A 55,579-nucleotide genomic window follows, 5' to 3' on the forward strand; every position below is an offset into this window, starting at 1 on the left:
CTCGGCGTCATCAGCTTCGGCGCAGTCTGGTTCGTGCTGACCAAGTGGGGCAAGGAAGGCGTGCGCGACTTTGGCGGGCTGCTGTTCCGCGCGCTGTTCCGCACCGAGGTCCGCGGGCGGGAGAACCTGCCGCCTGCTGGCACGCGCATGCTGATCGCGCCCAATCATGTCAGCCTGATCGACGGCCCGCTCCTGCACGCCGTGCTCCCGATCGACGCGAGCTTCGCGGTTGATACCGGCATCGCCAAGGCCTGGTGGGCCAAGCCGTTCCTGCGGGTGGTCAAGCACTACACCATGGACCCCACCAAGCCGCTGGCGGCGCGCGACCTCATCAAGCTCGTCGCCGCCGGAGAGCCGGTGGTGATTTTCCCGGAAGGACGCATCACTGTTTCCGGCTCGCTGATGAAGGTCTATGACGGCACCGCGATGATCGCGGACAAGGCCGACGCAGTCGTCGTCCCGGTCCGCATCGAAGGCGCCCAGCGCTCGCATCTCAGCTATCTCAACGGCAGCCAGATCAAGCGCTCGTGGTTTCCGCGGGTGACCGTCACCATCCTGCCGCCAGTCAAGCTTCCGGTCGATCCGTCGCTCAAGGGCAAGGCGCGCCGCAACGCCGCGGGCGCAGCACTTCAGGACGTGATGATCGACGCCATGGTGAAGAACGCCATGCTCGATCACACCCTGTTCGAGGCGCTCGGACACGCCTATCGCGACCGCGACACCGGCAAGGTCATCGTCGAGGACGCGCTCGGTACCAAGCTGACCTATCGCAAGCTGATCCTGGGCGCGCAGGTCTTGAGCCGGAAGCTGGAGAACGGCACCGCTATCGGTGAGAATGTCGGTGTGCTGCTGCCGAATTCCGCTGGCGTCGCCGTCGTCTTCATGGCGCTGCAAAACATCGGCCGGGTGCCGGCAATGCTCAACTTCTCGGCGGGCCCGGTCAACGTGCTTGCCGCCATGAAAGCCGCGCAGGTCAAAACCGTGCTGACGTCGAAAGCTTTCATCGAGAAGGGCAAGCTCGACAAGCTGATGGCGGCGATCTCCGCGGAAGTTCGCGTGGTCTACCTCGAGGACGTCCGTGCTTCGATCGGCACGGCCGACAAGATCAAGGGCCTGCTCGCCGGCACCGCGCCCCGCGTCGCCCGCCAGGCGAGCGATCCGGCGGTCGTGCTGTTCACGTCGGGCTCGGAAGGCACGCCCAAGGGCGTTGTGCTGTCCCACCGCAATATCCTTGCGAACGCCGCACAGGCGCTGGCGCGGGTCGATGCCAACGCCAATGATAAGGTGTTCAACGTGCTGCCGGTGTTCCACTCCTTCGGGCTGACCGGTGGAATGATGATGCCGCTGCTCGCGGGCATTCCGATCTACATGTACCCCTCGCCGCTGCACTACCGGATCGTGCCCGAGCTGATCTACCAGACCGGAGCCACGATCCTGTTCGGCACCGACACATTCCTCACGGGCTATGCACGCTCGGCCCATGCCTACGACTTCCGCACCTTGCGCCTGGTGATCGCCGGCGCGGAGGCGGTCAAGGATCGCACCCGGCAGGTCTTCATGGAGCGTTACGGCATCCGCATCCTCGAAGGCTATGGCGTCACCGAGACGGCACCGGTGCTGGCGATGAACACGCCGATGGCCAATCGTCCAGGCACGGTCGGCCGCCTGTCGCCGCTGATGGAAAGCCGCCTCGACCCGGTCCCCGGCATCGAGGAAGGCGGACGCCTGTCGGTGCGCGGACCCAACGTAATGCTCGGATACTTGCGGGCCGAAAATCCCGGCGTGCTCGAGCCGCTCGCCGACGGCTGGCACGACACCGGCGACATCGTGGCGATCGACCCGGCCGGCTTCATCACCATCAAGGGTCGCGCCAAGCGCTTTGCCAAGATCGCCGGCGAAATGGTCTCGCTGTCGGCGGTCGAGAACATCGCGACAACGCTGTGGCCGCAGGCCGGTTCAGTCGCCGTGTCGATCCCGGACCAGCGAAAGGGCGAGCGCATCGTGTTGCTGACGACGGAGAAGAACGCCGAGCGCAGCGCCATGCAAGGCCACGCCAAGGCGATCGGCGCGTCCGAGCTGACCGTTCCCGCTGCGATCATGGTGGTCGACAAGGTGCCACTGCTCGGGACCGGCAAGACCGACTACGTCACGGCAACGACGATGGCCCGCGAGCAGGCGTCTGGACCAGAGCGCGAGGTGGCATAAGAGAGATGCACGAGGCGCCTCAATCAGGCGAGGCGCGGTGCCCCGATCGGCCGCTTCCGCGCCGCCTGAATCTCAAGAACCGGCTTCTCCGCGTCGCTCCTGCGCATAACGCACCAGCGCCGCGAAGCGATAGATGCCGTGCACGAACTTGCCGTAGGGCATGGTGATGAACAGCGCGAACACTGCACCTAAATGGAGTGCCAGCAGCGGTCCCATGGCGGCAGTCTCCCGCAGAATCAGAAGCAGCATGCCGGTGAACCCGGTCAGGAACAGCATGGCGATGAAGCCGACATCCATGCCGTAGCGCTGCTCGTCGAGCAGCGCCGGATCACGCCGCATCTTGGCGACGAACAGGCCGATCGGCCCGATGATCAGGCCGATGCCGCCGAGCGTGCCGAGAACCACCGGCAGATCCCACCACGGATACGGCGCCTCGCGGCCGAGCAGATAGTGATACAGCGTTGCGGCCGAGGTCGCGGCGAAGCAGAGCAGGAAGCCGTAGAAGGTCAGGTGATGGAAAAGCTTGCGCCGGTCGGTCGGCTTGTCATCCTCATTGTAGCAGCCGACGCCGCCACCATGGAGGTAGCGCAGCTCACCAGCGTCGCGCATCGCCTGAAAGATCGAGCCGCCGTCCGCACGGCCGCCGATCGGCGGGCCGATATCCCGCCAGAAGGCACGCACGCTCATCACCAGCGCGAAAATCGCATAAAGGAAGGCGGCGCTGAACAACGCTGCCATCGCGTTGTGCGGCATCAACTTGTAGAACGCGCCGGGGCCAGTGTGCACGCCAAACAGCACGCTGCGGTCGTTTAGGGCAGCGAAGCCGAGTATGAAGGCGGCCATGCTGAGCGCGGCGACGATGCTGATGACGAGACCATTGCGGGCGAAGGCACCGGACAGCGCCTGCGGCCAGGCATAGGTCGCATAGGATTCCGCGCGCGCGATCGCCAGCGTCTGCGGGACGTTGACGTTGAATTCGTGCGGCGGCGAGAACTGGCAGTCGACGTAGCAGGCGCCGCAGCCATGGCAGAGATTGGCGAGATAATTGAGGTCGCCGTCGGAGAAGGCGCGGCGCATCTCCATGGCGGGAAAAACCGCGCAAAGGCCTTCGCAGTAACGGCAGGAATTGCAGACCGTCATCAGGCGGTCGCCTTCATCCAAAATTCTGCTTCCGTGCATGGCTTTACTTCGTCAGGCCTTTGCCCTCGAGCCATTTCTGGATCAGGGCCGCGACCTCGAGATTGTTCTTGTCCATCATCACCATATGCGAATTGCCCTTGATGCCTGTCTGCGGGAGATCGATGATGTCGACGCTGCCGCCGGCCGCCTTGATGGCGTCCGCAAAGGCGATGCCGTTGGCGCGGATCTTGGGCCAGCGCGAATCGCGCTCGATATAGTCGCCGTAGATGATGAGGGTCGGGACGTTCTTCAGCACATCCGCTTTGGCGGGATCGCCGATGCCGGCCGGCTCGATCGCAATCAGCGCCTTGACCTTGTCAGGGCGGGCTTGCGCGACCTTGAAGCCGAAGGTGCCGGCCTGGCTGTGGAACAGAAGCACCGAGGGGCCGACGCGATCGATCTCAGCGATATAGGCGGCGATGGTCGCATCGTCGGTCGTGGTCCAGCGCGGTACGTTCTGCTTGACGAAATTCTCGTAACCCTCGACGGGGAACTGGTTGCCCGGCAACAATTTTCGCTTGGCGGGATCGGGATCGTACGAGTTCGGCCCATCGCCGATGCGGAAACGCTCGAACGGGTTGGCCGTGGTCAGGAAGACCGGCTCGCCTTTGAAGATATCGGGATATTGCGCCCAGCCCGCGCGTCCGCGCTCTACTGCGTCGGAGTTATAGACCCCCCACCCCATGCGTAGAAAATAATTCAGCCAGCCTTCGCGTCCGTCAGGCGTGGTCTCGTAGGTGACGCCGGTCAGTCCGCCGCCATGCCACATCAGCAAAGGATAGGCACCCTTCTCGTTTGCCGGCAGGAAATACTGAACATACATCTGCTCGACCTGATACGTGCCGTTGGGATCAACCTTGGCCGGCACTCCGCCGGGCGCGAACACGACCTCCCTCACCGGCTTGCCCGAGATTTCGACAAGACGGCCACCGACATGGAACGAGCCCATGTCTCGCAGCGTGATCGGCTCGGCCGCGTGGGCGTAGCCGACGGTCAGCAGCGCCGCGATCGAAGCAATGGCAATGCGTGACATGGTTCCTCCCTCGTGTCTGTTCTTCCGCCTAATTCTTCGCGTGGCGTGCCGCTTCCCGTCCTGCGATCCGCCCGAACACGCTGCCGATGGTCATGCCCATGCCGGCGGCATAGCCCTTGCCGAGCACGTTGCCGGCCATGATCTCGCCGGCCGCGAACATGTTGGCCGACGGCTTGCCGTCAGCCATCAGCATGCGCGCTTCCCCGGTCACGCGCGTGCCGAGATAGGTGAAGGTGATGCCGGGCCGCACCGGATAGGCAAGGTAGGGCGGTGTCTCGATCCGCCGTGCCCAATGCGTCTTCGGCGGCGTGATGCCTTCCGTGCGGCAATCGTCCAGAATGGTGTGGTCGAAGGTGCCGGGCTGCACCGCGGCGTTGAATTCGGTGATCGTCTTTTCCAGCGCGGCCGGATCGAGCTCGAGCTTGCCGGCAAGCTCAGCCACCGTCTGCCCTGCGATCGGCGGGAATAGCGTCGGCATGAAGCTCGTGACCACGGTGGAGTCGAAGATGATGTAGGCGATCTGTTCGGGCTGCGCGGCCACCAGCCGGCCCCAGATCGCGTAACGCTTCGGCCAGATGTCCTCACCTTCATCATAGAAGCGCTGCGCGTGCTTGTTGACGACGATGCCAAACACGACAGAATCGTGCCGCGTGATGATGCCGCCGTCGAATTTCGGCGCGCGCGCGTCGATCGCGACCGCATGGCACTGGGTGGGGTCGCCGACCTCCTGCACGCCCTTGGCGAGCAGCATCTTCAGGATCGAGCCGCGGTTATAGCGGGTACCGCGGATCAGGAAATTGTCGGCGGCCTCACCCCAATATTGCTTCAGCCATTCGATGTTGGCCTCGAATCCGCCGGCGGCGGCGACCAGCGACGTCGCGCGGATCTCGGTGTCGCCCTTGATCGGCCGCCTGAGGTGGGCGGCGAGAAACATGCCGTCTTCGATCATGAGGTCGATAACCTCGGCGTCGTATTCGATTTCGACGCCGAGCTTCTCGGCGGTGAGATAAAGTGCGTTCAACATCGCGCGGCCGCCGCCGAGGAAGAATGAGTTGGTGCGGCCGAGGCCCAGCGTGCCGCCGAGCGAGGGCTGCCAGCGCACGCCCTGCTCCACGATCCAGTTCAAGATGTCCTTGGACTCGCGGATCATGTGCCGGGCGAGCACCTCGTCGGTCTCGCCGCCGGTGACGCGCAGGAGATCCTCCCAAAACTCTTCCTCAGTGTAGGGGCCGGTGAGGATTTCGGTCGCCTCGTCATGTGCGCAACGCATGTTGCGGGTGTGGCGCGTGTTGCCGCCGCGATAGAACTTTGGCGCGCCTTCGAGTACCAGCACCGATGCCCCACCGCGTCGCGCGCTGATTGCCGCACACAGCGCCGCGTTGCCGCCGCCGATCACCAGCACATCGTATTTGCTGCTCATGCCGTCTGCCCGATGCGACGAAGTTGGAGACATTCTGCCCGCCGGCGGCCTCGGCCAATCCGACTGGTCATTGCGCACCTTTGTATACAAAGATATACGAATGTCCGGCAAGCGTCATCCTGCATGGGCAGGATGCGCGTGGCGAGCACGAGGATGCATGGCAAGACGCCCGACAAAAGCAGGCGGCTCGATCGCGCGCGGCGGCGGCGTGGCGCTCGGCGAAGCAGTGTTCCGCTCGCTCTGCGAGGCGCTGCAGGCCGGCAGCTACCGCGCCGGCGACCGCCTGCGCGAGGAAGAGGTCGCCCAGCGGCTGATGGTCAGCCGCACCCCGGTGCGGGAAGCTCTCGGGCGGCTTGCGGCACGTGGGTTCGTCGAACCTGCCGGCGGCCGCGGCCTGATCGTACGCAACCTCGACATCTCGGAGGTGCTCGAGCTCTACGCCATGCGCGAGATCATGGAGGGCTCCGCCGCCCGACTTGCCGCCGAGCACGCGTCTGCGACCGAGGTCGACGCGCTCAGGGACATCGAGCAGACCTTCGTGGAAGCGTCGGGGACTGATCCCGCCGAGATGGCGCGGCTCAACCGCGCCTTCCACGAGGCGATCTGCCGCGCCGCGCGCAACCGCTATCTCGACAACGCTTCGCGGGAATTGCAGGACTGGATCGCCCTGCTCGGTCCAACCACGTTCACCGTATCCGGTCGCCCGTCGACCAGCCACGGCGAGCACCAGGCCATCATCGACGCCATCGCGGCTCGCGACGGCGGCAAAGCGGAGCAGCTCGCGCGCACACACATCCGCGAAGCGCTGCGCTGTCGGCTGAAGCTGTTGCAAAAACAATAGCAGAGCGCCGCCTCAGGCGACCAGTTCCGCGACGATCGCCTTCAACACGTCCCGCACATCGCCCGGACTGAGCCGCACCTGCAGTCCGCGCTGACCGCCATTCACGTACACGTAATCATGCGCGAGCGCGCTCTGCTCGATCACGGTGCGCACAGGCTTCCGCTGCCCGAATGGGCTGATGCCGCCAACCTTGTAGCCGGTGAGGCGCTCGGCCTCAGGCGGCTTCATCATCTGCGCCGACTTGCCGCTAACAACAGCGGCGAGCTTCTTCATCGAGACTTCCTGATCGGACGGGACGATCACGCAGACCGGCTTGCCGTCGACCAGCGCCATCAGCGTCTTCAAGACGCGCGCGGGATCCTCGCCGAGTGCGGATGCAGCCTGAAGGCCGATGCTCTCGGCGTCGGGATCGTAGTCGTAGGTGTGGACAGTGAAGGCAACACCGGCGGCCGTGAGCGCGCGTGTGGCTGGGGTGGCTTTGGACATGGACGATGTCTAGCACCGCCGCTGCGAGGAGCGAAGGGACGGCGACACGGATGGACACATGCACCACAGCCTCAGCGTCGTCCCGGCGAAGGCCGGGACCCATAACCACAGGGAGGAGTTTGGAGAAGACTCGTCGTTCGGTACGCCCACCATCCGCTAACGAGACACCTCGCGGTGTGGGTCCCGGCCTTCGCCGGGACGACACCGCAGGCATTGTGCCGCCAAATAACCGGCGAGCGCGCAGCCTACTCCGCCGCGTCGCGCATCTCGGCCCGCTCCGCCCTGGCCGCGCAGAACTTGAACTCCGGGATCTTGCCGAACGGATCGAGCGCCGGGTTGGTCAGGAGATTGGCCGCCGCCTCAGCGTAGCAGAACGGCATGAACACCATGTTCTCGGGCACGTCGCGGTCGGAGCGGACCTTGACCTCGACCGCGCCGCGGCGGGTCTCGAGCCGGATGAAATCGCCCGGCGCGAGCTTCTTCCTGTGCATGTCCTTCGGCGACATGAACGCGACCGCCTCGGGCTCGATCTGGTCAAGCACCTGCGCGCGGCGGGTCATCGAGCCGGTGTGCCAATGCTCGAGCACGCGGCCGGTCGAGAGCACCATCGGATATTCGGTGTCGGGGATCTCGTCCGGCGGGATGACGTGAGCCGGAACGATCTTGCCGCGGCCGCTGGCGGTCGGGAAGCCCGTGGTGAAGATGATCTCGTTGCCGGGCACGTCGGGACCGTCGACGGGATAGGTCACCGCGCCTTCGCGCACCAGCCGCTCCCAGGTGATGTTCTTCAGCGACGGCATCAACTCCGCCATCTCGGTGAAGACCTCGCCGGGACCGGCATAATTCCACGGCAGCCCCATGCGCTTGCCGATCTCCTGGATGATCCAGAGATCCTGCCGCGCATCGCCCGGCGGCTTGATCACCTGGCGTGCGAGCTGCACGCGGCGATCGGTGTTGGTGAAGGAGCCTTCCTTTTCGGCAAACGCCGAGGCCGGCAGGATGACGTCGGCGTGGAACGCGGTCTCCGTGACGAAGAGATCCTGCACCACGAGATGGTCGAGCATGGCAAGCGCCTGGCGCGCATGCTGGAGATCGGGGTCGGACATCGCTGGGTTTTCGCCCTCGATATACATGCCCTTGATCTCGCCGGCATGGATCGCGTTCATGATCTCGACCACGGTCAGACCGCGCACGGGATCGAGATCCTGGCCCCACAGCTTCTCGAAGGCGCCGCGCATGTCGTCGCGGCCGACCGGCTGATAATCCGGCAGGAACATCGGGATCAGACCGGCATCGGAAGCGCCCTGCACGTTGTTCTGGCCGCGCAGCGGATGCAGGCCGGTGCCGGGACGCCCGACCTGGCCGGTGATCAGCGCCAGCGCAATCAGGCAACGCGCATTGTCGGTGCCGTGGACATGCTGGCTGATGCCCATGCCCCAGAAGATGATCGACGATTTTGCCCGCGCATAGGTTCGCGCGACCTCGCGCAGGGTCTGCGCCGGGACACCGCAGATCGGCTCCATCTTCTCCGGTGTGAACTCCTTGATCTTCTCCTTGAGCTCCTCGAACCCCTCGGTGTAGCCGGCGATGTACTGATCGTCGGTCAGCCCTTCGGTGATGATCGTGTGGATCATCGCGTTCAGCATGGCGACGTCGGAGCCCGGCTTGAACTGCAGATGCTTGGTCGCATGGCGCGACAGCGTCTGCCGGCGCGGGTCCATGACGAACAGCTTTGCGCCGTACTGCTTGACCGCGTTCTTGATGAAGGTCGCGGCGACTGGATGATTCACGGTCGGATTGGCGCCGATCACGATGATGACCTCGGCGTCCATCGCAGCCGAGAACGGCGCCGACACGGCGCCCGAGCTCAGACCTTCGAACAGCGCCGCGACCGACGAGGCGTGGCACAGACGGGTGCAATGGTCGACATTGTTCGAGCCGAAGCCGGTGCGCACCAGCTTCTGGAACAGATAGGCCTCCTCGTTGGAGCCCTTCGCCGAACCGAAGCCGGCCAGCGCCTTCACGCCCTTCTCGTCGCGGATCTTGACCAGGCCTTTGGCCGCGATGTCGAGCGCTTCTTCCCAGCTCGCTTCGCGGAAATGCGTGAACGGATTGGCCGGATCAACCTGGTCGTTGGAATCCTTCTTCGCGTTCGGTAGCCGCACCAGCGGCTTGGTCAGGCGATGCGGATGATGGATGTAGTCGAAGCCGAAGCGGCCCTTGACGCAAAGGCGGTTGCGGTTGGCGGGGCCGTCACGGCCCTCGGCATAGATCACCTTCTCGTCCTTGACCTCATAGGTCACCTGGCAACCAACGCCGCAGAACGGGCAGAGCGAATCCACCTTCTTGTCGGCATAGACGACACGGGTCTGCTTCTCGTCCAGCATTACGGCCGGCATCAGGGCCCCGGTCGGACAGGCCTGCACACATTCGCCGCAGGCGACGCAGGTGGACTCGCCCATCGGATCGTCGAAATCGAACACGATTTTCGAGCCGTGACTACGATAGGCCATGCCGATGACGTCGTTGACCTGGACCTCGCGGCAGGCGCGCACGCACAGGCCGCACTGGATACAGGCGTCAAGATTGACGCGCATGGCCGGATGGCTGGCGTCGGTCGCCCAACGCTCGGCGGCGGGGAAGCGACTCTCGGTGACCCCAGTGGTTTCGGCCCAGTGCCAGAATTTGGAGTCCGGATCGTGCGAGGTCTCGCGCGCCGGCTGGTCGGCGACCAGCAGCTCCATGACCATTTTTTGCGCGGAAACCGCGCGCGCGCTCTCGGTCTTCACCTTCATGCCGACCGATGGCGTGCGCTTGCAGGAGGCCGCGAGCACGCGCTCGCCCTCGATCTCGACCATGCAGGCGCGGCAATTGCCGTCGGGGCGATAATCCGGCGCGGGCGAGTAGCACAGATGCGGAATCTCGCGACCCTGGCGTTTTGCGACTTGCCAGATCGTCTCGCCTGCATTGGCCTCGACCTGCTTGCCGTCGAGCTCGAACGTAATCTTCGTCATTCGGCCGCTTCCTTGAACTCGTCAGGGAAATATTTAATCACGGAGGCAAGCGGATTCGATGCCGCCTGTCCGAGCCCGCAGATCGAGGCATCGCGCATCGCCTGGCTCAATTCGTCCAGGAGAGCGCGGTTCCAGACCGGTTGCTGCATCAGCAGCGCGGCCTTCTGGGTTCCGACGCGACACGGCGTGCACTGGCCGCAGCTCTCGTCCTCGAAGAACTTCATCAGGTTCAATGCGGCCGCGCGCACGCTGTCCTTTTGCGACAGGATCACGATCGCGGCAGAGCCGATGAAGCAGCCGTATTTTTCAAGCGTGCCGAAATCGAGCGGGATGTCGTCCATCGCCGCCGGCAGGATGCCGCCGGACGCACCACCCGGGAGGTACGCGTAGAACTGATGGCCATCGGCCATGCCGCCGCAATATTCGTCGATCAACTCGCGCACGGTGATGCCAGCAGGCGCGAGCTTCATGCCGGGATTCTTGACGCGGCCCGAAACCGAGAAGCTGCGCAGGCCGTGCCGCTCATGCCGGCCGTGGCCCTTCCACCAGTCGGCGCCCTTCTCGATGATGTCGCGCACCCACCACAAGGTCTCGATATTGTTGATCAACGTCGGCAGGCCGAACAGACCGACTTGGAATGGATAAGGCGGCTTGTGCCTGGGTAAGCCGCGCTTGCCCTCGATGCTTTCCAGCAGCGAGGATTCCTCGCCGCAGATATAGGCGCCAGCGCCGCGGCGCATGTGCAGCGTCGGACCGCCCGGCGGCAGCTTCGCGATCTCACGTTCGAGGATTTCGCGCGAGGCCGGATATTCGTCGCGCAGGTAGATGTAGATATCCGAGGCCTGCACCACGTGCGCACCGATCAGCATGCCGTCGAGGAAACGGTGCGGATCGCTCTCGAGATAGACGCGATCCTTGAACGTGCCGGGCTCGCCCTCGTCGCCGTTGATCGCCATCAGGCGCGGGCCGGGTTCACCAAGCACCGCGCGCCATTTACGTCCCGTCGGGAAGCCGGCGCCGCCGAGACCGCGCAACGAGGCGTCGTCGAGCGCCTTCAGCAGGTCGTCCGTCGGTAGTTCGCCCGAGCACAGGCGATTGAGCAGCTTGTAGCCGCCGCCGGCGACATAGGCTTCATAGCCGATATAGTTGGGCAGATGCGCGTGGGTATCGCCAGCCTTCGCCGCCGCCATGACATTGGCCACCGTCGCATGGTCAACAAAGTTGTGTCCGACTTCCGCGGCAGGCGCCGTATCGCAGCGGCCGACGCAGGGCGCACGCACCACGCGGATGCCGGGACCTGACGCGTCTTGCAAATCCGCGAGCAGCTTCTCTCCGCCGAGCATCGCGCAGGTCAGCGAATCGCAGACGCGGATCGTCAGCGGCGCGATATCGGGCTCGCCTTCCTTTACCACGTCGAAATGCGCATAGAAGGTCGCGGTCTCGAACACTTCGGCGAACGCGAGCTTCATCTCGTCGGCGAGCGCGGCGAGATGCGCGGCCGAGATCTGGCGGTACTGATCCTGGATCAGGTGCAGATATTCGATCAACAGGTCGCGACGCCGCGGTCGGTCGCCGAGCAACTGCGCGATCTCATGAGAGGCGGTGGGATCGACCTGCCGTCCCTTGGGTGTGGATTTGGCGCGCTTCCGTCCCTGGCCGGGATGTTCGAACTCGCGAACCTTGTGAACGTCGTCGTTGCTGCTCATGGAGACGTCGCGTTCTCTTCAAATGCGTGATGAGTTTGGACCGGACCGCCAAGGCGATCAGTCTTCATTTCCCGACTCGATCAAACGGAACCACCGGTTCCTGCGTCCCGCCGATCAAGCCAAATTCGACGCAACTCTAATCTCTGGTATGCCAGATGCAAGAGAATTTAGAGCGTCTCTAGAATGATTTAGGAGGCAGGCGGTCGCCCGCCGTGCCCTTTTGCGCAAGCGTCGGATGGAACCCGATCTCAAGTCTTGCTCATGCACTCTTCAATGTAGAACCAGCGATCGTCGCCGGCGAGGCCCTTGGACTTCACGTCGGCGCGGCAGGCTTTCAGCTTCGGCTTGTTGGTTGCCCATTTCGCCTTCATGTCTTTCAGCTTCTGCATGGTGAGCTTCATCTTGCCAGGTTTGGCTTGCGTCGCTGCAGCAGGCGCCGCCGGCGGCGTCGCCGTCTGCGCGGATGCGGCATGAAGGCCAGCGACGAGCAACACGGCCGCGAGGCAAATTCGAAGGCAAATTCGGGTGCGAATCATTTCAATCCCCCTAAGTCCCATTTCTGATGATGTCCGAAAGGCCAACGAAGCGGGACGCCTGATGAGCATCCCGCTTCTGTCTCGACGACGGTCAGAAGATCTTGACCGCGCTCTCCAATGTCTTCCAAACACCCCAAAGCAGGGGGACGCCGACGAACGCCCAGAACAGCGCCGCCTTGGCGTCAAGCCCGCCAAATCCGATGCCGTAGGAGCCGTGCGGCCCCGCGGCGGCGGCGCTGGCGCTTGCAGCCTGCAACTTGGCGACATCGGCGTCCTTCATGTGCCACTTCGAATCGACCGGCTTGATCAGATAGTTGCAGATCAAGCCCGCAATCAGCATCGCACAGAGGATGTACATAGTCGTGTTGTAGAGCTGATCGCGCGGCACGCCTGCCGCGAGCTGGAACTCGCGGATGTAGTTGACGACGACGGGACCGATGATGCCTGCGGTGGACCACGCCGTCAGCAGCCGGCCATGGATGGCGCCGACGAACTGGGTTCCGAACATGTCGGCGAGGTAAGCCGGCACGGTGGCGAAGCCGCCGCCATACATCGATAGGATGATGCCGAAGCCAAGCACGAACAGGAGCTTCGAACCCATCGCCGCAAAGGTCGGCGCCAGCGCGTAGAGCACGATGCCCAGGATGAAGAACGTATAGTAGGTGTTCTTGCGCCCGATCTTGTCCGACAGCGATGCCCAGAAGAAGCGGCCGCCGATGTTGAACAGCGACAGCAATCCGGCGAAGCCCGCGGCGATCGCGGCGATCTGCGCCTTCTGCCCCGCATCGAGCGCGTTGAAGCCCACCTCCGGCAGGCCGATCAGCTTGCCGGCGAAGATCTCCTGCAGCATCGGCGATGCCATGCCGATCACACCGATGCCGGCCGACACGTTCAGGCACAGCACCCACCAGATCAGCCAGAATTGCGGCGTCTTGTGCGCATCGTTGAGATGGACGTTGGCCTTCGAGATCATCGCGTTGGCCTTCGACGGCGCGGTCCAGCCCTCGGGCTGCCAGCCGGGCGGCGGCAAGCGATAGCGGAACGCGCCGATCATCATGAACACGAAGTAGATGACGCCCATCGTGACGAAGGTCTCCCAGACGCCGACCGAGGTCGGGGTCTTGAAGTAGTTCATCAAGAGGTTAGCCAGCGGCGCGCCGATCATGGCGCCGCCGCCGAAACCCATGATGGCCATGCCGGTCGCCATGCCGCGACGGTCCGGGAACCACTTCACGAGCGTCGAGACCGGCGAGATATAGCCAAGACCGAGACCGATGCCGCCGATCACGCCCGAACCCAGCCACAACAGCCAGAGCTGATGGGTGTATACCCCGATCGCACCGAGGAAGAGGCCGCCGCACCAGCACAAGGCCGAGACGAAGCCGGCCTTGCGCGGGCCTACGCGCTCCAGCCAGCCGCCCCAGACCGCAGCCGCGATACCGAGCAGCACGAAAAAGAGCGTGTACATCCACCCCATGCTGGCGACCTTCCAGTCGCAGCTGGTCGTGAACAGCTCCTGAAACAGTGACATGTCCGCGCACGCCTTCGGCGCGGTAACTCCGATCGCGCGCGACAGCGGCAACCAGAAGACCGAGAAGCCGTAGGCCATGCCGATACAGAGATGGATGCACAGCGCAGCCGGCGGCACCAGCCAGCGATTGAACCCGGCGGTCGCGATGGTCCGCTCGCGATCCAGAAAACCTGCGCCGGCACCCGAAAGTGTTCCAGCGCTCTCGATGGTAGACATGCATTCCTCCCCTAAAGCCGCCCTTCTGAACGGCCTGCCACGACGGTCCTGTTCCTCAGCCTGCAGCGCAGCCCTTGTCCCTGCTGCTCCGCACAATGATCGACGCGCGCCAGGATCGTCACGCGCATCCGAGACGTTAACCCCTAACCGTGGGGACTATGCCCGACGCCACGGCCGGGCTTCTTTCGACGGCCCATTTGCTCCGCATATCGCAGGCACGACTCGACCTCCGCGTCTCGGCGGAGGACGTCAATTGGGGCAGAAGTGATGATCGATGTCGATAGACAAAAGGTAGGTATCAACCGAGTGACCGCGAGCTAAGTGGGCGGCGCACCATTGATATTTTCTATCGATCGATCGGCCTTCTCAATCAAGAACACGATGCGCGCGTCGTTGCGCTCGGTGATCTCCACCGTGTCGCCGGTCTCTCGGATCAGGTTCGGAATGTCAATCACCGACAGCGGATCGGTGCAGTACACTTCGAGCTGATCCCCCGGATGCAACGGCTTCAGCGCTTTGCGCGTCTTCAGGGCGGGCAGCGGGCATTTCAGTCCGGTGAGATCGAGCGTCGTTCTGGTCATCGGCGCAACATGGCGGGAGCGACCGATGGCGTCAACGCCGAGCCAGCGCCAACATCACGTTCAGACTCAGAGCAAATCGGCATAGGACAAGAAACCCACGCTCTGCCCCGGCTCGACACGCGTGACCTCCTCATCGAGCTCGATGAGGCCGTCGGTGTCGATCAGAGAGGACAACAGCCCAGCCCCCTCGCGTGGAAACTTGATTGCCTCGAATGCGCCGTCCTGCGTGCGCCGCAAGGAGGCGCGAACATATTCGCGTCGGCCCGCCTTCTTCTTGTAGGTGAATGCCGCGCGCACCGGGATCGGCAACAGCGGCGCCGGCAGGCTCCCCGCAAGCGCGAGCACCGTCGGCCGCACCACATGCACGAAGGTGACGAAACTCGCGACGGGATTGCCCGGCAATCCGATCAGCGGCGTGCCCTCGATGATGCCCATCGCCACGGGCCGTCCCGGCTTGATCGCCATCCGCCACAACACCAGCGAGCCGATGCTTTCGACCGCGGCCTTGACGTGGTCCTCCTCTCCGGTCGAGACGCCGCCGGTGGTGAGGATCAGATCGTGCGTGCCTGCGACTTGCTTGAGGCCATTCGCAAGCGAGGTACGTTCGTCGCGCAAAATGCCGAGATCGCTGACCTCGCAGCCGAGCCGGCGCAGCATCGCCATCAGCATGAAGCGGTTGGAGTCGAACAGCTGCGAGGCCGCGCGCGGCTCGCCGGGCGAGGTCAATTCGTCACCGGTCGAGAACACCGCGACACGGATGCGCCTGACGACGTCGAGCCCGACCAGGCCGAACGCCGCCGCGAGCGCGACATGTTGCGGCAGCAAGCGCTGGCCTGCGCGCAGCGCGATGTGGCCCTGGGGGATGTCCTCTCCCGCAGGGCGGACATTCGCGCCCGGCTTCAGCCCCGGCGGCAGCACAATTCGGCCGGCGTCATCGACGCGGACGTCTTCCTGCATGAAGACGGTTTCGGCATCCGGCGGCATCGGCGCGCCGGTGAAGATGCGCGCGGTGTGGCCGGCCTTGATCGGCGCTAGTGCCAGACCGCCGGCCTGGATGCGGCCGTCGAGCGGGAGTGCCCGCTCGGCGCTGTCCGGAAGATCGGCGTTGCGCACGGCGTAGCCGTCAACAGCGGAATTGGTGAAGGGGGGCAACGGCAGCGGCGCCGCGATATCGCGGGCCAGCACCCGCCCATCAGCATCGATGAGCCTCACGGTTTCGAGATCGACAATCGCGTTGACGCGCGTCGTGATCAGGCCAACCGCCTCGTCGACCGACATCATCGGTCCGCCGAAGGCAAAACAATCGTCCGACAATTGCGCCATGGTGCCTCGTCAGCGCATCGCAGCGCTTTTCGCGACCGCTTCCTCGACCGGCATCGCCGCGCGCAGCAGCAATTCCGCGGCAGCGGCGATATCGTCGAGATGGACGGTCGGCAGTCGCGTTTCAATGGCGACATCGGCCGCGATCCCGTAAATTCCGGGATCATCGGGAAACAGCAACGGCTTGTCGTTGGCCGCGCGATGCACCTCGATCTTGCGATGCGGCTCGCGCTTGAAACCCTCGACCACGACGAGGTCGACGGCTGACAATTTGCTCAACAGTTCCGGCAGTCGCGGCTCCGCCGCCCCGCGCAATTCGTGCATCAGCGCCCAGCGATTTGACGAAGCAACCAGCACCTCGGCCGCGCCGGCCTCACGATGGCGCCAGGAGTCCTTGCCGGGAACGTCGACGTCGAACTGGTGATGCGCATGCTTGATGACCGAGACGCGCAAGCCAAGCGCATTGAAATGCGGGATCAGCCGCGTCAACAGCGTGGTCTTGCCCGCACCGCTCCAGCCCGCAAGGCCGATGACTTTCATTCCAGCTCCGTCTCCGCGAGCGACCAGGTCCTTGATGGAACCACTCTCTCCTCCGTCATTGCGAGCGCAGCGAAGCATCTAGGAATGGATCCACAGCGGCAGCCCGGATTGCTTCGCTTCGCTCGCAATGACGAAAAGGCGGCATTTCGTTCTTTCGCTAGCACGCTTATATCGGCTTGACCCGAATGTCATGCTAACGTCGCGGCCATGATGAAGATCGACAAAGCCCCAGTGCCCCTGATCGTCCCTGATACCGACGACCCGCGCCTCACCGAGAGCGTGACCGGGACCGACCAGTCCGGCGCCAGAATCGAGATCAAGGTGCCGGTGGAGCGCCCGCTGACGCTCTACCTGAATTCGCAGGAGATCGTCACCATGATGACGATCGGCGACTATCCGGAATATCTGGCGCTGGGCTATTTGCTCAACCAGAACATGCTGAAGTATAATGACGCGGTCACCGAGGTCGAATACGACGACGACCTCCAGGTGGTGGTGGTGCGCACCGAGCATCACACCAATTTCGAAGCCAAGCTGAAGAAGCGCACGCAGACATCGGGCTGCGCGCAGGGCACCGCCTTCGGCGATCTGCTGGAGGCGGTCGAGAGCGTGGCGTTGCCGAAGGCGGAGCTGCGGACCTCCTGGCTGTACCAGATGACGCAGACCATCAACACCATGCCCTCGCTCTATCTGGAGGCCGGTGCGATCCACGGCTGCGTGCTGTGCAGGGAGGGGGAGCCGCTCTGCTACACCGAGGATGTCGGCCGTCACAACGCCGTCGACAAGATCGCGGGCTGGATGTACCGCCACGGCGTCGATGCATCCGACAAGATCCTCTATACCACGGGACGGCTCACCTCTGAGATGGTGATCAAGACGGTCCGCATGGGAATTCCGATCCTGGTGTCGCGCTCCGGCTTCACCGCCTGGGGCGTCGATCTCGCCCGGCAGGTGGGCTTGACGCTGGTCGGCCGCGCGCGCGGCAAACGCTTCATCGCGTTGTCGGGGGAAGAGCGCATCGTCTACGACCAGAACCTCGCTTATGTCGAGGAGGAATCGGCCAAGCACAAGCGCAAGGGTGAAGGTGGTGACGATTAGCTGTCCGACCACGCAAGGCGTGCTGCTCGCCGGCGGCCTCGCGCGGCGCATGGGCGGCGGCGACAAGCCGATGCGCACTATTGGCGGCCGCACCATTCTGGAACGCGTGATCGCGCGCCTATCACCCCAATGCAGCGGGCTGATCCTCAATGCCAACGGCGATCCCGCCCGCTTCGCCGCGTTCGGTTTGCAGGTCGTCGCCGACGACGTGCCCGGCTTTCCCGGTCCACTCGCCGGCATCCTTGCCGCGCTCGACTGGACCGCGGCGAACCGGCCTGAGGTGGAATGGGTGCTCAGTGCCGCCGGCGACTGTCCATTCCTGCCGCGCCATCTGGTCGCGCGCTTGCATGACGAACGCATCGCGGCGAATGCCGAGCTCGCCGTTGCGGCGTCGGGCGGCCAGTCGCATCCGGTGATAGGCTTGTGGCGCGTTGGCTTGCGAGACGAACTGCGTCACGCGCTGGTGGTCGAGGATCTCCGCAAGATCGACCGCTGGACCGCGCGTTATCCGCTCGCGACCGTGACGTGGCCGAGCGAACCGCTCGATCCGTTCTTCAATGCCAATACGGTCGAGGATATCGCGGAAGCCGAGCGGCTCGCCGCACTGGATGCGGCGTCCTAACCAAGCTCTACGCCGGCCGGAATCCGGCCCGCTCCAGCGCGGCACGCGCTTCGTCCGAGCCGAGCGCATCGAGAAAGGCCCGCACCGCCGGACGCTGCTTCCGCGCCGTCACCAACGCGAAGTCATAATGCTCCTCCGCGAGCGGAATGAAACCGAGGCCGACCGCCTTGGCGACCGGCGCAATGGTCATGCCCCAGTCGGCGCGATGCTGCGCGACCGCCGCGGCCACCGCGTTGTGCGAGCGTGGCTGGTTCCAGTAGCCTTCCGGGCGCGCACCACCGAGCAACCGGTCGATCAGGATGCGCGTGCCGGCGCCCTGGTTGCGGTTGACCATGATGCAGGAGGGATCAGCGAGCGCCGCGACGACGGCGTCCTTCGCGCTGTGGCCTTCGAAACGCTTGTCGCCCTTGCGGAACACGATGCCCTGCATCCGTCGCCAGCCCGGCACGAGTTCGAGACCTTCGACGAGGTAAGGCGCATTGTAGGTCTCGCTCTTGTCGTCGAACAGATGGATCGGCGCCAGATCGCATTCGCCGCGCCGCGCCGCCGCAAGTCCGCCGAGACTGCCGACCGCGATCGAGCGCACGGTCAGCCCGGCATGCGCGAGTTGCGCCGTGACGAGATCGAGGCCGGCGCAATGACTGCCGACGATGACGAGATCGGGCACCCGCACATGCGGCGTGAACAGCGTCACCTCGGCTTCGGTCCCGGCCGGCATCTGGTCGGCGAGTGCGTCGATGCGCAGAAAACCGTCGGCCTGCGCGAACGACGTGATCGCACCGGACCCCTTGCCTGAGGGATAAGCGATCAAGCCGTCCTTGCCTTCGACCAGCGAGACCATGACGAATTCGGTGCGGCCGAGCTCGGAAGCAATGCGCACCGGCACGGTCGCGTTCACCTTGGCATCGGAGCGCGGCGGCAGTCCGGCCATTTTGCGCAGCACCGGTACGATCATGTCGTGAAAGGTGAACATCGCCGAGGTCGGAAAACCCGGCAGGATCACCACCGGCTTGCCGTCGCACACCGCAAGACACAGCGGCTTGCCGGGCTTGAGCGCAATGCCATGCGCGATGATGCCGGGCTGGCCGAGCCGACCGATGATGCGATGGGACAGGTCGCCCGCGCCTTTCGACGTGCCGCCGGAGAGCACCAGCATGTCGGCGTCCGCCAGCGCACGCCGCATGGCGGCTTCGAGCTGAGCTTCGTCGTCGGGAATGGCGCCGAGGAAAACCGCCTCTCCGCCGTTCTCGTCGATCGCAGCAGTGACGATCGCGCCGTTGGTATCGTAAATCGCAGCAGGCGCGAGCACCTCGCCGGGCGGAACCAGTTCGTCGCCGGTGGAGATCACGGCCACACGAGGTTTGCGCACGACGCTCACCTCGGCAAGACCGCAAGCCGCCAGCATGCCCACCTCGCGCGAGCCCACGATCGTGCCGGCGCGCAGCAGCGCCTCGCCGCGCGCGATATCGGATCCTGCGTAGGATATGAATTGCCCGGGCGAGGCGGCGCGACGGACGTCGATGGTGGCCGATCCCGCCGGCTGGGTATGCTCGACCATGACCACGGCATCGGCACCGCGCGGCAGCGGACCGCCGGTGGCAATCGGCGTTGCCGTTCCCGCCGCCACTTGCAGCGCGGGTACGGTGCCGCAGTGAATAGTCTCGCCATTCAGCCCGAGGCGAACTTGCGCACCTTCGCCGGCTGTCGCAAGGTCCGCTGAGCGCACCGCGAAGCCGTCGACGTTGGAACGGTCGAACGGTGGCACGTCGATTGGCGCAGTGATGTCTTCAGCAAGCGACGCGCCGAGCGCTGCTGCGAGCTTGCGTCTTTCGCTTGGGATCGCGCGAGGGAACAGCGCAGCCTCGAAGCGTGCCAGGGCCTCCTCGCGGGAAAGGATTTTCAGGAACTGTTCCTGTTCGAGTGCGCTGCGGACTTGCGATTGCGGGATCATGGTCATGCTAAACCCATATCATTCCCGCATCAGATAGGCATCGACCGGCGCGCCCGCTGCAAATCCCTCGTGGCCGGCGGGAACAAGCAGCCATGCATCAGCACGGGCCATTGCCTGGAGCGGCCATTCTCCTACCGCAAGCGGCACCCACGCATGATGTTCCTCGGCCAGCAGGACCATTTCGGCGATGCCGACGCTGGATGCAATTTTTCGCGCGAGCGGCAAGACTATCTGTCGGCGCGGCTGCCGCGCCGACAGAAGGTCGACGAGCGGCAGCACGAGCGCGAGCCAGACCGCGAGCGCATGGTCCGGCGATCCGGGCAAGCCGACGACAGGAATGGTTCCCAGCCGCCCGATCGCGGCGGTGCGTCCGGGCTGGAGCGCAAGACCATGGGCGATCACGTCACCACCCTGGGCCAGCGCCGTGACCGCGGCATCCTTGCGACCGACGCCGCTGCCGCCGATCGTCAGCAGGAGATCGCAGGTAGGCGTCCCCAACGTCTCCGCGATCGATCCCGCGTCTCGCGCGCCGGCCTCGCTCGTCTGCACATCCAGTCCAGCGGCGCGAGCAATGTCCGCGATCAAATGCATGGTCAGCGTTGCACCTGATACATTGACAATGCGCAGCCGCGGACGGCGCACGCTCAGCCGGTCCAGCCCGGCGGCGCGCGCGAGCAAAAGAGCGGCAGGACCGACCGGATACCCCTCTGCGGCGGCAGGCGTTCGTCCGTCGATGTCGCTTCCTGCGCGCCTGACGCCCTGCCCCGGCACGCCCTCCGCCAACACCTGGGCGAGCGGACCAGACACCTCGACTGCGTCAGCATCGAGCACACAGTCGCATCCCGCCGGCATCGCGTCGCCGGCATCGGCCCAGGCGGGCGCTGTCGGCAGCGGCAGCGGTGAATAGGAGGACGCGCCGACCAGATCATTGGCGCATAACGCCCAGCCGTCCGCGGCAGCGACGTCACGAGACGGTCGAGCCGCGAGCAGCGGATTGCCGGCCGCGATGCAGCCGGCCGCTTCGCTCAGCGGCAACTCCACCGGCGCGAGCGGATCAAGCCCTGTCAGCAACGCGGCGAGCGCGGCGTCGAGCGGCGTCAGGGATGGCGGCAGGCGCTGGGTCATTCGTCATGGTGGACCATGCATCGCCCGGTTTGGCAACCGCCGGCGATGCGACCGTCAGCCGCCCGACTTGTCCGCATTGGGGAAGAACAGCTGTTGTCCGTCGACCTGGTATCCGGCGATCGCCGCCTGCCCGTCCGGCGAGATCAGCCAGTCGACGAAGTCTTGCCCCAACTCCTTCTTGACGTTCGGAAACTTCGCGGGGTTCACCAGCATCACGCCATACTGATTGAGCAACCGCTTGTCGCCTTCGACGACGATGTCGAGATCGCCGCGATCCCGAAAAGCGATCCAGCTGCCACGGTCAGACAGCACATAGGCGTTCGCCGTGCGCGCTGCGTCGAGGGCTGAGGCCATGTCCTGCTTGGCTTCGCGATACCAGGCGCCCTTGGTGCGGGCGATGTCGATGCCGGCGACGATCCAGAGCGCGAGCTCCGCGGCATGGGTGCCCGAGCGGTCGCCGCGCGTCACGAACGGTACGCCCTTGGCCTCGATCGCCTTCAGCGCAGTCGCGATGTCCTTGCCCTTCACGCCGGCGGGATCGCTCTTCAGCCCGATCAGCACATAGTCGTTGTACATCACGTCGAAGCGCTTCACGGCAAAACCGTCGGCGACGAATTTCTCCTCCTGCGGCCGTGCATGCATCAGCACGACGTCGACTTCGCCCCTTCGTGCCCCCTCGAGCACCTCGTCGGCGCGCCGCGCGATCACCGTCACCTCGATGCCGGTCTTCTCACGGAAGATCGGCAGCAGATAGTCGAGCAGGCCGGACTCCTGCGTCGCTGTGGTCGTGGCCATGACGATGGCGCGGTCTTCCGCGGATGACGCCGCAACGCTCGCGGCGAGGCCGCAGAGAAGCGCGAATGCAACGGAGAGGCGGCGGACGGCCATGATCGGGTTCCCACTGGCTATGACGCGATCATGATGATGATCGATTGCGCCGCACTCGTGACGTGTTTGCACATTGTGCCCGCAGTGTCGGGAAATTCCGGCAATGCGCCGCGCGCCACTGGCCGCAAGGCACGCCCCACGCCAGCGATTCAGGATCGTTCACCAAAGCAGAGATCGCACGTGGGGATGTGTTGCAAAGCAGCGAGTTGATCGGGCATGGTCCTTGCTGACAAAACTTGAAATGCAGAATTCCACCTGCGTCGAACGTCAAAAAGAAGCAAGAATTTGCATAGGAATGCAGGATGGAATTCCTGACGACCAGCGAAGCCGCCGACTATCTTCGGCTCGGCGAACGCAAGCTTTACGAACTCGTCACCACCGGTGCGATCCCCTGCACCAAGGTGACCGGAAAGTGGCTCTTCCCGCGGCACGAACTCGACCTCTGGGTGCTGTCCGGACTGGCGCGTCCGGCCGGCATGCTGATCGCGGAGCCGCCGCCGGTCGTCGGCGGCAGCCAGGACGAGCTTCTGGATTGGAGTCTGCGCGAATCCGGCTCGGGCCTGGGATCGATGAGCGAGGGCAGCGCGCGCGGGCTCGAGCGCTTGCAGCGGGACGAGGTGATGGCCGTGGCAATGCACTTCCACAGCCTCGATGCCGACGGCAATCTTGCCGCCGATGCCAATGCGACGGCTCTGCGTGACGCTCCGGACCTGCATGATGCATTGCTGGTCGCGTTCGTGCGCCGCGAGCAGGGTCTCGTGCTGCCGCCGGGCAATCCCAAGCGGCTGCGCGGCCTTTCCGACGTGCTCGCGCTCGGGGTCAGGATGGCGATGCGGCAGCAGGGCACGGGCGCGCAGATGCTGCTCGATGTGCTGCTCAGGCGCGCCGGCGCCTCGACGCGCGATTTGCGCCGGATCGAGATGCCGGCCCTGACCGGGCCGGATCTCGCCGAGATCGTTCGCGCGGGACAGGCCGATTGCGGCATCGCGACGCGTGCGTCCGCGCGCTCGGCCGGCCTCGATTTCGTGCCGCTGGTCTGGGAGAACTTCGACCTCGCGATGCGGCGGCGCAGCTATTTCCGCCCCGCCATGCAGGGCCTGATCCGGTTCCTCGGCGAAAAGCGGTTGCTCCAGCGCGCCGTGGAGCTGACCGGCTACGATCCCTCCCCGGCCGGACAAATCCGCTTCGCCGCCTGACGTTGACGCCCGCCCCCAAATAGTTGCAAAAGAAACCAATTCAGCCGGGCCATACCCGGGGGTACACCGGCCAACGCGCCGGATCAGGGGAGGACAAATATGAAGCCAACGAGATTTGGACTGCCGGTCGCTGCCGGCTTTGCAGCGACGTTCCTGGCGGCGACGCTGCTGCCGGGCGCCGCAATGGCGCAGGTGTCCGACGACGTCGTCAAGATCGGCGTGCTCACCGACATGAACGGTCCGGCCTCGGCGCCGACCGGCCAGGGTTCGGTGACGGCGGCGCAGATGGCGATCGACGATTTCGGCGGCACCGTGCTCGGCAAGCCGATCAGCATCGTCGTCGGCGACCACCAGCTCAAGGCCGATATCGGCGGCGCGATTGCGCGGCGCTGGTACGACGTCGACCAGGTCGATCTGATCGTCGACGTGCCGGTCTCCGCGGTCGGGCTCGCGGTGCAGAACATGGCCAACGAGAAGAAGCGGCTGTTCATCACCCACTCCACCGGCACCGCGGATTTCCACGGCAAGTTCTGCTCGCCTTATGCGATCCAGTGGGTGTTCGACACCCGCGCGCTCGCGGTCGGCACCGCGGACGCGGTGGTCAAGCGCGGCGGCGACAGCTGGTTCTTCATCACCGACGATTATGCCTTCGGCCATTCGCTGGAGCGCGACGCCTCGGCGGTCGTGACCGCCAATGGCGGCAAGGTGCTGGGCTCGGTGAAGCCGCCGCTGGCGACGCCCGACCTCTCCTCCTTCGTGCTGCAGGCGCAGGCCTCCAAGGCCAAGATCATCGGCATCGCGGCGGGTCCGCCGAACAACATGAACGAGATCAAGACCGGCTCCGAATTCGGCGTGTTCAAGGGCGGCCAGCAGATGGCGGCGCTGCTGGCGCTGATCACCGACATCCACGGCCTCGGCCTGCAGGCAGCCCAGGGGCTGTTGCTGACGACATCGTTCTATTGGGACCTGGACGACAAGACCCGCGAATGGTCGAAGCGCTACTTCGCCAAGATGAACAAGATGCCGTCGATGTGGCAGGCCGGCGTCTATTCGAGCGTGATGCACTATCTCAACGCCATCAAGGACACCGGCACCGACGATCCGCTCAAGGTGGCCGCCAAGATGCGGGAAAAGCCGATCGAGGATTTCTTCGCCCGCAACGGCCGCTTACGCGAAGACAATCTGATGGTGCACGATCTGTGGCTGGTGCAGGTGAAGACGCCGGAGGAAAGCAAATATCCGTGGGACTATTACAAGATCCTCACCACGATCTCGGGCGACAAGGCGTTCGGTCCGCCCGACCCGGCGTGCGCGATGGTGAAGAAGTGAGGGTGTAGCGACGCCGCGCTGACGGTGCACCCTCTCCCCTTGCGGGAGAGGGTGGATTCGCGAAGCGAAGCCGGGTGAGGGGTCGTCTCCGCGAGTCCAACTCGCTGTTGAGTTCGCGGAGAGATACCCCTCATCCGGCGCTTCGCGCCACCTTCTCCCACAGGGGGAGAAGGAAGGAAGCGCCCTACTTCACTACCCCGATCTCGCGAAAGTACTTCATCACGCCGGGATGGATCAGCTCCGGCTTCGGCGCGGCGGCGACGGTGTTCGCGGCCGTAGTCTCGCAGGCTTGCGCGAGCTGCTTGCAGAAGGTCGGCTCGACACCGTGAAGCGTCTTCGCCAGGCGATAGGCGACGTCATCGGGCAAATCTTCGCGCGTCAGCACAAAGCTCCAGGACCCCAGCGAGGCGATCGGCTCGGACTGGTTCGGGTAGCTGTCGGCCGGCACGGTGAGCGGCTTCAGGAAGGCATGCTTGGCGCGGATGCGCGCGATCTCCTCGGCACTGGGCGCGATGAAGCGCGCGCCTGATACGCTCGAGGCCACCGCCGCGAAACCGGGCCAGCCGATGCCGGCGCCCCAGAGTGCGGCGACACGGCCATCCTCGACCATCGCGGGGCCATCGCCGGCGCGGTCGAGATAGATCGCCTTGAAGTCCTCGTCCTGCTTCCACCCGAGACCATCGAGCACGTAACGCGCCAGGATCGGCAGGCCGGAGCCCTTGGCGCCGAATGCAACGGGCTGACCGACCAGATCGCGAATGGTCTTGTAGGAACTGTCCGCGCGCACCACGAACATGCCGGGGTTGGAATAGATCGCCGTGAGAATCTTCAACCGTACCGGCGCGCGACCGATGCCGGCGAAGGCTTCATAGGCCGGCTCGCCCGCGACCAGAGCGAGATCGAGCTCGCCCTTCTCCAGCAGCGGAATGTTCTCGTTGCTGCCCTTGGTGTTGCGCGGGGCGATGATCACTTGTGGATCGGCCGCGTTCATCGCTTGCGCAAAGGCGTTGCCATAGAGCGGAAAACCGCCGCCGGGCGTCGCGGTGGCCAAGCTGATCGTCAGGCTGGGTGTGTTGGTCGGAATGGCGTTGGCTCCGGTTTGAGCGGCGGCGGGGCTCGAAAGCAGCGCCGCGCCGAGCAGGAAAACAAAAGCGAATCTCATGGTCGGTCCCGGCGGGGGCGCGTCAACATCGACGTGCGGCGATGTAGGCAGCGCCCCGATTTTGTGAAAGCATGCAGCCCAACGACAATAGAACAATGGGAGACGTCATGTTGCGAATTTTGCGTAACAGTGTTTTCGGGCTGGTTTTCCTCGCAACGCTGTTGGGCGCCGCACCTCCCGCCTCCGCCGCTTATCCCGACCGTCCCGTGCACTGGATCATCGGCTTCTCCGCCGGCGGCCCGGTCGACATCGTGGCGCGGATCATGGCGCAGTGGCTGACCGACCGCTTCGGCCAGCAGTTCATCGTCGAGAACCGCACCGGCTCGGGCGGCAACATCGCGGCCGCTGCTGCGATTGCCTCGCCGCCGGACGGCTACACGCTGCTGTTCGTCGCGCCCAACAACGCGATCTCGACCTCGCTCTACAAGAAGCTGCCGTTCGACTTCCTGCGCGACACGGTGCCGGTCGCGAGCATCATGCAGCTCACCAACATGCTGGTCGTCTCCAACGCGTTTCCCGCCAAGACGGTTCAGGAGTTCATCGACTACTGCAAGGCCAATCCCGGAAAAATCTCCTTTGCCTCGTCCGGCAACGGCACCTCGGTGCACATGTCGGCGGAGCTGTTCAAGGTGATGAGCAAGTGCGACATGGTGCACGTGCCCTATCGAGGATCTGCGATCGCGTTCCCCGACATCATCTCCAACAAGGTGCAGCTGATCTTCGACAACCTCCCCTCCGCGATGGAGCAGGCCAAGGGCGGCAATGTCCGCGCGCTCGGCGTCACCTCGCCGCAGCGCTGGCCGAGCGTGCCCGACGTGCCCGCGATTGCGGAGACGTTGCCCGGCTTCGAATCGGTCGGCTTCTACGGCATCTCCGCGCCGAAGGGCACGCCGCAGGACGTGATCGAGATCCTCAACAAGGCCGTCAACGAGGCGCTGAAGGACCCGAAGCTGGTCGCGCGCCTCACCGAGACCGGCGGCATCCCCAAGCCGATGACGCCGGCCGAGTTCGGCAAGCTCGTCACCGACGAGACCGAGAAGTGGCGCAAGGTGGTGGAGTTCGCCGGCGTGTCGGTGGACTAGGCCTGCGGAACTGCCGCGCGCCTGCGGCGCGCCAACGCGACATCGGGGGGATCGGAAGACCCCTCCCAACAAAATGGGCGAAAACAACCCCATGCACAGTAGAAAGATCTAGGGATCACAAGAGGTTACGGAATCGAAAAAAAACGAGCCCCTGGCGCGATTGCCAGAGGGCGGGGCGAAGGCTCGGCGAGATGGGCTTGCGCCGTCGGGCAAAACAGGACTATAAGGGCATCATCGCCAATTTCGGTTATTCAAAAATCCCGGGCCTTGCCGCGCCGGCATTTCCATCCGCCCGAGCCAGCATTGCACCCCCGCCTCCGTCCCTGTAAACGAACCGCGCACCGTTGCCGGCCGCGCCTCTCGCGGGCCGTCTCGCGGCGGGGCCTGTAGCTCAATGGTTAGAGCCGGCCGCTCATAACGGTCTGGTTGCAGGTTCGAGTCCTGCCGGGCCCACCATAACGCTTCGCCCGGATTGAAATTGCTGATCTTTCGAGCCGAAAATTACCACCGCCCCATAGGTGGTAACGGCCCTCGTTCTAGGCCCGTTCTTTTTCCAGATGCAAATGGACGAGGCCGCCGGCCGCTACATCATCGGATGAAGGCCGCGTCCATTTCGCCATCGCCCGTGCGGCCAGCTTCTTGCGGTCGGCCTTCTTCGTGTAAAGCTGCGCCATCTGATAGCCGCTCCAACCGAACATTGCGTTCAGCTCGCTCTCTGTTGCTCCGCTTTCCGCTGCGATGGTCGCGCTCGCCTTGCGCAGGCCGTGGGCAGAATAGCCCTTCTCGTCTGAGCTTTTCTTTGACACCCGAATTCCGGCTGCCACGATTGCCTCACGAAAGAGGTTACCGAGGCCTTCCTTGCTATAATGCGTTCCGTCGTCTTTCCCGATGATCGCAAGGCCGGACGAAGGACAAGCATTAATCGAGGCAGCCAAGTCGTTGTGCACCGGCACATAGATCGGCATGGTGCCGCCGCTTTTTTCCGTCGTCAGATGGATGATACCATTGCGGATATGCTGCTTGCCTAGCCGAGCTGCGTCGCCACGTCGCAGACCCACGTACAAGAACACGTCAAAGATCAACCGTTCTTTGCTGCCGAGCGGCCAATGCTGCTCGTACTGCTCGATAAGCTCGATTGGCCATGCGAGATGCCCCTCACCATCTCCTCTCGTGATCTTGATGCGGTCGGCTGGGTTTCTATCGGACAATTCATGGTCAATTGCCCACCTGAAAAGAGCCGCTACCGTGTTCTTAAAATGACGGCCTTGATTGGATGTGCGGCTCGATATGCCCTCCTCGACCTTTGTTCGGGTGATCGCAGTGATAGGTAAGTCGCCCGCTCCGCTCTCGATCTGCTTCAAGATAGGTCCGCGTTGTTTCCGGGTGCCAGCCGAGAGCTCACCCCAGTCGCGCGAGTGACGATAAAGGCTAATCAACAACCGACAGTCCCCTTAGTGTCGGCTGCAGGGACGGGCAAGATTGGCGCTCCGCGTAACGCTGCATGATATTCCTGCATAAACTTTTCGGAGCGATACACCGGGTCGAAAATACGGATCCCTCGGCCCTTCTGACGCTTGGACAGCTTGACATAGTAGGTCCGTTTGCCGTGTCGGCTTGTGTGGCAGTGTAAGAACGCAAGTTTCGGTTTCGGCATGTTACTCATCACAACTTGAAATCCCGGATTTTAGGCTTCTCGGCTTCCGGCTTAACCTCGTCCTTATGGATGATCACAGCGATGGTGCCATCAGGCCGAATTTCCACAACCTCGGCACCTTGCTCCCGTGCCGCGCGAGTGGCGCGGGCGATCTCCGCTAGGGTGAAACGGGCTACCACATTGCTCATTTCGTTCGTCGCTGCTTGAGTTTGGGCCGTCTCGTGACTTCGACTACGGGTTCCGGCTTCGGATGGTAGTACGCAAGAGCATCGAGTTGCTCAACGGCAGCAGCAGCAACACGCTGGTGATCGTCGAGAACCTGATGACGCAGAATGTCGGCTTGACGTTGGATGCCGTGGCGCTATCCAACGACCCCGCCATTGCCGATGTACAGCCTGCCGGATTACGGAACAACATTGCCCCGATGACCGCTTCCACCGAGACTACTCCGGTTGCCGCGATGATGGCCGACGTTGCTGCTCTCATCGGTGCCGTCAGCGCCGTCTCTGGCAACACGCCCCCGGTCTTGATGGCCAACCCTGCGCGCGCCGGTCTTCTTCGTATGTACGGCGGTGCCGGAATTGGCGTGATGACCATCCTCGCGTCGTCTGCCATTGCGCCTGCCGATGTGATGGCGGTTGCACCGGATGCTATCGCCTCCGCGACCGGCTCGACGCCGCAGATTTCCGCCAGCCGCGACAGCGTGCTGCATTTCGAAGATGGCACGCCCGTGAACATCGGTGATGTCAGCGGCGTCGCCGTTCCGAGTATGTCCATGTTTCAAACCGATTGCACCGCGCTTAGAATTAAACTGCCAGCTTCATGGGCGCGAAGAGATGACCGCTGCATTGCTTGGTTGACTGCAAACTGGTGACGCCGATGGATGTCTCCGAACTGCTCGTCCAAAAATATAATCTCCGCGCAGAGCGGACCGCAGCCACCGACGAGGTCGAATTTACGTTGACTGAGCGCGAGTTCGACTACCGTATTCGTCGGGAGTTTGCGCAACGCGAGGGCAGTGTCCAGCAACAGGTTGACAAATCGTTTGCCAATCACATGGCTGAGGTCGAGAGCAGGATCACCAGCGCGAAGGCCGACTTCGACCGCAAGCTCGCCGAGGTCGAGGCGACCGTTGATCGCCGCTTCGCCACGTTGAAAGCCAACGAAACGAACATGCTGGAAGGTAGGTGCGGCCCTCGCGGAGGGTGTCTCCGGTGTTCTCAAGCAGTTGCGGAAGGAATTTCAGGAACAACTCGGACAATTGCGGGCCGACGTCCCCGTTGCGAGGGCTCACGCCAACATGGAGGAAAAGGAAGCCGAAGTGGTCGAGCTGATGCGGCGGAGCCAGCGCGGTGCGTGATCGTCCGCTCAGCGCCGAGGCCCTCGACATCATGGCGCGTGCGACCGTCGCGCAGATGCGAGGAGACGCTGCGGCGCTAGCCGACTTGTGCCGTGCGGTTCTGGCGGCACTGCCCGAGTTTTCGCGGGACACGACTGAGCGTGAACTGGAGTTGTTGGATCTGCTCCAGTTCGAGCGGGAACGCTCACGACGGTTGCTGGCACTGATCGCAGGAAACCTATGAAGGTAGATCAAAGGGTCTTGGCTCGCAGCACGATATCCAGTGCCTCTTGCACATGAGCTTCGTCACTGAGATAAAATGCCGAATAGTTAGGGTTGCGGCCGGATGTGATATTAAATTGTTTTGCCGTATGCCATTTAGGCGCGCCACGAACGCTGATGTAAAAATTCTGTTTTCGGGGCTGGACCAAAATCATCCAAAAATTGTCGGGTGTTTCGGTGAAGCGTCGTCGATCTCCTTCTTTCAGGTTTCCGGGATGATGCTTCCTCACGCCGATCAGCAACCGTTCAGCGGCTGCGGCCATGTTCTTCGGCATCTCTTGTTGGACTTTGCGTAAAAACGCCTCGTCTCCTGGAGCGAGCGGAATGTGAAAGGTTGGCACATGAGGGATTGCCGGGTTTTCGGTTTTATTGGCTGCCGTCGCGGATGACCCACCGGCAGACTTAACAACGACAGTATCTTCCGACGTTCCAAGGTTCAGGACCGTTACGAAGGAGCCACTCCGGGTAATTGGCTCGTTCCCAGATTTCCGGGCGGCCTATGGTTCATCATGATCATCGTCGCGTGCTGCGTAATCGCGACAATCATGTATTCATTCACATACCTCTCTGAAACAGCGGCATTCTTTGACAAGGCTGGAAACCCGATCCATTTTATTGCCGGAGACACGGTTGCTTGGTTGTCGTGGGTTCTCTTTGCCATCGTAACGCTGCTCACTCTGTTCGCTTGCACGATTAGAAACTTCATCGACACACGGGCGCCGCGCATTATGAGCGAAGACACGGAAGCATTTGTGGATGAGGTGCAGGCAGATCAACAACCAGCCACCGACTCGGGGGCACAGGATCTCGCCGACCAAATGCAAGCGATGAGGCCTCAGACATGAGCCTTCCACTAACAATGCCGCCCGACCCTGATCCGATAGAGGAGAGGATCCCTGCCCTCCGTTTGCGCCAACCTATTGGCGACATATACATCGCGGGGCTTGATCATAAACTTCTTCAAAAGATCACATACTTTGATGTCAGACGCGTTCTGCGCGACCAACGGGATGTTGAGGCCTATCTCGGCATTCAGCGGCCGCTCAATGAAGCTAGAGTGGCAGCCCTCCACAAATACGTAAACTTCGTAGATGCGACATTTCCGACCAGCGTCATCCTCGCAATCGACGACAGTGACTTTGCTTATTTCGACGAAGCTAAGCGCGAACTGGTTATGTCTAATGTACGTCGTGGGAATGATAGACCGGATATTGCAATATCAAATCTATGCAGGGTGATCGATGGACAGCATCGAATTGCGGGCCTCGAAAACTTCAAAGGAAAAGATTTTCAAGTGATGACCGCGATATTTGTTGGCATTGATATTGCGGACCAAGCTTACATTTTTGCCACAGTGAACTTGGAGCAGACAAAGGTTCGCAAAAGTCTCGCGTTCGATCTTTTTGAGCTATCTCGAACGCGTAGTCCTTACAAAACCTGTCACAACGTCGCCGTCGCCTTGGATCGGGTCGTAGAGAGCCCGCTTCACCAGCGCATTAAACGATTGGGCGGCGCAACACCCGGGCGAGATCGCGAAACTATTACGCAATCCACCGTGGTCGACAGTCTAGTTCGGTACATCTCACCAGAACCGAAGGTAGACCGCGACCTGTTACTGCGAGGACAGGAGCTGCCTCTCGCTGACACGGATACATTGAAGAGGTTCTGCCTTCGCAATCTGTTTATAAAAGGGGACGATGTGGCCATTGCACGCATCGTTCAGAACTACTTTGACGCTGTTAGGGCGACGTGGCCGGCTGCTTGGGATGACTTCGGTCAAGGTGCAATGCTTAACAAGACGAATGGGTTTCGCGCGTTGATGAGTATCTTCGGTCGCGTCTACACATTTGTCACCGCACCCGGGAACATGGTCCCCCGCAGCAAATTTGAAGAGGTTTTCAAACGATCCAAATTCAAGGATGCTGACTTCACAACGGATACCTTCAAGCCCGGCACAAGCGGCGAGGCGAAGCTCAGAAATGAGCTACTCGCCCAGTTGGATCTTCCGAGCGGAGGCTAGCTGCGAGGTCCGCCTCCACACAGCTAGGGCAGTTCGAAACGTTCGCCAAGCACATGCCCTCGGTGGTAACCGAGCTTTAAAAAGCGCAATGCCTTCAATGGCTTTTTTTTCGTTACCACCTAGCTGCCAAGTGGCCGTAGTTTCTAGAAAATCTGTGATCTGCCGGGCCCCCCAGCCTTCACTCGCTTCGCGAGGTTCGGCTCGGCAAGCCGGAGCCATAAATTGACAAGCGAATCGTGCGAAGGCTGCCGCGCCGAAGCCCAACGGGCGAAGGCGGGCTGTAAAATCAAATACTTCGGCCTTCACCAAATTTTCCGGTGGACCGGCTGATTCTGTTGGTGCCAGACATGGTCAGGATCGCGACACTCCCCGTTGCGGCACGCGATGTCCGCGAGCGCATCCAGCGGCGGATGTGGCGCCGCTTCGGCCTCTCTCATGTCGGGACTGATGATGCGAAAGCTTCTGGCGATTTTGGTGATCTCGTGCTGGGCCAGTTTGGCTTACGCACAAAAGGCCGACCTCATTGTCACGAACGCAAAGCTCGTGACGCTGGATCCTGCATCGACGATCGCGCAGGCTCTCGCAGTCCGCGACGGCAAGATCGTTGCTATTGGCGGCAACGATGCCATGGAAGGTCTGATCGGGCCCACGACGCGCCGTGTCGACGCAGGTGGACGCACCATCATTCCGGGATTGATCGATTCCCATATTCACGCGGTGCGCGCCGGCCTCACCTACGCAACCGAGGTCAACTGGATCGGCGCAAAGACTATCCCTGAGGCCATGGAACGCTTGCGTCAGGCGGCACAAGCGCGCCCGGCGGCCTGGATCATCGTGGCCGGTGGCTGGAGCGAATTGCAATTTGCGGAGAAGCGGCGGCCAACGCTCGCCGAGGTGATGGCGGCCGTTCCCGACAATCCGGCTTACATCCAGCTGTTCTATTCGGCGGTGCTGATGACGCCGAAGGCGCAACAAGCCCTCGGGATCTCCGCGGATCAGTTGCCGGCCGGTATCACGGCCGCATCGGGCGACGCCACGGGCTGGCTCAACGGCTCCATTGTCAGTATCTCCGCGCTGTTCGATCGACTGCCGAGGCCGAATTTCGAAGAGAATGTCGCCGGGACCCGGCAGTTCTTCACGGAGCTCAATCGTCTTGGCGTGACCGGGATCGTGGATCCCGGCGGCTTCAGCATTTATCCCAGCCATTACGCCGCCTTGCAAAAGCTCTGGCGTGACAAATCATTGTCGGTTCGCGTTGCCTTCAGCCTGTTCGCCCAGAATGTCGGCGCGGAATCCGAGGAGTACAAGACTCTCACGCCGTTCCTGCCGATGGGATTCGGCGACGACATGCTGCGGTTCAACGGACTAGGCGAGCGGATCACCGGCGCCATGTACAACAACAATGCGCCCGACGCGGCCGCCAAGGACAAGTTCCGCGAGATCATCCGCTGGGCGGCCAAACAAGGGCTGACAGTCACCATCCATTGGCAGGAAGACAAATCCGTCCATCACCTCCTGGACCTCTATGACGAGGTCAACAAGGAGACGCCGCTCGCGCCGTTGCGCTGGTCCATCGCCCATCTCGACAACACCTCGCCCGAAACACTGGCGCGCATGAAAGCCCTCGGTGTCGGCTGGACCATGCAGGACGCGATGTATCTCGGAGGCGACCGTATCGTGGCGCAGGTGGGCGAAGCCGCGCGCAGCATGCCGCCGATCGTGACGGCGTTGCGCATTGGGGTCCATGTCGGGGCCGGTACGGATGCGCATCGGGTCGCATCCTACAATCCGTTCGTGGCGCTGCAATGGATGCTCGACGGCAAGACCGTCGGTGGACACTCGACGCGCGGCCCGGACGAAACACCCAGCCGCGAAGATGCCTTGCGCCTCTACACAGTGGGAAGCGCCTGGTTCTGCTTCGACGAGACGCGGCGCGGCACGCTGGAGACCGGCAAGCTCGCCGACTTCGCGATTCTCGATCGGGACTTCATGTCCGTCCCCGTCGAGCAAATTGGCGCCACATCGTCTCTGCTGACGGTCGTGGGCGGCAAGGTCGTCTACGCAGCGGATGCTTTCGCGGGCGCAAGATAGAGCTGGAGGCTTGTTGTTCAAGGCGGCTGTCGACTTACCGGCGCGATTGCATCTTTGCGCGGTTTCCGCAGGTGGCCATTTCGCACCAGCGACGGGATCTGTTCTTGGTGCGATCGATGAACAGCCAGTGGCAGTCGTGCTGTGGACATCGTTTCAATCGGTCGAGTTCGTCGCCGCGCAGCAGGTCGACCGCAGCCCAGGCAAGCGGACCAAGGATCCGGTCCCCGTGCGTGAATTCGATGGTGGCCGGCGAACCGGTCAGCAATGCGGCCGTGAAGGTACGGGCCGCAACATCGTGGATCACCGCCATGCCCAGCGCCGGCGGTTCATCGCCGTCCGCGATCGCAGCGCCTACTTTGTCGATCGCGTTGCGCAGGCGCCGGCCATCTTCGGCCAGCAACGCCCGCTGCCTTGCATTAAGCGAAAAATCGACGCCCACCAGTCCAGCATCCCTTGCCCAGGCCAGCATTCCCTCGGCGTCGCGCAAGTGATCGACCTCTTGGTCCGTGCCGCGCCAGCTGATCGTGTTGGCGAAATCGAGCGCCAGATTCCCCGCTACGCGGTGAAGCGGCGGCGGTCGATCGGCGATGCTGCGCAAACGCTTCACGTCGGACGTTCTTCCCAAGGCCGGAGCAGCGCCATCGCGGCGGCCACCAGCATGAGGGCAGCGCCGCCGATCTCGAGCCAGCCGATCGCCTCGCCGAACAACCACGCACCGGTGCCAAGCGCGATGATCGGAGAGACAAAGGCATACAGACCTGCGCGCATCGTACCCCATTCACGCAGCAGCACGAGATAGATCGTATAAGCCACGATCGTTCCGAGCAGCAACAGGAACAACAGGCTGCCGATTGCCGCCGGAGTGAGGAAAGCGTCGAGCGTGTCTCTCGATACGGGTTCCAGCACCAGCGAAAGGCCGAGCAGGGCGGCGCCGCCGATCGCCGCCTGCACCATCGTCAGCGCCAGGGGCTTCACCGGACCGACCAACGGACGCGCGACCACGCTGCCGACGCAATAGCTCACGGTCGCGGCGACGATCGCCGCGAGCCCAAGGCCGCTCGCATCGGACTCGGCCCCGAGCCGCGCCCAGAACAGCCCGATGACACCGACACAACCGATCGCGAGCACGACGGCATGATGCCAGGTCGGCCTCTCCTCGCCGGTCAACGCGGCGAGGGCAAACAGCAGGACCGGAATCAGGGTAAGGTTGACCAGCCCCGACAGCCCTGATGGCACGTGCTGCATCCCCCAGAACAGCAAGCCGTAGGTGCCGGTGTTGACCAGCAGAGCTGAAACGATCGTTGGCCGTGCGCGGCCTTCGGCGAATGCGGCGCCGGCCCCGCGCACCCCGATGGCCAGCAGTGCGGCCGCCAGCAGGTATCGCGCGGCGGCGAGCAGCAGCGGGGGCAGATCGCCGAGCCCGACCTTGATGGCGGCCCAGGTCAGCCCCCAGATCAACGACACTGCGGCGAAGAGGACAAAGTTGCGCACCGTCGTGCTCAGCGCATGCCGTACCGATCGACCAGAACGCGGTGGATTTCCACCCTTTGAGGGAGTTCGATCAGGAGTTCGGGATCGCGGTCGAGGTGATGCACCTTGGTCGGCTCGGCCTTGGTGAAGGCAGTCATTGCCTGCATGTCGGACCAGTAAGAGATGGTCGTGAACCATGTCTCCTCGTCAAGGTCCTCGCGCAGCAGCTGGACGCCGAGCGCCGTCTTCTCGAGCGGCGGAATGCCTTCAGCGCGCAGATATTGCTCGTAGCTGTCGGCGATGTCCCGCCGGGTACGACCACGCCAGATTCGTGCGATGGAAGGATTGGTTGGCATGCTTGCTTCCTCCTTTAGGCGGCGAAGGGACACCAGCGCGGCGAAGGCCGCGCCGTGGGACGATCAGGCATGGACACGCGCAAGGAAGGCGCGGACCAGTGGCAGCGCCTCATCGAAATGCGTCTCGAGCAGCCAGTGTCCGGCGCCGTCGAGCAGGTGCAGATCGACATCGGGCAAGTCGCGGCGATAGGCGCGGGCGGACTCGGCCGGCATGTATCCGTCTTCGGGGCCCCACACCACGAGCGTGGGGGGACGGTGCTCGCGCAGATACGCCTGATAGCGCGCGAACCAGCCGAGATTCTCCTCCAGCTTCTCCATCAGCCCGACGCAGACCTGTCGGCGCACTGGCGTGTCCATGAGTGGCCAATGAAGCTTCCAGAGGTCGGGCGGCACCCGGGAAGCGACGTCGTCCGCCACTTCGCCAATGAACTCCGCACGAAAGCCATCCTCGCTCACGGCCTCCTCGAGCGGGCGGTGCCTCGCCGGCGTCTTGTCCGCCCACCAGGCCTTGATGGTCGCGTATTTCGGGCCCAGCACATCCTCATAGATATCGCCGTTCTGGATGATGAGCGCGGCGATCCGCTCGGGGTGAGCGATCGCGTGCCTTAGCCCGATCTGGGAGCCGTAATCGTGGAGCCACAAGGCGTATCGTCCGAGGCCGAGCGCATCGGCGAGGCCGGCCAGCACGTCTGCATAGGCATCGAAATCATAGGCGAATTCCGACGGGTCGGGCGTGCCGCTGTAACCAAAGCCCGGCCAGTCGAACGCGATCGTCCGCCACCGGTCGGCGAGCGCCGGCATCAGCCGGCGGAACTGGAAGGAGGAACAGGGATAGCCGTGCGGCAGCAGCAGGACCGGCGCGCCGGCGCGTCCCGCTTCGCGATAGAAGATCGACATCCCGTTCAACGCCAAGCGCCGGTGCGCGAGCCCGCTCGCCATTCAAGGCCTCCATCATCTGACACCACCTAAATGCATTTAGGCGGTGAACGTTCCGACGCCGTGGAGCCGTGTGGCGACGAACAATCGGCGCGATCACGCGCCATCGTTGTGCGGGTGGTGCCGAAGCCGACATGAGCGTAGGGCTTATCTGGCACCGTTCGGCTGTTCCGCTGGGCTGCCCCACCAGAAACGCTGCGTGTTCTCGCCGAGAACCCGCCCATACAATGCTCAATCAACCGCCCTTTCGCGGCAGGAGCCGTCCATGACCAATGAAAAAGGCCCGAACATCAAGAAGAAGCAGAAATGCAAGAACTGCGAAGGCAAAGGCCTGCTCAAGAAGGGCGACAAGGTGGTGAAGTGCCAGCGCTGCAAAGGCACGGGCGTGCGGTGATGATGAGGTGATGGCCTCCAATGCGGACGGCGTACTTTCCCAGGTTGCGCAGGCTCGCGACTGACGTGCACCGCATCTGACATCACGATTGGCACTTCCTGCGGCAAGAGGCGTTGCGGTCTTTTCGAGGGAGCTGCAGATGACCAAGACCGACACGGAGGGCGTAAAGACCGGGACACCGCCGACGGGTTCGGCGGCGCTCAACCCCGGGGATGAAGCCGCACCGGGGACGATGGGCACCGGCGAAGATGTGTGTCTGGATTGCCATGGCAAGGGGCGGATCGACGGCGCGCCCTGCGTGACGTGCGGCGGCAGCGGGACCGTGATCCGGGCCGTCGGCGGGGCCTGAGCAAAGCGCGGGCCGCGCGGCGCTTGCGCCCGGCTGTGGCTTTCGATCGCGGCTTCATTGTTCCAGCAACGAACGGCCCTCGCCCGTGTTTTCCGGATGCGAGACACAATGAGGCGCGCCATGACCAAGGATGCCGGACTGAAGCCCGACGATTTTCCCATCGAAGCCGACAAGGACAAGCTCAGGACCCACAAGGGCGAGCCGGTGGCCTCGGCCGAGTCGGAGAAGATCGCGGATCAGATCGCCGAACGGCTGAACGAGCATGCTCACCAAGAAGAGCAGGATCGTTGGTCGGCCTAGGCAATTCGCCTTGCCGACACCCATCCGGAAAGAGCAACGGATAGTTTGTAGGACCGAGCTCGCAGGAAACGACGTCGTTGGAACGACCTGGGGCCGTTGCGTATTGGGCCGCGCCGGGTCCTTGCGATTCCGGCAATGGCGGCCTCGGCTCGAAGCCCCGCCCCCGGGCCACAGGCCGGGGCCGCCTGACGGGGGATCGGCCCGGCATCTCAGGCCGTCTTGGAGGACTGCGCGAGAGACCATGGAGGCGCCCACACCAGGGATGCAAAACCCGCTTCGACAGGCGCGGCTCTACGGCTACCTGATCGAACGCGAGGGCGCGCTGTTTCATCCCGGCGGCAGCCACCCGCTGTGCAGCGCGGGCATGACGCGACGCATGATCGAGGCGGGCTGGCTGGTGAAAGCCGGCGATCGCTACGAGTTGACGCCGCAGGCGCAGGAACGGATCGCCCCGCGTGCGATGAGCTCGGGATGACTCATCGTCGCTGTCGCGGGATTTCCGCTCCCGCCCAGGAACAGGTGCGTGCCGAGATCTTTGCCTCGGCACGGCATGTGACGACGTCAAGCACAGGAGCGGACATGAAAAAGCTGGTTCTCGCAGGGCTCGTTGCGGCTCTCGCATTCCCCTCTTCCGCATTCGCGCAAGGCGGCGCGGGTGCGTCCAGGACCGGGTCGAGCATCGACTCCTCAGGCACCGGCGGCACGACGGGAGCGGGAGCCTCCGGCCTCAACACGTCATCGGACAACAATGGCGGCGGCGCGAACGCACCGGCCAAGTCCTCCACGACCCGGCCAGGCGACAACGACACCAGGCAAACCCAGGGCGGTCAGCAGGCCATGCCGGGCTCAGGCTCGACGGGAGCGAACCGCAAATAGGCGCGCCGCGAACCGCTGACCGATTGCCCTCACGCAAAAGGCCCGGATGATGATCCGGGCCTTGTCTCGTCACCACCAGGGATCCCAATAGGGCGGTGGAGCGTAGGCGTAAGGCACATAATAGGCCCGCCGCACGACGCGCGGTCCATAATAGCCGTAGGGCGGGCCATAGTAGCGCGGGCCATAATAGGCATCGGCCGCCAGCCCCGCCGCAAGCGCACCGGCAACAAGACCGAAGCCGATGCCGGGACCGCCCCAATGGCCGTGCCAGCCGCCGCGCCAGCCATGGGCTTGCGCCGGCGAGGCCGCCGCCACGAACAGGGCCGAGATCATCGTCAGGACCAAAGCAAGTTTCTTCATATGCGACTCCCAGAACTTGGAAACCGACCGCAAAACGCCAGACCGGAATTGAAGTTTCCGAGCGTTCCGGAAAATTTTGCAGCGAGCCGACGGACGCGAATGCGGCCGCCGGCCGCGCGTGGGCGAGAGCGGCGGCACCCGCCCGCCGCTTCATGCTTACTTGCCGTTGATCGCGATGCGCCTCACCTTCTGTTGTGCCGCCGGTGACTTCGGCAGGGTGACGGTGAGAACGCCGTTGTTGAAGGAAGCCGCGACCTTGTCCTGGTCGACGTCATCGACCGGAATGCGCCGCACGAAACGGCCATAGTAACGCTCGCTGAAGAGACGCTCCTTGTCTTCCGTTTCGCTCTTCTTCTCGCCGCTGATCGTCAGCACGCCGTTTGCAAGCTCGACGTTGACGTCCTTTTCGAGACCGGGAAGCTCGGCGACGACCTTGACTTCCTTGTCGCTCTCGTCGAGTTCGACGTTCGGCCAGCCCATTGCGGTCGAGGAGCCGAACGGACTGAGATCAAAGCTGCGGAAGGCGTCGTCGAACAGCCGGTTCATCTCACGATGAAGCGCAAGCAGCGGGTTGCCGGCTTCGCCGCGCTGAACGGCCATATTGCGTGAGCCGTTGTTCCACGGAATGAGATCGCGTAGTGCCATTGTCGTTTCTCCTTATCTCTTGTCTTGATTGTCGATTGGCGCAGCTCGGCGCGCGGCGAGGGCCACGCACGCGCTGCAAAGCCCGGACGATCAACTCGTCAGGCCGCCTGCTTGTGCTCGATTTCGGATCGGCATTGCCGGCAGCATCGATCGCGATGCGACGCGGCGGAACGGCGGTCGAAACCGATGGTCGAACGCCAGAGGGGAGACATATCGTCGGTTCTCATAACCACATCCTCCTGTGAGCAACATGGATTAAGAGCATCACCGGGGCGAGCCCCGATGGCCTTGCCGGACCCTGCTTTGGCGTCCGGCACCGCACTCGCATGCGGCTGCCAAAAGAATTAGGAGGCGCCGATTTGGTTTCAAGAGCCGGCTGCCAGGCGTCCGGCGATAGCAGCCCGAACCTTTTCGAACGCGCGCATTTCGATCTGCCGCACCCGCTCGCGTGAAACGCCATACCGTGCCGCGAGCTGCTCAAGTCTCAGCGGCGGCTCGGAGAGCCAGCGCGCCTCGAGAATGTCGCGCTCGCGCGGCTTGAGGACGCCCATGGCGCCGGCGAGGGCTTCACGCCTCCGTCTGGTTTCTTCCTGCTCGGCGTACGCGGCTTCAGGACTGGACGCGGGGTCGACGAGCCAGTCCTGGACTTCGCCGCCGTCGGCGTCGCGCACCAAGGCATTGAGCGACAGGTCGCCGCCGAGGCGCCGGTTCATCTCGATGACGTCGTTCTCCTGCACGCCGAGCCGCCGCGCGATCCGGCTGGCGTGCTCGGGGCGGAGATCACCATCCTCCAGGGCGGAAATTTCCGCCTTGGTCCGGCGAAGCTTGAAGAACAGCTTCTTCTGCGCCCCGCTGTTGGCAATCCTGACCAGCGACCAGGACCGCAGGATGTATTCCTGGATCGACGCCTTGATCCACCACATCGCGTAGGTCGCGAGCCGAAAGCCGCGCTCCGGCTCGAAGCGCTTGACGGCGTGCATCAGGCCGACGTTTCCTTCGGAAATGATGTCCGCAACCGGCAGGCCGTAGCCGCGATATCCCATCGCAATCCTGGCAACGAGCCGCAGATGGCTTGTGACGAGATGATAGGCTGCCTCGCGGTCGCCGTGCTCGCGCCATCGCTTGGCGTAGGCGATTTCCTGATCGGGCCGCAGCATCGGAAACTTGCGAATTTCCGCCAGGTAATGTGTCAATCCGCCCTCAGACGACAGCATCGGAACAGTTGCAGTGCTTCCCATTGCCCACCTCTTCGAGTTGGTCTGCTTACGCTCCAAAATCGACATGACAAAAAATGGTTTCGGCCGACGATGTAACGACCGGTGGGGCCGGCGCGTGAGTTTGCGGCGGCTCTGGCCGGGTCACGAGATAGAGCTCGCCCGCCACCAACAGGAGGGCAGCGACGGCCAGGGCCAACATGCCGAGCACCAGATCGCTGTAGTCATCCATGCGCGTTCGAAAGTATGTCGATGTCGAAGATCGGCAGCCATCGCTTTTGGCTGTCCGCGACGTCGAACGTCGTCACCGGAATTTTGTTCCGGACTTTCGGCGCCCCGCCGGGACGCGGCCTCACCCCGCCAGCGAATTCCTCGTCGCGCGAAGAATATCGTCCGACAGCTTGGGATCGTCCACGGCGCGGGCAAGCACGAGGGCTCCCACCATGGAGGCGGCGGCGGCGAGCGCCTTGTCCTCGCGCTGGCGTGGCTTCAGATCGGTGGCCATTCGGCTGCTCAGCAAGCCGATCACGCCGCGCACGCCGGCGGTGAAACGCTGCTTCAGGCCGCCGCTTTGACGTGACACTTCACAGGCGAGCGCAGCGAAGGGGCAGCCGGCGGCGGGATCGTCGCGATGCCCCGGCGAGAGATAGTGCGAAACATAGTCCTCGAGCTCGAAGGCCTCGGGGAATTCCTGACCCTTGGCGTCGATCGCATGGGCCACCGCCTCCTCGACCAGCCGCTCCTTGGAGCCGAACTGGCTGTAGAGGCTGCCGTGCGTCATCCCGGCCGCCTCGGCGAGTGCGTCGACACCGACGCCGGCGATGCCGCGCTCCCGCAGCAGGCGCGAGGCAGTCTCGAGAATATGCTCGCGATTTTTGGCGGCCTGTTCCTTTGAGACGCGCATGGGACCGATCCTTAGAGGCGGGGCTTGACTTTTATAATTACGATCGTCATGTATATCAATAGTTACGATCGTAATCAAACGATTTCAGGCCCGGTAGTGGCGTCGGAGAGGCATTATGAACAGGATTACACCGAAGATCGCGCTAGTGACCGGCGCCTCCTCAGGCATCGGCCAGGCGACGGCGGAGCGACTCGCGAACGCCGGCTACAAGGTGTTCGGCACCAGCAGGCGGGGCGCGCAGGCGGGCAAGCAGGCATTCGAGATGCTGGCTCTCGACGTCACCAGCGATGCATCGGTGGAAGCCGCCGTCGGCGAAGTGATCCGGCGCGAGGGTCGCATCGACCTGCTCGTCAACAACGCCGGCTTCGGCGTTGCCCCTGCCGGCGCGGAAGAGAGCTCGATGGAGCAGGCGCGCGCGATTTTCGAGACGAACTTCTTCGGCCTGATCCGGATGACGCGCGCCGTCGTGCCGCACATGCGGCGCCATGGAAGCGGCCGCATCATCAACATCGGCTCAGTGCTCGGCTTTCTGCCGATGCCTTACGGCGCGCTCTATGCCGCGACCAAGCACGCCGTGGCAGGCTATTCGGAATCGCTCGACCATGAACTGCGCACGCGGGGCATCCGGGTCTCCGTAGTCGAGCCCGCCTACACCAAGACGCCGTTCGACGCGAACTTCATGGAGCCCGACGCCACGCTCGACGAATATCGCGAGGCGCGCGCCGGCGTGACCAAGCGGGTGAACGAGGTGATGGCGACGGCCGAACAGCCCGGCGTCGTGGCCGATGCCGTGCTGAAGGCCGCGAGCGCGGTGCGCCCGCAACTCAAATACGCGGCCGGCAGCCTTGCGAAGCGCCTGCGATTTCTGCGCCGGTTCGCGCCCGCAGCCCTGGTGGATGCCGGAATCCGAAAGGATTTGCGGCTGGATGCGACGGCGGCGCTGCAGCCCGCCCGCACCGCGCGGGCTTTCTGAGGGCCGCAATCTTGCCAGTGCGAAGAACCTTCGGACCGAGAGAAAAAATGAGAGCCCTCGTGTTCAAGCGCTACGGCAAGCCGGACCAGATCGCGTTGGCCGATATCCCGCGGCCGACGCCGAAGCCGAACGAAATCCTGGTCCAGGTTCATGCCGCGGGGTTGAACCCGATCGACAACATGATTCCGAAGGGAACGTTCAAGCCGATCCTGAAGTTTGAACTGCCGGCCACGCTGGGCAGCGACCTGGCGGGCGTCGTCGTCGAGGTCGGAAGCCGCGTGACCCGCTTCAAGCCGGGCGACGCCGTCTTCGCCAGCATCTTTGATCTCGGCACAGGCGCTCTCGCCGAATTCGCGACCGTGCCGGAGGATGCCGCCGCGCTCAAGCCGCCGAACCTGGACTTCGTGCACGCGGCCTCGATCCCGATGGTCGGCCTGACATCGTGGCAAGCTCTTAGGGAGCGCATACGTCTCAAACCCGGCCAGAAAGTCTTCATCCCCGCCGGCGCCGGCGGGATCGGCACGTTCGCGATCCAGCTCGCGAAATATTTCGGCGCCAAAGTGGGGACGACGACCAGCACTGGAAATATCGATCTGGTGCGCAGCCTCGGGGCTGACGAGGTGATCGACTACAAGACCCAGCAATTCGAGGAAGTGCTGCGGGACTACGACGCGGTGCTGGGCACGCTCAGGGGCGATGCGGTCGAGACATCGCTTCGGATCCTGAAGCGGGGGAGCAGGATTGCCTCGCTGGTCGGGCCGCCGGACGCCGCGTTCGCGCGCGACCGCGGGATGAACGTCGTCATGGTGTTCCTGTTCGGATGGCTGAGCCGCAAGATCATTCGCCGCGCCGGCAAGATCGGCGCGGAGTATTCGTTCGTGTTCGTGCACCCGGACGGCAGGCAACTCGCCGAGATCGGCGAGCTTCTCAAGGCGGAGCGTATCCGGCCGGTGATCGACAAGGTCTTTCCGTTCGAACAGGCGAAAGACGCGCTGGCCTATCTCGAAAAGGGACGAGCCAGGGGGAAAATCGTCGTCCAGATGAGATGAGGGCGTGGATCCGCCCCGCGCGCAATCGCCTCAGTCCCCACCCCGCCACCGCTCCGGCACGCTCTTGAGCCCACACCCTCGCTCATCGTCGTTTCGAAAACGCAGATGCGTTTTCCGATACGCACGATCGCCCATGTCGGGCCTGATGCAATCTTCTGCATGATACCACATCATCGCTGCAGCGCTCTCATCAGCACGGGAAGACAGAATCCATGATGTCACAATCTGACGAGTCCGCGCCGATGGCGGACATTCCGTACGGTGAGCGGACGAAGATCACCATCGAGCGCAAAGGCCACATCGTGCTGATCGGCATCAACCGGCCTGGCATCGACAATCGGCTGGACCCGGAGGCGACAGAGAGCCTGGCGAGAGCCTACTACCAGTACGATCGAGATCCCTCGCTGCGTGCAGCGGTTCTGTTCGGCTACGGCGAACGCTTCTCCAGAGGTGTCGATGTCGACGCTTACAAGGCATTTGCTCAATCGGGAAAGACGATGATGGAGGGACCCGGCTTCATCGACCCTCTCGGGCGGACCAAACCGGCGCTCACCAAGCCGCTGATTGTCGCGGTGCATGGCGATACCTGGAATATGGCGCACGAAATCTTCCTCATTGCGGACATCCGCATAGCATCGGAAGACACGGATTTCGGCCAGGACGAGAACACGCACGGCCGCTTTCCCGGCGGCGGCTCAACCGTTCGCTTCCCACGAGAAGCCGGCTGGGGAAATGCCATGCGGTTCATTCTGACGGGCGATCATTGGGATGCGAACGAAGCGCTCCGGATGGGAACGGTTCAGGAGGTGGCAACAAACCGCGACGCCGCTCGCGCGAAGGCCGTCGAGATCGCCGAGAAGATCGCCGCATGCGCTCCCCTCGGCATCAAGACCTCGATTGCGTCCTCGCACCTTGCGCTCGAAGACCCCGAGGCCGCGCTTGCCCAACTTGGCGACCAATATCGTGCGCTGCTCACGACCAGGGACTTCCAGGAAGGGCGGGATGCCGAGGCACAGAAGCGTCCACCCGTTTACGAAGGACGGTGAGAGCTTCACCCACTCTCACCCCTCCACTCTATAGAGTCTCCATTTTTCCGGCACGCCCTTGAGCCGGTGAATGCCGTGATCTTTCAGGTTGATCGCCGACTGCGACGCCATCAGCTCCTTCACCGCGCTCGACACCAGCACCTCGCCGGCGCTCGCCTTTGCGGCGACGCGGGTGCCGATGTGGAAGGCCAGGCCGACCGCCTCAGTGCCGCTCACGGTGTATTCGCCGGCATGCAGGCCGACCCTGATCTCGAGGCCGAGCGTACGCACGGCCTTCTGGATCGCGGTCGCGCAATTGATTCCGGCGGCCGGCGTCTTGAACGTCGCCAGCACGCCGTCGCCCGTCGTCGTGACTTCCTTGCCGCGCGAGCTCTTCAGCTCCTTGCGGACCGCCGCGTAATAATGGCCCATGATCTTGGTCCAGCGGACATCGCCGAGCTTTGCGGCTTTTGCGGTGGAGCCGACGATATCGACGATCAGGATCGTGGCAAGCGCCCGCTTGAGCTCGGTGTTGCCTGCGGCCGGTCGGCGCCGGAGCACGATCGCGCCGGTCAGCGGTTCATAGCGATGATTGCGGCGCCGCGCGATCGCGGCCTTGGCGTAATCCTGGGCACGCTGCGCGCTGCCGCAGCGAACTGTCTTCTGCTGCGGCAGACGCGTCCAGTAGACCTTTCGTCCGTCACCCGCGCCCTGGACTTCCACGGCGCCCCATTTCAGGAGGATCGCCGTGCCAACGCGCCGGACACACCACGCCTTCGACGTGTAACCCGATACGTTCGACTGATGGATTCCGATGCGGAGGAATTTTGGCATGTACTGCGGCCGATCGATGACACGCTTGGACGAAACGCTTGGTTGCGCTTCGCACCGAGCGTAGTCACACAATCCTGCGTTGGCAACAGGACTCGATGATCGCCCGCTGCTTAGCCGGGGGCCTCCGTCATCTTCAAAACGCAAAAAGCTCGATCGGATCGCTGAAGCCGCGCACCTCATATTTTCCGACATGCTCCAGCTCGAACTCTCGCTCGACCAGCTCGGCAAAGTCGCGTGACAGCAATACTTTCTTTCCCAATTGCTTGGTCAAGGCTTCGAGGCGTGAGGCCATGTTGACGGCGGGACCGATCACGGTGAAGTCGAGCCGGGTGGACGATCCGATATTGCCGTACATGACGTCGCCGACATGGACGCCGATGCCGTAGTTCAGCGGCGCTCGGCCGGTGCCGTCGTTGCGCGCGTTCAACGCGATCATGGCCTGCCTGGCTTCGGTCACGGCATGCAGCAGGTTTGCGCAGGCCTTGGGCTCGCTCAGCGGAAAGATGGCGAGCAGGCCGTCACCGATGAATTTCAGGATCTCGCCGCCATGCCGCGCGATCGGCTCCGACATCGCGTCGAAATAATCGTTGAGCAGATCGATGACGTCGTCGCGCGGCCAATTGTCGGAAATCTTGGTGAAGTCGCGCAGATCGCAGATCATGATCGCGGCGCGCACCGTCGTACCGGTACCGCGCCGCGTGGCGCCGGCCAGGATGAGCTCGCCGGCATGGGAGCCGACATAGGTCTCGAGCAGCGTTCGCGCCAATCGATTCTTAACGCGGATCTCGCTGACCAGCGCCAGCACAGGCAACAAGTTCTTGAGGGCAGCGACATGGGTGTCGTCGAAGCCGCCGGGCCGGTTGGTCGCGAAGGTGACGAGATGGCGCTTGCCGAGCGTATGATAGAGCGGCCAAGCCACATAGTCGGTGAGGCCCTGCGCGCGCATCTCGCGGTAGAGCGCGTGCTTGCGGCCGAGCGCTGGGTCCTGCTCGAGATTTTCGCGCAACTCGGTCGCGCCGTCGAACATTTCGTTGGCGGGACTGCCGATATATTCAGACCGCTCGCGGACGTCATGGTCGACCCGTGCAATCTCTGCCTCGCGCATGCCGTCGGCCCAACTGAAGCGGGCGCCCAGCCATTGCGGGTGCTGGATCAGCACGTGAAGGGTTGAGCGCGCCAGCGGAATGCCGGCCTGCTGAAGCCGGATGCACATCTCGGCAAAGATATTGTCGATAAAGCGCTGGTCGCGCGTGCCGTTGATCAACCAGTCGACGACGCCGTCGGACAGCGTGGCGGATTTGTTCTCTGGCGCGGTCATATCTGCCCGTTCATATCGTGGCCGCCCATATCGTGCTTTGGCTTTTGGGCGGCGGCTGCATCACGGCAGATATCGTGCTCCGGCGCGACGGCGTCAACCTAGCCAGTTGCACGGATTGTGCGCATCGCTCTGGTGGGCTGGAACGCCGTTCAGCCGACGATCTGGATAGAGCCCAGCACGGCCAGCCCCGAGACGAGCGCAAGCGTCGATGCCCCCGTCAGTTCGACTTTCAAGGTGTTTTCGTGCGAAATCGAAAAATCCGTGCCTTCGAGACGGATAGTGCAGTCGCCGCGCGCCGCATAAATTAGATGCGTGCCGGCGGACAATCGCCGCTCACCGGGCTCCTTAAGCGCTTCGAGCTCAAGCGCGACCGCACCGCGCCGGCCCATCAAATTCACCACCTCGACTCGCCCTTCCTCGAGCCGGGTCACGATCTCGAGCTCGCCGGTGAAGCGCACCGTCGTAAACGGCTCGCGCTCGTCGAATTCCTCGGTGGGCGACTTCAGCACCAGCCCGCGTCCGCCGACCACCATCTGCAGGCGGTCGATGCCGGGCATATGGGAGAATGGCCCCGGCGCCACAATCGGCGTGGTCGCGAAGCGCCAGAGCAGGCTGTCCCAATCCTTCACGGATTCAGCGCGATGGGCATCCGCAATATCGGTGAAGATGCCGCCGCCGTTCTTCCAGGGCGAGCGGGCGTAGTCTTCGGATTTCAGCAGTGTGGTTTTCATGCCTTTGAGGCTTATCAGATGAGCAGGCCCTGCGAAACTGTCGCGTCGAGCCGCAGCCTGTTACGGATCGACGTCACATCCCGCTCAGGCCGCTATCGACCGCGAGCGTTTGCGCGGTGACGTAGACGCTCTCGTCCGAGAGGAAGAACAGCACGGCATAGGCGATTTCCCAGGCGGTGGCCTGGCGGCCGAACGGGACGTGACCCTTGCCGCGCGAGGGGCGGCCGGCGCCGGCCTCGCGACCGTTCGGCGTGTCGACGAGACCGGGATAGACGAGGTTGGCGCGGATGCCGCGGCGCGATCCGAGATGGGCGATGTTGCGCATGAGGCCGCCGAGCGCGGCTTTCGAGGAATCATACACCGCCATCTGCGAGCCGGCCTTCAGAGCGGCGATGGAGGAGATGAAGACGATCGATCCGCCGTTGCCGAATTTCGGCAGGCCCGCGCGGCAGCACAGCATCGGACCGCGAACGTTGACGTCGTAGATCGCATTCCACTCCTCGGGGCTGACGGCGTCGAGGCCGACCTTGCCGAAGGTGCCGATGTTGAGGACCATGCCGTCGAGCCCGCCCATGGCGCGATGTGCTTCCTCGATCATGCGCTGGACGTCGGATTCAGAGGTGACATCGGCCGTGATGGCAAAGCCCTCGCCGCCTTCGTCGGTGATGTGCTTGACGGTCTGCTGCGCGGAGGTGTGGTTGAGATCGGCGACCGCGACCTTCGCGCCCTCGCGCGCGCAAAGAATGCTCATGGCGCGGCCGTTGCCGATCGGATCGGTGGCGGCGTCGAACACACGCTGGCCACCGCCGACGATCAGGATGCGACGCCTCTCAAGGCGTCCCCTGCCCGGCGCTTCGCCCAGCGATTCCGCGCTCGGCGGGAGAACATAGCGCTCCGGCCTGGTCTCGGAATTCTCACGCATGCGCGCCGCCTATCTCTTGCCGCTGTCGTAGACCTTCATGCCGGCTGCCGGGTCGAGATCGGTCTCGGTCGCCTCGGTGACACGCGCCATCATCATGTAGAAGCCGAGCGCGACGATGGATTCGACGATCTCCTGGTCGCTGAAATGCGCGCGCATGGCGGCAAAGATCAGCTCGGGAACGCGAACGTGCTCGACCACTTCGCGGCCGAATTTCAGCAGCGCGCGCTCGGCCTCGCTCAGGCCGGCGGCATCGTAGTCGGCCCGCTCGACCGCATCGATCTGTGCTTGCGTGCAGCCGATTCCGAGCGCGATCGGCACGTGCTGGCGCCATTCATAGGCACCGCCTTCGAGCTGGGCGGCCTGAAGGATCAGGAGCTCGCGATGGACCGCACTGAGCTTCTGCTTGTGCAGGATCGAATTGCCGAGCCGCATCGCCGGGATCATGTTGGCCTCGGCATGGGCCATCATGCGGAAAATATTCAGCTTGACCGGCATGCGGTCGAACGAGGCGCGGATGTCGCCGCTCGTCGTCTCCGGATCAATCAGGGGCAGCCTTGCCACGAGTCTCTCCCTTGGCTTTTCGTTTCTTATTGTCCTGTGTCCCGCCATCCGCCGCGATCAGCGACAGGAAGAAGGCGAGATAGCGGTCGATCGCCTCGATCACCTTCGGCCGCGGCGACGGTGCCGCGCCCATCACATAATGCTCGAGACGGATGTAGATCAGCCCGGCCGCGAACAGCCGCGCGGTCTCGCGTGGGTCCGGCGTCGAGACGAGACCGGCGAGCGCAAAGCCGCGGAAATAATCCGTCATCATGCTCTGCTCGCGCGCATAGAAATGATCGGCGAATTTGGCGCGGATGCCGGGCACGCGGTTGCGCTCGGCGGTGATCACTTTCTGGAACTGGTGCTCGCGCGGATCGGACCATTGCTCGACGAGATCCAGTGCAAACTGGCGGCAGAACGCGGCGGGCTGGCGCGCGAGCTGCTTGTAGCGCGGCTCTTCCAGCCGGCTCGCCGAGCTGGCCGGGCCGTGCTCGCTGACGATCGCCTCGAGGATCGCGGCCTTGCCGGCGAAGTGATTGTAGAGGCTGCTCTCGCGAATGCCGACGCGACGCGCGAGCTCGCGCATCGAGGCGCCGCCATAGCCGCTCTGCGCGAACAGATCGAGCGCCTCGGCGAGAATGCGCGCGCGGGTCGTGGGCGCAGCCGCTTCCGCCGCGCTGGTGGTGTGGACAGCCATGCGGGCTTGACTAACGAACGATCGTTCGCTAGTCAACCGCCGGCACGATCGCTCGTTCGGTCTTGCGCTTCAACTCCGCTCTCAAAAGAAGCGGAGAGCAATCTGGGGAGATCAGGTCATGGCGCGCTTCGTCCATTTTCGTCTGCTGCGCGCCGCAACTTTGTCATTGGTCATAACGTTTTCGGCAATGCTGCCTGCGCGGGCCGAGGATCCGGCCGCCTATCCCACGCACAAGATCAGGATGCTGCTGCCTTATGCGGCCGGTGGCGGCGGCGACGTGATCGGACGACTGCTCGGCGACAGGATGGGCAAGACGCTCGGACAGAGCGTCTATATCGAGAACCACACCGGGGCTGCCGGCACGCTCGGCACCCAGATGGTCGCGGCGTCGGCGAATGACGGCTACACCATCACCGTAGGCGGCATGACCACGCATGTGCTGGCGCCGGCGATCTATCCGAAACTGCCTTACGATTCGATCAAGGATTTCACCACGATCGGGCGCATCGGCACGTCCTCGATCATGCTGGTGGCGACCAAGGATTTTGCCGCCAACGACATCAAGGGCCTGATCGCGCTGGCCAGGAAGGGCGAGCCGATCCAGTACGGAAGCTGGGGCGTCGGCTCGACCGGACAGTTCTGCGCGGAAATCCTGATGCAGCAGACCGGAATCAAGATGGACCACGTGCCGTTCAACGGCATCGCCAAACTGGCCGGCGATCTGCTCGGCGGCCACATCTCGCTGGCGACACTCGACATGGCGACCGCGACGCCGCTGGTGAAGGACGGCTCGATCAAGGCGCTGGCCGCCTGCGGCGAACGCTCGCCGAGCCTGCCGGATGTCGCAAGCTACAAGGAACAAGGCGTGCCGTTCGACCGCAGCCTGTCCTGGGCGATGTATGCGCCTGCGGGGCTTGCCGAACCGATCGCAAGAAAGCTGTCCGCGGCGCTGAAGGACGCGCTCGCCGATGCCGACGTGAAGGAGAAGCTGCTGGGGCTTGGCATCACGCCGCAATTCGTGCCGGGCGACGAGCAGCGTGACATCAACGCCAGCGACATCGCGGCCTGGAAGCAGGTTGCCAAGGACGCGGGCATTGAACTGAAGTGATCAAGCTGACAAGAGGAGCGCGGGCATGAGCCGCATCTTCGGCGCGGTACGCCAGAACGGTTATGTGGTGCGGGACATCCACTCCGCGATGAAGCACTGGATCGAGGTGATGGGCGTCGGTCCCTGGTACTACATGGACCGCGTCAAGACCGACTGGTTTTGCCATCGCGGCGAAAACTCCGCCGTCGAGATGAGCATCGCGCTGGCCAATTCCGGCGATCTCCAGATCGAGCTGATCCAGCAGCGCAACGACGCGCCCTCGCTGTACAGGGAGTTCCTCGAGTCCGGCCACGAAGGCCTTCAGCACATGTCCTACTGGAGCCACGACTACCAGGCGCTCTACGACAGGGCGCTCGGGCTCGGCTACAGGATCGGCCACGAGGGCCAGATCGGCGGCGACAAGGGGCGCTTTGCCTATTTCGACACCCAGGCCCATCCAGGCACCGTGATCGAGATCTCCGACATCAGCGGCACCAAGGGGCCGTTCTTCGAGAAGGTCCGGCAGGCTGCTTTGAGCTGGGACGGCACGCGGCCGATCCGCGAGGTCGGAGGGGGCCGATGACGCTGGCCGGCAGGAACCGGCCGGGTTCACCGCGCTGCTGGCGCGGTAGACGGCAATTGATGGTAACGTGAGCCTCGTCTCCGAACTTCAGCGAGGCAAGCATGTCCAACACCGACAAGGTTTTCGCCGGCTCGATCCCGAAGCTTTACGACGAATATCTGGTGCCGATGATCTTCGCCGTTTACGCCGACGACATCGCAAGACGTGTCGCGGCCCGGTCTCCCTCCGTGCTGCTCGAGATCGCGGCAGGCACCGGCGCCGTGACGCGCGCGGTGGCGGCGGCGCTGCCGCGCGGTGTCCGTTATGTCGCCACCGACCTCAACGAGCCGATGCTCGCCGTCGCGGCGCAGCGTCAGGCAGACGACGATCGAATCTCGTGGCGCCAGGCCGACGGCTCGGCCCTGCCCTTCGACGATGCAGCCTTCGACGTGGTCTGCTGCCAGTTCGGCGCCATGTTCTTTCCGGACCGCGTGAAGGCCTACGGGGAAGTGAAGCGCGTCCTCAACGGCAATGGCACGTTCGTGTTCAACGTCTGGGATCGCATCGAGGACAATGTGCTGACGCATGAAGCGACCGTCGCGCTCGAAAAGCTGTTTCCCGACGACCCGCCTCGTTTCATGGCCCGGACGCCGCACGGCTATCACGACAAGGCCGTCATCAGAACCGACCTCGAACGCGCAGGCTTCCGTGACATATCGATCGAAACGCGAGCTGAAATAAGCCGGGCCCCGTCGCCCGAGCACGTCGCGATCGCGCTCTGCCAGGGCACGCCGCTGCGCAGCGAGATCGAGGCGCGCGATGCCAGCAAGCTTCAGGCTGCGACCGACATCGTCGCCGAGGCGATCCGAACGCGCCATGGGTCCGGACCGATCGAAGGCAAGATCCAGGCTATCGTCATCGAGGCGCGGCGATAGTGCGAGCTTCGATCCGCCCGCTCCTACCAGAAGCCCCGCTGCATCGGCTGTGCCGGCTGATAATATTGATACTGGCCGCGCCGGCGCGGATTGACGGGCTGCGGATTCGGATCGCGCTGGAAGAAGAAGCCGAAACCGTTGCCGCCATTGTCCCAGCCGTCATCGCTCGCCATGGCCATCGGAGGCGCGGTCGGCTTGCGCGTGATGAAACCGCCCTGGGGCTGGTTGCTCAGCACTGCGACGAACTCGGTGCGGTAGTTGGTCTCGCTGCTCAGCGGCTCGTCCGAGATGATGATCGAGGAGCGCGGCAACGCGGTCGGCGCGATGCGATCGAGCACCTCCTGTGGGATGGTGATGCGGTCGAGTGCGTTCTTGGCGTTGTCGCTGTCTTCGATCGTGACCACGCTCCAGCGCAGGCCGGTGTCGGTCTTCGCCATCGCGGTGAAGATATGCGTGCCGAGCGGCTGATCCGGATTGCGGATCGTGACGGGAACCTCGATGCTGGTGTCGAACACCTCGCCGCCGCCGTCCGGTGCCGGCTTGTGCGTGTTCCGCCGCACGTAGAGCTTCTGCGTCGCGCGGCTGATGTAGACCGAGACCGGCTCGAGTGCGAGCTTTGCGTCGGTCGCGGCCTTCACGGCATCGGCCTTCCTGGCCGCTGCCGCCTTGGCGGCCTCTTTCGTGGCAGCCACCGCGTCGCGCTTCGGTTGTGCGGCGCTCTTGGCGGCATCGAGCTGCGTCGCCGCGTCGGCGGCCTTGGTGGCGGCCTTCTGCTTCAGCTCCTCGGCCTTGGCGCGGGCCTGATCGGTCTTGGCGGCCGCGAGCTGCCTGTCGGCGAAGGCGAGCTCGGCGTCGGCGCGGGTCTTCTGCTGTTCCAGCTTGCGCAACGAGGCCGGCAGCGATGCCGCCTCTTTCGCGGCCGCCGTCGCGGCCTTCTTGGCCTCGTCGGCCGCCCTTGTGGCCTCCTCGGCCTCGCCGGAGAGCCTGCCAATTTGGCCCGGCGCCGCCGCAATGGCGTCCCGCTTCGGCATGAACAGTGCGGGATGAACGATGTCGATCGGAGCCGCGTCGTTCGGCGAGATGATCACCCGCATCCCGATGTTGGTCTTGTCGAACAGGCCCTCCGCAAAGCCGAACGGCATCCGCACGCAGCCATGCGAAGCGGCGTAGCCGGGCAGCGGCCCGCCATGCAGCGCGATGCCGTTCCAGGTGATGCGCTGCATGTTCGGCATCCAGGCGTCGTCATACATGGTCGAGTGGTGGTCCTTGTCCTTCTCGATGATGGCGAAGACGCCGGCCGGCGTCTCGCGTCCCGTCGTGCCGGTGGACACCGGCGCGCGAAAAATCCAGCCCTCGGCGTCGTAGAAGGTGACCTGCTGGCTCTTGATCGACACGATCGCCATGATCGGTTCGCCAGCCTCGCGCGGTGCCACCGCCTCGGCCGGCTGACGCGCCTGCTTGGCCGCATTGGCCGGAGCCACGGCCGCAAAGGCGAGCATTGCCGCCAGGGTCACAATTCGGGGGGGCCCCCAACGCCGCATCGCCACGGTGGATTGCGCCGTTGTCATCAGGTTTCTCATGCCATCCTCGGTCGAAATGCCAGTCCGCCGGTCATTGATCAGATTGCGATCTTTGAATTAAGAAATCGCCGCCGCCTTACGTTCCGTCTGTGGCGACATTCGGCACGTTCCGGCGATAAATCTCATATACGACGGTTAACGCAGGCGGAAGGGCGCCGCGCGGCCGAAGCTGGCGGTCTATCGCTGCGACAGAATGACCGGGGATCGGTGACACGGCTGCCAGCGCCCGGCGTCGGACGGCGAAGCCACGTTGAACGGCCGCTAGACGCCCATCGCGTTCCGATCGCGCGAATTCACGCCGGTCGGCGGCCGCGCGGGGCGGCGTAAAGCTAAGCCACTGGAGTCAAGGCTGCCTTTTCAAACAAGGCTGCCTTGCCAAACAAGGCTGCCTCTCCAAAGGAGACGAGCCGCTGCCGTTCCTCGTCCCACAAGGTCAGCCGCACGGTCCGCAAACTCTGGAGCAGCGTGATCCGCCCGACACCAGCGAACTGCGGATGGTCGCGCAATACGTCCTGCAAGCGATAGCAGGGAATTCGACTGGACAAATGATGGATGTGGTGGACGCCGATATTTGCCGTGAACCATCGCAAGACACCCGGCAATTGGTAGTGAGAGCTGCCGTGCAGCGCGGCGTCGTGAAAGTTCCAGGTCTCGTCGTGGGCCCAATGCGTGTGCTCGAACTGGTGCTGGACGTAGAACAGCCACACACCGATCGACGCCGCCAGGACAACGATCGGCAGATGCACAAGCAGCAACGGCCCATAGCCGACCAGCCAGATCATCGTGACGGCGAGAACCGCGAGGGCGATGTTCGTGCCCATCGTGCTCAGCCAGGGTTTCCAGCCGCGACGCATCATCCCGACCGGCAATCGGTGCTTCAAGATGAACAAATACGAGGGACCGGCGCCAAACATCACGAGGGGATGTCGATACAAGCGATACAGCGTCCGGCGCCATCGCGACCGCCCGAGAAATTCGCGCGTGGTCAACGTATCGATGTCGCCCAAGCCCCTGTGGTCGAGATTGCCGGAATTCGCGTGATGGCCCGCATGGTTATGCCGCCAGTAGCCGT

The 55,579-nt window shown here is 63.8% G+C and carries 58 protein-coding genes and 1 tRNA gene (2 of these 59 running past the window's edge); 24 read left to right on the plus strand and 35 right to left on the minus strand.

The window, feature by feature from the left end; all coding sequences use genetic code 11:
* Positions 1-2,205, plus strand: the 3' portion of a protein-coding gene (locus IVB50_RS03775; protein WP_085359776.1) for an acyl-[ACP]--phospholipid O-acyltransferase. It extends 1,200 nt beyond the left edge of the window; the window shows 2,205 of its 3,405 coding nt (coding positions 1,201-3,405); its start codon lies beyond the left edge, outside the window; it ends in the stop codon at positions 2,203-2,205.
* Positions 2,206-2,277: 72 nt separating this feature from the next.
* Here the strand turns inward: IVB50_RS03775 and tcuB are convergent, their stop codons facing one another.
* From tcuB to tcuA, 3 genes are read right to left on the minus strand one after another with little or no spacing between them, the layout of a single operon-like run.
* Positions 2,278-3,384 (minus strand): tricarballylate utilization 4Fe-4S protein TcuB, encoded by a 1,107-nt coding sequence (tcuB, locus tag IVB50_RS03780; RefSeq protein ID WP_026233095.1) that lies wholly within the window; start codon positions 3,382-3,384, stop codon positions 2,278-2,280.
* A 4-nt stretch (positions 3,385-3,388) separates the two neighbouring features.
* On the minus strand, positions 3,389-4,417 hold the full coding sequence (locus IVB50_RS03785) for an esterase (protein WP_018456146.1): 1,029 nt from the start codon (positions 4,415-4,417) through the stop codon (positions 3,389-3,391).
* Between the two features lie 28 nt (positions 4,418-4,445).
* Entirely contained in the window at positions 4,446-5,837 is a 1,392-nt protein-coding gene (gene tcuA / locus IVB50_RS03790) for an FAD-dependent tricarballylate dehydrogenase TcuA (protein ID WP_247294546.1), read from the minus strand.
* A 157-nt stretch (positions 5,838-5,994) separates the two neighbouring features.
* On the opposite strand from tcuA, the gene IVB50_RS03795 reads away from it, so the two are divergent.
* The gene (locus tag IVB50_RS03795) at positions 5,995-6,678 is read left to right on the plus strand and encodes a GntR family transcriptional regulator (protein WP_085359772.1); all 684 of its coding nucleotides are present in this window, start codon (positions 5,995-5,997) and stop codon (positions 6,676-6,678) included.
* A 12-nt stretch (positions 6,679-6,690) separates the two neighbouring features.
* Here IVB50_RS03795 and ybaK read toward each other — a convergent pair whose 3' ends face one another.
* From ybaK to mobB, 8 genes are all read right to left on the minus strand, one after another.
* A complete protein-coding gene (gene ybaK / locus IVB50_RS03800) occupies positions 6,691-7,164 on the minus strand; it encodes a Cys-tRNA(Pro) deacylase (RefSeq protein ID WP_085350047.1) in 474 nt (157 codons plus the stop codon).
* Between the two features lie 245 nt (positions 7,165-7,409).
* Positions 7,410-10,178, minus strand: coding sequence for a formate dehydrogenase subunit alpha (gene fdhF / locus IVB50_RS03805; RefSeq protein WP_085350473.1), 2,769 nt, complete (start codon positions 10,176-10,178; stop codon positions 7,410-7,412).
* Positions 10,175-11,884, minus strand: a complete 1,710-nt coding sequence (locus tag IVB50_RS03810; protein WP_247294548.1) for an NADH-ubiquinone oxidoreductase-F iron-sulfur binding region domain-containing protein — start codon at positions 11,882-11,884, stop codon at positions 10,175-10,177. The genes fdhF and IVB50_RS03810 overlap by 4 nt, the downstream gene beginning before the upstream one ends.
* Before the next feature lie 248 nt (positions 11,885-12,132).
* Positions 12,133-12,420, minus strand: a complete 288-nt coding sequence (locus IVB50_RS03815; RefSeq protein WP_026233096.1) for a hypothetical protein — start codon at positions 12,418-12,420, stop codon at positions 12,133-12,135.
* Between the two features lie 91 nt (positions 12,421-12,511).
* Entirely contained in the window at positions 12,512-14,167 is a 1,656-nt protein-coding gene (locus tag IVB50_RS03820; RefSeq protein WP_018456153.1) for an OFA family MFS transporter, read from the minus strand.
* A 317-nt stretch (positions 14,168-14,484) separates the two neighbouring features.
* Positions 14,485-14,748 carry a sulfurtransferase TusA family protein gene (locus IVB50_RS03825; protein WP_018456154.1) on the minus strand — a complete coding sequence of 88 codons (264 nt, stop codon included), beginning with the start codon at positions 14,746-14,748 and terminating at the stop codon, positions 14,485-14,487.
* 66 nt (positions 14,749-14,814) lie between these two features.
* The gene (glp, locus tag IVB50_RS03830; protein WP_085350471.1) at positions 14,815-16,071 is read right to left on the minus strand and encodes a gephyrin-like molybdotransferase Glp; all 1,257 of its coding nucleotides are present in this window, start codon (positions 16,069-16,071) and stop codon (positions 14,815-14,817) included.
* 9 nt (positions 16,072-16,080) lie between these two features.
* A complete protein-coding gene (mobB, locus tag IVB50_RS03835) occupies positions 16,081-16,608 on the minus strand; it encodes a molybdopterin-guanine dinucleotide biosynthesis protein B (protein WP_085350470.1) in 528 nt (175 codons plus the stop codon).
* Positions 16,609-16,815: 207 nt separating this feature from the next.
* On the opposite strand from mobB, the gene fdhD reads away from it, so the two are divergent.
* Together fdhD and mobA are read left to right on the plus strand one after the other, a co-directional pair.
* Positions 16,816-17,706, plus strand: coding sequence for a formate dehydrogenase accessory sulfurtransferase FdhD (fdhD, locus tag IVB50_RS03840; protein WP_018456157.1), 891 nt, complete (start codon positions 16,816-16,818; stop codon positions 17,704-17,706).
* Positions 17,693-18,328, plus strand: coding sequence for a molybdenum cofactor guanylyltransferase MobA (mobA, locus tag IVB50_RS03845; RefSeq protein ID WP_039799641.1), 636 nt, complete (start codon positions 17,693-17,695; stop codon positions 18,326-18,328). The genes fdhD and mobA overlap by 14 nt, the downstream gene beginning before the upstream one ends.
* A 7-nt stretch (positions 18,329-18,335) precedes the next feature.
* On the opposite strand, the gene IVB50_RS03850 is transcribed toward mobA, so the two are convergent.
* The 3 genes from IVB50_RS03850 to IVB50_RS03860 are packed head-to-tail and all read right to left on the minus strand — an operon-like array spanning position 18,336 to position 22,292.
* On the minus strand, positions 18,336-20,285 hold the full coding sequence (locus IVB50_RS03850; protein WP_085350467.1) for a molybdopterin biosynthesis protein: 1,950 nt from the start codon (positions 20,283-20,285) through the stop codon (positions 18,336-18,338).
* 12 nt (positions 20,286-20,297) lie between these two features.
* Entirely contained in the window at positions 20,298-21,404 is a 1,107-nt protein-coding gene (locus IVB50_RS03855) for a molybdopterin-binding protein (RefSeq protein WP_085350466.1), read from the minus strand.
* Between the two features lie 54 nt (positions 21,405-21,458).
* On the minus strand, positions 21,459-22,292 hold the full coding sequence (locus tag IVB50_RS03860) for a substrate-binding domain-containing protein (protein WP_247294551.1): 834 nt from the start codon (positions 22,290-22,292) through the stop codon (positions 21,459-21,461).
* A 302-nt stretch (positions 22,293-22,594) separates the two neighbouring features.
* Here IVB50_RS03860 and IVB50_RS03865 point away from each other — a divergent pair, with 302 nt between their 5' ends.
* Both IVB50_RS03865 and IVB50_RS03870 read left to right on the plus strand, forming a co-directional pair.
* Positions 22,595-23,488 carry a helix-turn-helix transcriptional regulator gene (locus IVB50_RS03865; RefSeq protein ID WP_247294553.1) on the plus strand — a complete coding sequence of 298 codons (894 nt, stop codon included), beginning with the start codon at positions 22,595-22,597 and terminating at the stop codon, positions 23,486-23,488.
* 99 nt (positions 23,489-23,587) lie between these two features.
* A complete protein-coding gene (locus tag IVB50_RS03870) occupies positions 23,588-24,817 on the plus strand; it encodes an ABC transporter substrate-binding protein (RefSeq protein ID WP_018456163.1) in 1,230 nt (409 codons plus the stop codon).
* A 184-nt stretch (positions 24,818-25,001) separates the two neighbouring features.
* Here the strand turns inward: IVB50_RS03870 and IVB50_RS03875 are convergent, their stop codons facing one another.
* Positions 25,002-25,979, minus strand: coding sequence for a TAXI family TRAP transporter solute-binding subunit (locus IVB50_RS03875; RefSeq protein ID WP_247294564.1), 978 nt, complete (start codon positions 25,977-25,979; stop codon positions 25,002-25,004).
* 107 nt (positions 25,980-26,086) lie between these two features.
* On the opposite strand from IVB50_RS03875, the gene IVB50_RS03880 reads away from it, so the two are divergent.
* Positions 26,087-27,061, plus strand: a complete 975-nt coding sequence (locus IVB50_RS03880; RefSeq protein WP_247294570.1) for a tripartite tricarboxylate transporter substrate binding protein — start codon at positions 26,087-26,089, stop codon at positions 27,059-27,061.
* A gap of 380 nt (positions 27,062-27,441) precedes the next feature.
* A tRNA-Ile gene (locus IVB50_RS03885) sits at positions 27,442-27,517 on the plus strand.
* 80 nt (positions 27,518-27,597) lie between these two features.
* Here IVB50_RS03885 and IVB50_RS03890 read toward each other — a convergent pair.
* Positions 27,598-28,422: a tyrosine-type recombinase/integrase gene (locus tag IVB50_RS03890; protein ID WP_247294573.1), complete on the minus strand. Its 825-nt coding sequence runs from the start codon at positions 28,420-28,422 to the stop codon at positions 27,598-27,600.
* A gap of 301 nt (positions 28,423-28,723) precedes the next feature.
* Complete coding sequence (locus tag IVB50_RS03895; RefSeq protein ID WP_247294577.1) at positions 28,724-28,903, minus strand: hypothetical protein; 180 nt, start codon at positions 28,901-28,903, stop codon at positions 28,724-28,726.
* Positions 28,904-28,965: 62 nt separating this feature from the next.
* Here IVB50_RS03895 and IVB50_RS03900 point away from each other — a divergent pair, with 62 nt between their 5' ends.
* Positions 28,966-29,589 carry a hypothetical protein gene (locus IVB50_RS03900; RefSeq protein WP_247294593.1) on the plus strand — a complete coding sequence of 208 codons (624 nt, stop codon included), beginning with the start codon at positions 28,966-28,968 and terminating at the stop codon, positions 29,587-29,589.
* A 478-nt stretch (positions 29,590-30,067) separates the two neighbouring features.
* Entirely contained in the window at positions 30,068-30,298 is a 231-nt protein-coding gene (locus IVB50_RS03905) for a hypothetical protein (RefSeq protein WP_247294597.1), read from the plus strand.
* A gap of 7 nt (positions 30,299-30,305) precedes the next feature.
* Here IVB50_RS03905 and IVB50_RS03910 read toward each other — a convergent pair whose 3' ends face one another.
* On the minus strand, positions 30,306-30,599 hold the full coding sequence (locus IVB50_RS03910) for a hypothetical protein (RefSeq protein WP_247294600.1): 294 nt from the start codon (positions 30,597-30,599) through the stop codon (positions 30,306-30,308).
* A gap of 246 nt (positions 30,600-30,845) precedes the next feature.
* On the opposite strand from IVB50_RS03910, the gene IVB50_RS03915 reads away from it, so the two are divergent.
* The 3 genes from IVB50_RS03915 to IVB50_RS03925 all read left to right on the plus strand — a co-directional run bounded on the left by IVB50_RS03915 (position 30,846) and on the right by IVB50_RS03925 (position 34,447).
* On the plus strand, positions 30,846-31,181 hold the full coding sequence (locus IVB50_RS03915) for a hypothetical protein (RefSeq protein ID WP_247294604.1): 336 nt from the start codon (positions 30,846-30,848) through the stop codon (positions 31,179-31,181).
* Entirely contained in the window at positions 31,178-32,356 is a 1,179-nt protein-coding gene (locus IVB50_RS03920; RefSeq protein ID WP_247294606.1) for a DGQHR domain-containing protein, read from the plus strand. The genes IVB50_RS03915 and IVB50_RS03920 overlap by 4 nt, the downstream gene beginning before the upstream one ends.
* A 450-nt stretch (positions 32,357-32,806) precedes the next feature.
* Entirely contained in the window at positions 32,807-34,447 is a 1,641-nt protein-coding gene (locus tag IVB50_RS03925; RefSeq protein ID WP_247294618.1) for an amidohydrolase, read from the plus strand.
* A 34-nt stretch (positions 34,448-34,481) separates the two neighbouring features.
* On the opposite strand, the gene IVB50_RS03930 is transcribed toward IVB50_RS03925, so the two are convergent.
* The 4 genes from IVB50_RS03930 to IVB50_RS03945 form a co-directional block, all read right to left on the minus strand.
* Positions 34,482-35,054 (minus strand): ABATE domain-containing protein, encoded by a 573-nt coding sequence (locus IVB50_RS03930; protein ID WP_085350352.1) that lies wholly within the window; start codon positions 35,052-35,054, stop codon positions 34,482-34,484.
* Positions 35,051-35,938 carry an EamA family transporter gene (locus IVB50_RS03935; RefSeq protein ID WP_247294620.1) on the minus strand — a complete coding sequence of 296 codons (888 nt, stop codon included), beginning with the start codon at positions 35,936-35,938 and terminating at the stop codon, positions 35,051-35,053. The genes IVB50_RS03930 and IVB50_RS03935 overlap by 4 nt, the downstream gene beginning before the upstream one ends.
* Positions 35,939-35,946: 8 nt before the next feature.
* Positions 35,947-36,273, minus strand: a complete 327-nt coding sequence (locus tag IVB50_RS03940) for a hypothetical protein (protein WP_085359688.1) — start codon at positions 36,271-36,273, stop codon at positions 35,947-35,949.
* Between the two features lie 63 nt (positions 36,274-36,336).
* Positions 36,337-37,212: an alpha/beta hydrolase gene (locus tag IVB50_RS03945; protein WP_085359686.1), complete on the minus strand. Its 876-nt coding sequence runs from the start codon at positions 37,210-37,212 to the stop codon at positions 36,337-36,339.
* A gap of 262 nt (positions 37,213-37,474) precedes the next feature.
* Here IVB50_RS03945 and IVB50_RS42375 point away from each other — a divergent pair, with 262 nt between their 5' ends.
* From IVB50_RS42375 to IVB50_RS03965, 5 genes are all read left to right on the plus strand, one after another.
* Complete coding sequence (locus tag IVB50_RS42375) at positions 37,475-37,603, plus strand: hypothetical protein (RefSeq protein WP_018455653.1); 129 nt, start codon at positions 37,475-37,477, stop codon at positions 37,601-37,603.
* Positions 37,604-37,742: 139 nt separating this feature from the next.
* Positions 37,743-37,952: a hypothetical protein gene (locus IVB50_RS03950; RefSeq protein WP_085359684.1), complete on the plus strand. Its 210-nt coding sequence runs from the start codon at positions 37,743-37,745 to the stop codon at positions 37,950-37,952.
* 120 nt (positions 37,953-38,072) lie between these two features.
* Complete coding sequence (locus tag IVB50_RS03955) at positions 38,073-38,252, plus strand: hypothetical protein (RefSeq protein ID WP_018455655.1); 180 nt, start codon at positions 38,073-38,075, stop codon at positions 38,250-38,252.
* A 241-nt stretch (positions 38,253-38,493) separates the two neighbouring features.
* The gene (locus IVB50_RS03960) at positions 38,494-38,727 is read left to right on the plus strand and encodes a hypothetical protein (RefSeq protein ID WP_026232996.1); all 234 of its coding nucleotides are present in this window, start codon (positions 38,494-38,496) and stop codon (positions 38,725-38,727) included.
* Between the two features lie 104 nt (positions 38,728-38,831).
* Positions 38,832-39,128 carry a hypothetical protein gene (locus IVB50_RS03965; RefSeq protein WP_026232997.1) on the plus strand — a complete coding sequence of 99 codons (297 nt, stop codon included), beginning with the start codon at positions 38,832-38,834 and terminating at the stop codon, positions 39,126-39,128.
* Positions 39,129-39,197: 69 nt separating this feature from the next.
* Here IVB50_RS03965 and IVB50_RS03970 read toward each other — a convergent pair whose 3' ends face one another.
* From IVB50_RS03970 to IVB50_RS03990, 5 genes are all read right to left on the minus strand, one after another.
* The gene (locus IVB50_RS03970) at positions 39,198-39,488 is read right to left on the minus strand and encodes a hypothetical protein (protein WP_085350348.1); all 291 of its coding nucleotides are present in this window, start codon (positions 39,486-39,488) and stop codon (positions 39,198-39,200) included.
* A 156-nt stretch (positions 39,489-39,644) separates the two neighbouring features.
* On the minus strand, positions 39,645-40,133 hold the full coding sequence (locus IVB50_RS03975; RefSeq protein WP_247294622.1) for an Hsp20/alpha crystallin family protein: 489 nt from the start codon (positions 40,131-40,133) through the stop codon (positions 39,645-39,647).
* Positions 40,134-40,498: 365 nt separating this feature from the next.
* A complete protein-coding gene (gene rpoH / locus IVB50_RS03980) occupies positions 40,499-41,371 on the minus strand; it encodes an RNA polymerase sigma factor RpoH (RefSeq protein ID WP_247294624.1) in 873 nt (290 codons plus the stop codon).
* Between the two features lie 25 nt (positions 41,372-41,396).
* A complete protein-coding gene (locus tag IVB50_RS03985; protein ID WP_018455661.1) occupies positions 41,397-41,579 on the minus strand; it encodes a hypothetical protein in 183 nt (60 codons plus the stop codon).
* Between the two features lie 120 nt (positions 41,580-41,699).
* Positions 41,700-42,251: a TetR/AcrR family transcriptional regulator gene (locus tag IVB50_RS03990; RefSeq protein WP_247294627.1), complete on the minus strand. Its 552-nt coding sequence runs from the start codon at positions 42,249-42,251 to the stop codon at positions 41,700-41,702.
* A gap of 115 nt (positions 42,252-42,366) precedes the next feature.
* Here IVB50_RS03990 and IVB50_RS03995 point away from each other — a divergent pair, with 115 nt between their 5' ends.
* The 3 genes from IVB50_RS03995 (at position 42,367) to IVB50_RS04005 (ending at position 45,319) form a co-directional block, all read left to right on the plus strand.
* On the plus strand, positions 42,367-43,224 hold the full coding sequence (locus IVB50_RS03995) for an oxidoreductase (RefSeq protein ID WP_204513725.1): 858 nt from the start codon (positions 42,367-42,369) through the stop codon (positions 43,222-43,224).
* A gap of 47 nt (positions 43,225-43,271) precedes the next feature.
* Positions 43,272-44,273 carry an NADP-dependent oxidoreductase gene (locus tag IVB50_RS04000; RefSeq protein WP_018455665.1) on the plus strand — a complete coding sequence of 334 codons (1,002 nt, stop codon included), beginning with the start codon at positions 43,272-43,274 and terminating at the stop codon, positions 44,271-44,273.
* A gap of 212 nt (positions 44,274-44,485) precedes the next feature.
* The gene (locus tag IVB50_RS04005) at positions 44,486-45,319 is read left to right on the plus strand and encodes an enoyl-CoA hydratase-related protein (RefSeq protein ID WP_247294634.1); all 834 of its coding nucleotides are present in this window, start codon (positions 44,486-44,488) and stop codon (positions 45,317-45,319) included.
* 15 nt (positions 45,320-45,334) lie between these two features.
* Here IVB50_RS04005 and IVB50_RS04010 read toward each other — a convergent pair whose 3' ends face one another.
* The 6 genes from IVB50_RS04010 to IVB50_RS04035 all read right to left on the minus strand — a co-directional run bounded on the left by IVB50_RS04010 (position 45,335) and on the right by IVB50_RS04035 (position 50,343).
* A complete protein-coding gene (locus IVB50_RS04010) occupies positions 45,335-46,132 on the minus strand; it encodes an adenylate/guanylate cyclase domain-containing protein (protein ID WP_247294637.1) in 798 nt (265 codons plus the stop codon).
* A 133-nt stretch (positions 46,133-46,265) separates the two neighbouring features.
* Positions 46,266-47,450 (minus strand): adenylate/guanylate cyclase domain-containing protein, encoded by a 1,185-nt coding sequence (locus IVB50_RS04015; protein ID WP_247294641.1) that lies wholly within the window; start codon positions 47,448-47,450, stop codon positions 46,266-46,268.
* A 149-nt stretch (positions 47,451-47,599) separates the two neighbouring features.
* Positions 47,600-48,181, minus strand: a complete 582-nt coding sequence (locus tag IVB50_RS04020; RefSeq protein ID WP_085359682.1) for a HutD family protein — start codon at positions 48,179-48,181, stop codon at positions 47,600-47,602.
* A gap of 73 nt (positions 48,182-48,254) precedes the next feature.
* Complete coding sequence (locus IVB50_RS04025; RefSeq protein ID WP_085350339.1) at positions 48,255-49,103, minus strand: SDR family oxidoreductase; 849 nt, start codon at positions 49,101-49,103, stop codon at positions 48,255-48,257.
* 9 nt (positions 49,104-49,112) lie between these two features.
* Positions 49,113-49,664, minus strand: a complete 552-nt coding sequence (locus IVB50_RS04030) for a carboxymuconolactone decarboxylase family protein (protein WP_085384392.1) — start codon at positions 49,662-49,664, stop codon at positions 49,113-49,115.
* On the minus strand, positions 49,642-50,343 hold the full coding sequence (locus IVB50_RS04035; protein WP_247294644.1) for a TetR/AcrR family transcriptional regulator: 702 nt from the start codon (positions 50,341-50,343) through the stop codon (positions 49,642-49,644). Before IVB50_RS04035 ends, IVB50_RS04030 begins: the two co-directional genes overlap by 23 nt.
* Positions 50,344-50,461: 118 nt before the next feature.
* On the opposite strand from IVB50_RS04035, the gene IVB50_RS04040 reads away from it, so the two are divergent.
* The 3 genes from IVB50_RS04040 to IVB50_RS04050 all read left to right on the plus strand — a co-directional run bounded on the left by IVB50_RS04040 (position 50,462) and on the right by IVB50_RS04050 (position 52,927).
* The gene (locus IVB50_RS04040; RefSeq protein ID WP_231188860.1) at positions 50,462-51,451 is read left to right on the plus strand and encodes a tripartite tricarboxylate transporter substrate binding protein; all 990 of its coding nucleotides are present in this window, start codon (positions 50,462-50,464) and stop codon (positions 51,449-51,451) included.
* A gap of 25 nt (positions 51,452-51,476) precedes the next feature.
* Positions 51,477-52,013, plus strand: a complete 537-nt coding sequence (locus tag IVB50_RS04045; protein ID WP_247294646.1) for a VOC family protein — start codon at positions 51,477-51,479, stop codon at positions 52,011-52,013.
* 101 nt (positions 52,014-52,114) lie between these two features.
* Positions 52,115-52,927, plus strand: a complete 813-nt coding sequence (locus IVB50_RS04050) for a class I SAM-dependent methyltransferase (RefSeq protein WP_247294648.1) — start codon at positions 52,115-52,117, stop codon at positions 52,925-52,927.
* 23 nt (positions 52,928-52,950) lie between these two features.
* On the opposite strand, the gene IVB50_RS04055 is transcribed toward IVB50_RS04050, so the two are convergent.
* Positions 52,951-54,507 carry a L,D-transpeptidase gene (locus IVB50_RS04055; RefSeq protein WP_247294650.1) on the minus strand — a complete coding sequence of 519 codons (1,557 nt, stop codon included), beginning with the start codon at positions 54,505-54,507 and terminating at the stop codon, positions 52,951-52,953.
* Between the two features lie 329 nt (positions 54,508-54,836).
* A protein-coding gene (locus IVB50_RS04060; protein WP_018455677.1) for a fatty acid desaturase crosses the window boundary here: on the minus strand, positions 54,837-55,579 show its 3' portion. 307 nt of this gene lie beyond the right edge of the window; 743 of the gene's 1,050 nt are visible here — the last part of the coding sequence; its start codon lies beyond the right edge, outside the window; the stop codon is at positions 54,837-54,839.

The sequence above is a fragment of the Bradyrhizobium sp. 87 genome (assembly GCF_023073015.1).
Classification (GTDB): domain Bacteria; phylum Pseudomonadota; class Alphaproteobacteria; order Rhizobiales; family Xanthobacteraceae; genus Bradyrhizobium; species Bradyrhizobium canariense_D.

Coding starts and splice junctions, on each gene's coding strand:
- IVB50_RS04025 (WP_085350339.1), bottom strand. CDS start 49,103: ATGCGTGAGAATTCCGAGACCAGGCCGGAGCGCTATGTTCTCCCGCCG.
- IVB50_RS03985 (WP_018455661.1), bottom strand. CDS start 41,579: ATGGATGACTACAGCGATCTGGTGCTCGGCATGTTGGCCCTGGCCGTC.
- IVB50_RS04005 (WP_247294634.1), top strand. CDS start 44,486: ATGATGTCACAATCTGACGAGTCCGCGCCGATGGCGGACATTCCGTAC.
- IVB50_RS04010 (WP_247294637.1), bottom strand. CDS start 46,132: ATGCCAAAATTCCTCCGCATCGGAATCCATCAGTCGAACGTATCGGGT.
- IVB50_RS03955 (WP_018455655.1), top strand. CDS start 38,073: ATGACCAAGGATGCCGGACTGAAGCCCGACGATTTTCCCATCGAAGCC.
- IVB50_RS03785 (WP_018456146.1), bottom strand. CDS start 4,417: ATGTCACGCATTGCCATTGCTTCGATCGCGGCGCTGCTGACCGTCGGC.
- IVB50_RS42375 (WP_018455653.1), top strand. CDS start 37,475: ATGACCAATGAAAAAGGCCCGAACATCAAGAAGAAGCAGAAATGCAAG.
- glp (WP_085350471.1), bottom strand. CDS start 16,071: ATGGCGCAATTGTCGGACGATTGTTTTGCCTTCGGCGGACCGATGATG.
- IVB50_RS03945 (WP_085359686.1), bottom strand. CDS start 37,212: ATGGCGAGCGGGCTCGCGCACCGGCGCTTGGCGTTGAACGGGATGTCG.
- tcuB (WP_026233095.1), bottom strand. CDS start 3,384: ATGCACGGAAGCAGAATTTTGGATGAAGGCGACCGCCTGATGACGGTC.
- IVB50_RS03820 (WP_018456153.1), bottom strand. CDS start 14,167: ATGTCTACCATCGAGAGCGCTGGAACACTTTCGGGTGCCGGCGCAGGT.
- IVB50_RS04035 (WP_247294644.1), bottom strand. CDS start 50,343: ATGGCTGTCCACACCACCAGCGCGGCGGAAGCGGCTGCGCCCACGACC.
- fdhD (WP_018456157.1), top strand. CDS start 16,816: ATGATGAAGATCGACAAAGCCCCAGTGCCCCTGATCGTCCCTGATACC.
- IVB50_RS03970 (WP_085350348.1), bottom strand. CDS start 39,488: ATGAAGAAACTTGCTTTGGTCCTGACGATGATCTCGGCCCTGTTCGTG.
- IVB50_RS03995 (WP_204513725.1), top strand. CDS start 42,367: ATGAACAGGATTACACCGAAGATCGCGCTAGTGACCGGCGCCTCCTCA.
- IVB50_RS04020 (WP_085359682.1), bottom strand. CDS start 48,181: ATGAAAACCACACTGCTGAAATCCGAAGACTACGCCCGCTCGCCCTGG.
- IVB50_RS03895 (WP_247294577.1), bottom strand. CDS start 28,903: ATGAGCAATGTGGTAGCCCGTTTCACCCTAGCGGAGATCGCCCGCGCC.
- IVB50_RS04050 (WP_247294648.1), top strand. CDS start 52,115: ATGTCCAACACCGACAAGGTTTTCGCCGGCTCGATCCCGAAGCTTTAC.
- IVB50_RS03870 (WP_018456163.1), top strand. CDS start 23,588: ATGAAGCCAACGAGATTTGGACTGCCGGTCGCTGCCGGCTTTGCAGCG.
- IVB50_RS03795 (WP_085359772.1), top strand. CDS start 5,995: ATGGCAAGACGCCCGACAAAAGCAGGCGGCTCGATCGCGCGCGGCGGC.
- IVB50_RS03875 (WP_247294564.1), bottom strand. CDS start 25,979: ATGAGATTCGCTTTTGTTTTCCTGCTCGGCGCGGCGCTGCTTTCGAGC.
- IVB50_RS03900 (WP_247294593.1), top strand. CDS start 28,966: ATGGTAGTACGCAAGAGCATCGAGTTGCTCAACGGCAGCAGCAGCAAC.
- IVB50_RS03965 (WP_026232997.1), top strand. CDS start 38,832: ATGAAAAAGCTGGTTCTCGCAGGGCTCGTTGCGGCTCTCGCATTCCCC.
- ybaK (WP_085350047.1), bottom strand. CDS start 7,164: ATGTCCAAAGCCACCCCAGCCACACGCGCGCTCACGGCCGCCGGTGTT.
- IVB50_RS03975 (WP_247294622.1), bottom strand. CDS start 40,133: ATGGCACTACGCGATCTCATTCCGTGGAACAACGGCTCACGCAATATG.
- IVB50_RS04000 (WP_018455665.1), top strand. CDS start 43,272: ATGAGAGCCCTCGTGTTCAAGCGCTACGGCAAGCCGGACCAGATCGCG.
- IVB50_RS03910 (WP_247294600.1), bottom strand. CDS start 30,599: ATGGCCGCAGCCGCTGAACGGTTGCTGATCGGCGTGAGGAAGCATCAT.
- IVB50_RS03950 (WP_085359684.1), top strand. CDS start 37,743: ATGACCAAGACCGACACGGAGGGCGTAAAGACCGGGACACCGCCGACG.
- mobB (WP_085350470.1), bottom strand. CDS start 16,608: ATGAAAGTCATCGGCCTTGCGGGCTGGAGCGGTGCGGGCAAGACCACG.
- tcuA (WP_247294546.1), bottom strand. CDS start 5,837: ATGAGCAGCAAATACGATGTGCTGGTGATCGGCGGCGGCAACGCGGCG.
- IVB50_RS03960 (WP_026232996.1), top strand. CDS start 38,494: ATGGAGGCGCCCACACCAGGGATGCAAAACCCGCTTCGACAGGCGCGG.
- IVB50_RS03810 (WP_247294548.1), bottom strand. CDS start 11,884: ATGAGCAGCAACGACGACGTTCACAAGGTTCGCGAGTTCGAACATCCC.
- IVB50_RS03850 (WP_085350467.1), bottom strand. CDS start 20,285: ATGACCATGATCCCGCAATCGCAAGTCCGCAGCGCACTCGAACAGGAA.
- IVB50_RS04045 (WP_247294646.1), top strand. CDS start 51,477: ATGAGCCGCATCTTCGGCGCGGTACGCCAGAACGGTTATGTGGTGCGG.
- IVB50_RS03925 (WP_247294618.1), top strand. CDS start 32,807: ATGCGAAAGCTTCTGGCGATTTTGGTGATCTCGTGCTGGGCCAGTTTG.
- rpoH (WP_247294624.1), bottom strand. CDS start 41,371: ATGGGAAGCACTGCAACTGTTCCGATGCTGTCGTCTGAGGGCGGATTG.
- IVB50_RS03855 (WP_085350466.1), bottom strand. CDS start 21,404: ATGACCCAGCGCCTGCCGCCATCCCTGACGCCGCTCGACGCCGCGCTC.
- IVB50_RS04040 (WP_231188860.1), top strand. CDS start 50,462: ATGGCGCGCTTCGTCCATTTTCGTCTGCTGCGCGCCGCAACTTTGTCA.
- IVB50_RS04015 (WP_247294641.1), bottom strand. CDS start 47,450: ATGACCGCGCCAGAGAACAAATCCGCCACGCTGTCCGACGGCGTCGTC.
- IVB50_RS03920 (WP_247294606.1), top strand. CDS start 31,178: ATGAGCCTTCCACTAACAATGCCGCCCGACCCTGATCCGATAGAGGAG.
- IVB50_RS03815 (WP_026233096.1), bottom strand. CDS start 12,420: ATGATTCGCACCCGAATTTGCCTTCGAATTTGCCTCGCGGCCGTGTTG.
- IVB50_RS03940 (WP_085359688.1), bottom strand. CDS start 36,273: ATGCCAACCAATCCTTCCATCGCACGAATCTGGCGTGGTCGTACCCGG.
- fdhF (WP_085350473.1), bottom strand. CDS start 10,178: ATGACGAAGATTACGTTCGAGCTCGACGGCAAGCAGGTCGAGGCCAAT.
- IVB50_RS03990 (WP_247294627.1), bottom strand. CDS start 42,251: ATGCGCGTCTCAAAGGAACAGGCCGCCAAAAATCGCGAGCATATTCTC.
- IVB50_RS03915 (WP_247294604.1), top strand. CDS start 30,846: ATGATCATCGTCGCGTGCTGCGTAATCGCGACAATCATGTATTCATTC.
- IVB50_RS03865 (WP_247294553.1), top strand. CDS start 22,595: ATGGAATTCCTGACGACCAGCGAAGCCGCCGACTATCTTCGGCTCGGC.
- IVB50_RS03860 (WP_247294551.1), bottom strand. CDS start 22,292: ATGGCCGTCCGCCGCCTCTCCGTTGCATTCGCGCTTCTCTGCGGCCTC.
- IVB50_RS03825 (WP_018456154.1), bottom strand. CDS start 14,748: ATGACCAGAACGACGCTCGATCTCACCGGACTGAAATGCCCGCTGCCC.
- IVB50_RS04055 (WP_247294650.1), bottom strand. CDS start 54,507: ATGAGAAACCTGATGACAACGGCGCAATCCACCGTGGCGATGCGGCGT.
- IVB50_RS03880 (WP_247294570.1), top strand. CDS start 26,087: ATGTTGCGAATTTTGCGTAACAGTGTTTTCGGGCTGGTTTTCCTCGCA.